The sequence below is a fragment of the Neobacillus novalis NBRC 102450 genome (assembly GCF_001591805.1).
Taxonomy (GTDB): Bacteria; Bacillota; Bacilli; order Bacillales; family Cytobacillaceae; genus Neobacillus; species Neobacillus novalis.
Window position 1 is genome coordinate 115,344 of sequence record NZ_BCVP01000005.1, and the last position, 57,671, is coordinate 173,014.

Consider the following 57,671-nt stretch of genomic DNA (forward strand, 5'->3'; position numbering starts at 1 on the left):
CATCTTATTTGATACACCTTACAATCAAAATTCGATTCCAAAAGGTGTTATCCGTGTTAACAATTGGGAAGAGGCCAACCAGTGGGTTGAAAATTGGCTGAAACAAGAGAAAAAGAGTCAAGAAATACTAATTGAACAACCGTAATTTAACAAAAAACTCGCCGTTTGTGACAGGCGAGTTTTTTTATATACATTCCGGACAGCGTCCATAAATTTCAAATTTATGTCCGGAAATATCATATCCTTTTAAGTTTTCACTTAATCCATCCATTGGACAAGTTTCAATTTCTTTTGTTTTTCCACAATCTAAGCAGATAAAATGATGATGATGCTGGTGCGTGGAACATGTAAAGCGGAAGTGCTTTTCGCCTGATAACTCTGTCATTTCTAAAATCCTCATATTAACAAACAAGGTCAGATTTCGATAAATAGTATCAAAGCTCAATCCCGGATATGCATCCTTTAACTGATCAAGAACATCCTTAGCGGTTAAATATTTATCGCTATCTGCGAATAATTGAAGCATATCCTCTCGTTTTCCTGTCTGCTTAAAACCATGTTCTTTTAAATATTGAATAGCTTCCTGGACATTCACTTGGCTCCACCCCCAATATTTACCTGTTTATGGATCATTATTTTTTTAAAGAAGATTGCCAGTACTAATATTAGCACCGCAAGCATGACAATGGTTCCCCCGGGAGCCAAGTCAAGATAATAGGCAGTGAAAAGGCCTCCAAGCACAGAAATTTCACCAAAAAGCACAGATAAGAAAATTGTCTGTTTAAACCCTTTCGCAAGGCGAATACTTGCGGCCACCGGTAACGTCATTAATGAAGAAACCAAAAGGATTCCAACAATTCGCATCGAAGCCGCAATGACAAGTGCCACCATGACAATAAAAATGAAATGGATACTTTTCGCAGCAATTCCAGACGCTTTTGCGTGTTCCTCATCAAAGGAAAGTAAAAACAGCTCTTTATACAAAAAAATAATTACAAGTATAACCAGGATACTTATGATAAGAATGACCCATAAATCGGTTCTGCTGACAGCAGATACACTGCCAAATAAATAACTAAATAGATCTGTATTAAATCCATTGGCCAGTGAAATAAAAATAACCCCGAGCCCAATGCCGCTAGAGAGGATAATCGGAATGGCCAGTTCCTGATAATGTTTATAGACACCTCTTAGTTTTTCAATAAACAATGACCCGCCCACTGAAAAAACCATTCCCATGTAAAGAGGATTTAAGCCGGCCATCGCCTGAAAATTCCTTTCAATGAGAAGGCTGGCAGCTATACCAGCCAGCGTCACATGACTAAGGGCATCAGCAATCAACGATAATCTTCTCACCACAATAAATACCCCGAGCAATGGGGCAAGGATGCCAATCAGAATCCCAGTAAGGAAGGCATTTTGTAAAAATTCATAATGAAAAAGTCCTTGAATCATCTTCCAACACCCCCATGTTCATGGTGATGGGTAAGCAAATGAACATCATGACCATAAACTTTCGATACATCTTCATTTCTAAATTGTTCAAATTCATTCGTTTCTCCATGAAAATGCAAATATTTATTTAAACAGGCAACATGTGAGACCTTATCCGATATTGTACCAATATCATGGGTAACCAATAGCAGGGTAATATTGCGGTGTATATTTAAATCACCTAACATTTGATAAAAAGAATTAACATTTTCGGCATCAACGCCGACAGTTGGTTCATCAAGGATAAGCAGCCGCGGTTCACTTACAAGGGCACGGGCAATAAAAACCCGTTGCTGCTGTCCGCCTGATAGTTCGCCAATATTTCTGTTGCAATACCTTTTCATTCCGACCGCATCTAAGGCCTCATTTACTTTGATTGCATGTTCTTTTTTGAAAAATGTAAACAAGCCTAATTTTTTTGTTAAGCCACTTGCGACAACTTCAAATACGGTTGCTGGAAAACCGGTGTTAAAGGAATTGGCCTTTTGTGATACATAGCCGACTTGCTGCCAGTCCTTAAATTTGCTAATTTCCTTCCCAAATAAAAGGATTTCCCCTGATTGCAGCCTTAATAAACCTAATATTAACTTTAATAAGGTCGATTTCCCCGACCCGTTTGGACCGACAATTGCCAAAAAGGAACTATCCGGAATCGTCATATTGATATTCTCAAGGACAGTATCCTTTTCATAGCGGTAGGATAATTGTTTTATTTCAATAATTGGTTGCATAACTGCACTCTCACCCTTAATATATAAGAATCATTCCGATTTAACTTAAAGTAGTATACAATAGGCCCATCCACTTTGTAAAGGCTGCAGGCTTTTGATTAATACTAAGCAAAAGTAATAATCCATTGTAACACTCCTGACTCTTCCTCATACATTAGCATGGAGGAGTGGTGAGAGAGTGAAAATATTTGAAAACATCATTAATCATAAGATTAACACGATAACCGCTGATGAACTGTTAAAGTATGCCCAGCAATTTAATGTTTCGATAAATAGGCATCAGGCGAGAAAAATTGCCGAATACTTAAGAGGTAAAAATATCAATATATTTGATGATGGACAGCGGGCCCAATTAGTGAAACAAATTGCCAAATTGGCCGGATCCGAAACAGCACGTGAAGTAAACAAATTATTTATGCAGTTTACAAAACAATAAGTAAAAACTCAAGCCGACGGCGTCTTTAGCTAGACAATAAAAAGCTGTGCCCACCGCACAGCTTTTTATTGTGAAAAATTACCCCTCCATGATCCGATCTAGCAGGTCTTCGTTGAACTGCTGATTGCGAAGCATGTCGATTTCGAATTTATAGGGTGCTTTTTTATTGTTCTTATCCTCACCAACATATGGGGTTTCTAGGATTTTAGGGACATCAGTCAGCTGTGGATGATGAACAATGTAATTGAGTGCCTTAAAACCGATATGACCGAACCCGATATTTTCATGTCGGTCCTTTCTCATTCCCACCGCATTTTTACTGTCATTGATATGGAGTACCTTAAGCTTCTCCAGGCCAATAATTTTATCGAACTCATTTAAGACACCGTCGAAGTCCTCGACAATGTTATAGCCAGCATCATGGGTATGACAGGTGTCGAAACAAACAGAGAGTTTATCACTAAAGTTAACACCGTCGATAATCATTGCTAATTCCTCAAATGATTTACCGCACTCCGAACCTTTCCCGGCCATTGTTTCCAAGGCAATTTGGAGCTGCTCCTTGCCAGTTAAAACTTCATTTAAGCCTTCGATAATTCTCTTAATTCCGGCTTCTGTACCGGCACCTACATGGGCACCAGGATGGAGAACAATTTGCTTTGCACCAATCGCCTCCGTTCTTTCAATTTCGGTGCGAAGAAATCTTACTCCCAAGTCAAACGTATCTGGATTGGTGGTATTTCCGATATTAATAATATAGGGAGCGTGGACAACAATTTCTGAAATCCCGTTTTCCTCCATATGCCTTCTCCCGGCCTCAATATTCAAGTCTTCAATTTTCTTTCTTCTGGTGTTTTGCGGTGCGCCCGTATAGACCATAAATGTATTGGCACCATATGTTACCGCCTCATGACTTGCTGCTAGGAGCATATCTTTTCCACTCATTGAAACGTGTGAGCCAATTTTCAACATTCCATTCTCTCCCTGCTGACGCTTATTTTTTCCTTTGATCTATTCTTCGTTTCCGTTTTTTAATTTTATCCATTTCCCATTGCATTTTCTTTTTATAACCTGGCTTCACTTTTTGTGGTTTTTTAACCATCGATTTGGCTATTTTTTCCGCATCATCTTCTTTCCTGACGCGGGTCTTTCTTTTATTTCTTTCATCCACCTCAACAAATCCATCCTTTTTGAGATCGACATTCTGAAATTGAATCCCCATTTTTTCTAAACGATTTAAGGCATCTTCATCGGAAAGTTCATAAACCGTTAGTGCAATCCCTGAATTACCTGCCCGTGCCGTTCTTCCTACCCGGTGGATATAAAAATCTAAGTCTGATGGAAGCTCATAATTAATGATATGGCTGACTCCCTCAATATCAATTCCTCTAGAAGCAAGATCGGTGGCAACGATATATTGGTATTCCAAATCCTGAATCTGCTTCATCATTTTTTTTCGTTCGCGCGGGTTTAAATCACCATGAACACGGCCGACCTTTAAACCTTTTTCAATTAAGAAGCCGGCAACTTCTTCAGCCATTTTTTTCGTATTCGTAAACACAATCGCTAAATACGGGTTGTATTGTACTAGCACATCGTGAACAAGCTGCTTTTTATTACGATGTCTTGAAGGCAGAAGATAATGCTCCAAGTTTTCTGCTGCCTTTCTTTTTGAATCAATCTGTACCATTTTTGGATTTTCCATATATTTTTTTAAGAATGGTTTTAATTTTTCCGGAATGGTTGCTGAAAAGACGAGCATCTGCAGGTTTTCTGGCATTTTTGCCGCTACCTGGTCCAAATCTTCAATAAATCCCATATCGAGCATCATATCAGCTTCATCAACAACAAGGACTTCCGAGGTATGAATAAAAAGAGCCTTCTCAATCATAAGGTCTTTAATTCGGCCAGGTGTCCCAACGACAATATGCGGCTGTACCTTCAATTTCTCAATCGTACGCTGCTTGTCCGTCCCGCCAACATAGCATCTTGTCATGATGGGGCTTTCAGGATTGCATTGTTCTGTTACCTTCAAGATTTGGTGATAAATTTGCGTCGCCAATTCCCTTGTCGGTGCGGTAATAACGGCTTGAACTTCCTGCTTGTCCGGATTTATTTTTTCAAGGATTGGCAAAACATAGGCAAATGTTTTACCGGTTCCAGTTTGCGATTGGCCGATTGCACTTTCCCCTTTTAATACGAGCGGAATCATCCGTTCCTGGATTTCAGTCGGCTCATAAAATCCAAACTTATTCAGGGATTCTATAATAAATGGTTGAAGCTTAAAACGATTAAAACGATTTTCTTTCATGTATTTGCTCCTTATTATTAAAATAATCTAGTGATTATGGAGTGTCTTTCTTGCCCTTCAAGAGCTTCCACTTTTCTTTCCATCATGTAATTATAGTAAAGTTTCTCTTAAATCACCAGCTAACAATCCATTTATTCTAATCTTTTACCGTAAATTCATTTTTTAACATCAAATTTTGTTTATTCTTGTGTTTAATACCTAAACCAAATTAGGTTATTTGCATAATTTAATGTATGAAGTTCATTTGAAGGGATGTTATAGGTATGATGCCAAGACCAGGAATGCCCATGCAGGGCGGAATGGGGGCAGGTCTATTTGGAGGAAGAGGAGCAATGGGTCCTATGGCCGGTAGAGCGATGATGGGGCCAGGGGCTAGTCCATTTGGCGGCGGCGGCCAGATGATGGGGCAAATGATGGGCCGCCAAATGGGTAGAGGCGGCGGCGGCTTACTTTCGAGAATTCTCGGCGGCGGAGCGCGAGCCGGTGGCGGCGGCCCGGGTGGACTAATGGGTATGCAAGGTGCCGGAAGAGCGGCATCAGGAGGCGGCGGCTTACTCAAATCCTTAGCAAACCCCGGGGGAATATCAGGGTTTCTGAATAATACCCAGAATGTGCTGAAGACAGCACAGTCATTTGGTCCGATGATTCAGCAGTATGGCCCAATGGTCAGAAATCTTCCTGCCATGTGGAGGCTTTATAAAGGCTTCAAAAATGCAAAAGGGACAGAAGTAGAATCCGATGAAAAAAATAAGAAGACTAATGCCAAAATAAGTGAAGAGTCATCTGAAAACAGAACCTCACGGAAAAAAACCGGCCAGAAAAGACCTCGAACAAGTTCCAAAATAAGCATTCAGCGGTCAAGTGGTGACAGGAGAAGGCAGCCTTCAAGTTCACATAAAAGGAGCCCATCCCCAAAAGGAAGTTCCGTTCCTAAAATGTATATATAAGTAAAGAATGCTGTGTCTCCGCAGCATTCTTTTTATTTGGTCAAATTAATTTAGATAAATTGTATCTTTGTAATATACCTATTAGTTTTATATAATATAAATATAGACTAGTAAACAATGTCTTTTTAGGGGGACTTCATATATGCAAATTATCAAAATCTCGCCGCGCGGGTACTGTTATGGGGTTGTCGATGCAATGGTCATCGCAAGAAATGCCGCATTAGATAAATCTTTGCCGCGCCCAATCTACATTTTAGGAATGATTGTTCATAATAAACATGTAACCGATGCTTTCGAGGAAGAAGGAATTATTACCCTTGACGGCAAAAACCGTAAGGATATTCTCGATAAAGTCGATAGTGGTACCGTAATTTTTACTGCCCATGGAATATCTCCGGAAGTCCGTGAGCTTGCGAAAACCAAAGGTCTGGTAACAATTGATGCCACATGTCCTGATGTGACCAGAACCCATGACCTGATTGAAGAGAAAACAAAACAAGGTTTTCAAGTGATCTATATCGGGAAAAAAGGGCATCCAGAACCAGAAGGAGCTGTTGGTGTAGCACCAGATATGGTCCATCTAGTTGAAACTCCTAATGATGTTGAAGCGTTAACGGTTGAAAGTGAAAAACTTATTGTTACCAACCAAACAACCATGAGCCAGTGGGATGTCTCCGATACAATGAAAAAAGTCCAGGAAAAATATCCTCATGTGGAAGTTTATAATGAAATTTGTCATGCGACCCAAATCCGTCAGGAAGCAGTTGCAGAACAGGCAACCGAAGCGGATGTGACGATTGTTGTCGGCGATCCAATGAGTAATAATTCCAATCGGCTTGCCCAGGTTTCGGAGGAAATTGCCGGAACAAAGGCCTACCGCATCGCTGATATTACCGAATTAAAAATTGATTGGATTAAGGATGCCAAAAATGTTGCCGTTACATCAGGTGCCTCAACGCCAACACCAATAACAAAAGAGGTCATCACGTTCCTTGAACAATTCGACCCAAATAACGAAGCGACCTGGGAACTTAGTAAAAAGGTCCAATTAAGCAGAATTTTGCCTAAAGTAAAAAAGACAGTCGAATAAGATAGAAAAAAGAACCGCGTCTAATTGTAAGTAGTTCAGATAATGTAAGAAAATTTAAACCAACACTGTAATTTTTACATTAATTACGCCCGAATTGAAGTAAAAATAACCCATTAAAACGCTTGGAAAATCGCCCAAGCGTTTTTGTTAGGGTTTAACCTATTCTTTTTTAAAAATACCTTTAACAAATTCTTCCTTGAATCAGTGTATTCATTTACTCCTGTGGAAGGACTTGTTTAGATATTCTAACTTTATCTCTAGATCCGGTTTACCGTATGCATCAAAATAGGTGCTCTTGGATTTTTGAGATAAAGCCTACTCCCTTATATATAAGATGTCTTGTCCTTAATCAAGTAACCAGAAAAAGTAAAATAAGCGGAGATTTTCCGGTTAAATGCAGATTGGAGCTCGTTTCGGGGTAAATAAGGGGAGATTTTCCGATTATGCAAAGAAAAATCCCCCATTTTCGAGTTTTTCGAGTCAATAGGCGGAATTTCTCCGTCTATTTAAGCCATTTCTATTAATAATTATTAATTAAGCGGAATTTCTCCCTCTATGTATCATATTGGGTGCTTAACATGATCCCCCAACCTATAAGTCCGGACCCTCTTGACCCTAAATGTTTTTCTACCAGCTTATAAAGGTCAATAAAATTGGTACTTAAAATGGTAATACAAATGACAGAAGTTTTGATCCTCTTTTTTAATTGTACAATATTTATTGTCCATCATAATGCCTTTGTTTTATAGAAATTGAAAAGGATCCGTATTGACTTCAGAAGGAAAAATCTCGACTTCATAGCCTGATTCCTGGCACATCTTTTCTAATGCAGCAGTTAGCCCTTTTTTCATTACTTTTTCGACATTATGGCCTGGATCAATCATGTTCAAGCCTTGCATCATCGCATCGTGGGCGGTGTGGTAATAAATATCCCCTGTCACATAGACATCTGCCCCTTTAAATTTGGCATTCATGAAATATTTATTGCCATCCCCGCCTAAAACGGCAACCTTTTTTACCTTTGTGGCTAAATCACCCACTACACGTACTTTATCCACTTCAAGTGCTGTTTTCACCTTTTCCGCGAATACAGCTAAGGTCATTTCTTCGACCTTCCCAATTCTGCCAAGCCCAAGAACTTCCCCTTTATTTTCGAGCGCATACACATCATACGCAACCTCCTCATATGGATGTGCCTTAATCATTGCCGTAATCGTCTTCTTCAGAAGCGGCTCGGGAACAATGGTCTCAATCCGCACTTCATCCACTTCCTCTAACCGGCCAGCCTGCCCCAAAAATGGACTGGTTTCCTCCCCGGGCAGGAACCGTCCCGTACCAGTTGCTGAGAACGAACAATGGCTATAATTGCCGATAAAGCCTGCACCTGCATTGCCCAAGACCTGCCTAATCTCTTCTGCATGACTAGCCGGGACATAAACAACTAATTTCTTTAGCTTTGTATCAAAAGTCGGGACAAGTACCTCTGCATCTTCTAAACCTAGCGCCGCTGCCAGTAAATCGTTCACCCCGCCCTTTGCGACATCAAGGTTGGTATGAGCTGCATAGACAGCGATATCGTGTTTAACTAATTTTTCTATCATTTTCCCTTGAACTGTATCGGTCAGCAAGTTTTTAAGCGGGCGATAAATGATCGGATGATGGGCAATAATCAGCTGCACCTTTTTTTCAATCGCTTCGTCGATTACATTTTCGAGGACATCAAGGGCAATCATTATCCGCTCAATCTTTTTGTTTAAACGGCCGATTTGTAAGCCAATTTTGTCCCCTTCCATCGCCAACCCTTTCGGTGAAAACTGTTCAAATAATTGAATGATTTCATGTCCATTAGGATTTTTCATTTTCCAAAGCCTCCTCTACTAGTTTCATCTTATTGATTAGCTCTTGTTTCTTTTCGTTTGTTTCGGCAGTCTTGGCTGCCCCTTCAAGTGCCCCGTAAATACGTTGCCAATTTTTCTTTTCTGCTGCCCATTTCTTCCTGAAGACCGCATCTTGTTTTTTTACAAGGAATGGCCCTAGTAAAAGCCCCATATCTACATTCGTTCTGTACGGCTTGTAAGGATCACCTTTTTCACCAATTAAAACCTCATAAATTTTTCCATCTTCCTCAATTATTTCTTCGGCAACAAGCTCCCAGTTGTTGGCTAAAAACCATTTTCGAATCGATATCGCACTAAGATTCGGCTGGAGTACAAGCCGGTTGACCGAATCCAGCTTGTTTTTCCCATTTTCTAAAATATTTTTAATTAAAGTGCCGCCCATGCCGGCGATGGTAATGCAATCCACTTCTCCCGGCTGAATCACTTCAAGACCGTCACCCATTCGTACAGAAATAATATCAGATAACCCTTCTGACAAGACATTTCTTTCAGCCGATTGATAGGGGCCCACAGCCACTTCACCTGCAACGGCAAAGCGAATGCCGACATTTTTCGCTAAGTAACAAGGCAAATAGGCATGGTCGGAGCCAATATCTGCAATTCTTGCTCCTTCAGTTACATATTTAGCCACCGTTGCCAACCGGACTGATAATTTATCTGTATTCAAAAATACCACCACTTCTTATGTATTTAGTTAGTATAAAAAAAGCCCTTTACAAATGCAAAGGACTTTTTTTTATTATTACTTAATTTTCGAAATCCAATCTGCCATTGCATCAACTTGATCTGCTGGTACTAGACCTGCCGGCATACCGGTTCCTTTTCCGTTAACAAGGATATCCTTGACTTCATCTTTTGATAACCCAGTACCTTTTAATGAAGGTCCCACTACTCCTTGATACTCACCACCGTGGCAGTTAATACAACCGGCACTTTTATAAAGGTCCTCGGGCTTAGCGGATGCCACTTCTTCTGTTTTCGCACCGCCTGCTCCTTTTTCCTTAGCAACCTCTTTCATATCATTAAGACCTTTGAAAGACAAGATAAATACCAGGACAATTCCAAAAACCAAAATGATAATGTAAGGAATAGCTGGATTTTTCTTCATAATAATACCTCCCTTATGTACGTAACTCTGTTAAATAAAAAATCGTTTACAAACAACTACTATTTTACTTGAAAAAGAACAGAAGGAAAAGCCCTAAACTTATTTTATCACTATAATCTTTGTAAAAAAGAAAAAAGAGGCAGTATAATAAAAAATTATCTTTTCAGCCTCTTATTATCTTCCCCTATTTAGTTATTAACAACCAATTAATCGTGAAATAACCATTCGCTGAACTTCAGATGTTCCTTCACCAATTTCCAGCAGCTTCGCATCACGCATCATTCTCTCAACATGATATTCCTTCATATAGCCGTAACCGCCATGAATTTGGACGGCTTGGTCCGTCACTTCCATGCACATTTCTGAAGCATACAGCTTACACATGGCAGCTTCCTTTGAAAACGGTCTTCCCTGGTCTTTTAACCAGGCGGCCTTATACACCATATTTCGTGCTAATTCAATTTTCATTGCCATATCGGCTAGCTTAAACTGAATCGCTTGAAAGGAGGAAATCGATTTACCGAACTGTTTCCGTTCCTTCGCATAGGCAAGGGCCTTTTCATACGCCCCCTGAGCAATCCCTACCGCCATTGCTCCAATCCCTATACGTCCGCCATCAAGTGTAATTAAAAACTGTCTAAAGCCCTCTCCACGCTTCCCTAAGAGGTTTTCCACAGGGACTCTTACATCCTCTAACACGAGTTCCGTTGTATTCGATGCATTCAAGCCCATTTTTTCATAGTTATCGATAACCGTAAATCCAGCCGTATTGGTAGGAACGATAATTGCCGTAATTTCCTTCTTCCCCTCCTTCTCGCCAGTTACAGCCGTGATTGCTAATTGATTTGCAAAGCTGGCATTGGTAATAAAACACTTATTACCATTAATAATAAATTCACCATTTTCCTCCTTTGCAGATGTTCTTGTTCCGCCGGCATCTGAACCGGCATTCGGTTCAGTCAAACCAAAAGCACCAAAAGATTCTCCCGTACAAATCGGCGTTAAATATTTTTGCTTTTGCTCCTCTGTCCCAAACAAATAGAGCGGTGCCCCGCCTAAGGAAATATGGGCAGAGTAGGTAATGCCTGTCGAACCGCATGCTCTGCTTAATTCCTCTACTACAATAGCAAAGCTGACCGTATCGGCACCGCCGCCGCCATATTCCTCAGGAAAAGGAAGCCCCATAATCCCCATCTCAGCCAATTTCTGAAAGATCTCCAATGGAAATTTCTTTGTTCGATCACGATCTATGGCACCAGGTGCAACTTCTTCATCTGCAAACTGACGGATCATTCGTTTAATCATTTCCTGTTCAGAAGTTAAATCAAAATTCATTTCCATCCCCCTAGAGCACTTTGTATACGCTTTCTTTATTATTATAAGAGTATTTATCCGGATTTCTCAACATTTAAAAATTTTTAAAAATATAATATTATGCGAATATAATAAAAACAATTGAACCCTTCAAGAAATAAGAGGAAATTAATGAAGACTATTACAACTTGTAGAAAATGAATGCCATTTAATTCTTTTTCGCAAAAATAAAAACCACTAAAAATTAAAAAGATTTCCCTTTGTCTATTTGCAAAGTGAAAGACAATTCAGTAAAATAACAGAAAGCGTACGCTTTGCTTTACCTAATAAGTTTTGGCAAAAAAAATAGTTCACCCCAATAAAGGAGTAAACTATTTTATCTCGAGGTTTCTATTCCAAAAAGTCTTTAAGTCGTTTGCTCCGGCTTGGGTGACGCAATTTCCTTAATGCCTTCGCTTCAATTTGGCGGATACGCTCACGGGTTACACCGAAAACTTTTCCTACCTCTTCAAGGGTACGAGTCCGGCCATCATCCAATCCAAAACGGAGGCGAAGTACGTTTTCTTCCCTGTCTGTTAACGTATCAAGGACATCTTCAAGCTGCTCTTTTAATAATTCATAAGCAGCATGTTCAGAAGGTGATGTTGCATCCTGATCTTCAATAAAATCGCCAAGGTGTGAATCATCTTCTTCACCAATCGGTGTTTCAAGCGAGACTGGCTCTTGGGCAATTTTGAGGATTTCCCTTACCTTATCAGGTGTTAAATCCATATCTTCACCGATTTCTTCAGGTGTTGGTTCACGACCAAGATCCTGAAGCAATTGACGCTGAACGCGAATCAATTTATTAATGGTCTCAACCATATGCACAGGAATACGAATGGTCCTTGCTTGGTCTGCAATTGCACGGGTAATCGCCTGGCGGATCCACCACGTTGCATAAGTACTAAACTTAAAGCCTTTACGATAATCAAATTTCTCGACAGCTTTAATGAGTCCCATATTTCCTTCTTGAATTAAATCCAGAAATAGCATTCCCCGGCCAACATAGCGTTTCGCTATACTTACAACAAGTCGCAGGTTTGCTTCAGCAAGACGGCGTTTTGCTTCCTCGTCGCCTTCTTCAATGCGATTAGCCAGCTTGATTTCATCTTCAGCAGACAGCAAATCTACCCGGCCAATTTCTTTCAAGTACATACGAACGGGGTCGTTTATCTTTACGCCTGGCGGTACACTAAGATCGTTTAAATCAAATTCGTCATCTTCTTTTGCTAACTTTTTAACATCTGGATCTTCCTCGTCACTTTCTCCGACCAATTCAATCCCCTGATCACCTAAAAATTCTAAGAATTCATCCATTTGCTCAGATTCCAACTCAAAGTTTGCCATCTTTTCAGCAATATCATCGTAGGCAAGGACGCCGGTTTTTTTACCCAGTGCCGTTAACAGGTCTTTCACTTGTTCAAAAGTTAATTCATTCTCAACTTCTTTTGAACGAGCTGATTTTTCAGCAGCCATTTGGGGCCCCTCCTTCCAAAATCAAAGACAATTCCAATATAATCTATAGCGATTTACGCAATTGATTGATTTCATTTCCAATTTTAGCAGCTCTAGTAAATTCACCTTGCCGCTCTGCTTCTTTTAGTTCCACTTCTTTTTCTTTTATCTTTAACAACTTTGGATAATTCAACACCTGTTTGATATAATCAGTTAATTCTTGATTGCTTAACTCGTCATTAATCGGCATCATTTCAATGTTTGCAACCATTCTTCTAAGATTTCCATCTTGAATATAGGTTAAAAACGCACTAGTGTCAGGTTCTTGGTGTTCCTCATAAAATCCTAACAGATAGGTTATTATCGCCTGATGTTCATCAATATTGAACGTCTGACCCGCAAGTAAATCCTGAACCTTATAAGCCACATCGCGGTTTTTCAGCATATGGGCAATTAAACGCCTTTCTGCTGTATAATGTTTAGGCTTTAATGCGTTTGCTTGTTTTGCAATGACGAGAGGTTTATTAAGTGGTTCGTTTTTCCCAGTTGTTCTCCTTTTTTCAGCAAAGAATATCTGCTTCTGCTGCTGTTTTAAGGCATCCTGCGAAAGCGAAAGTTCTGCTGCAAGCTGCTGTTTTAAAGCATCCAGCGATAGCGAAAATTCTGCTGCAAGCTGCCTTAAGTAATGATCTCTTTCAACCGCTTTATCTAATTTGCTGATTTCTTTGATTATGACTTCGATATAAGCAAGCCGATCTCCTTCAATCTGAAGATTTTTCCCTCTTCGAAAGTAAAGAAATTTAAAGGCCATCCAAGTTAAACTTGCACCTATCACCCCATTGCGGAATTTTTCAGGGCCATTTTTTTTAATATAATCATCAGGATCCAGTCCATCAGCCATCATGGCAACCTTGATTTGAAAACCCGCATTGTTTAAGTGATTACCGGCACGGAACGCGGCTTCAATTCCCGCTTTATCAGAATCATAGCAAATGGTTACCGATTGGACGCTTTGACGTAAAAGGGCTATATGATCATCTGTCAAGGATGTCCCCATTGTGGCAATACCATTCTCCACTCCAGAGCGGTCCGCGGCGATGCAGTCGGCAAAGCCTTCAAATAAAACAGCATGCTGCATTTTTTTTATGCTTGGTTTAGCTAAATGATAATTATATAAAATTTTGCTTTTATTAAAGATTGCTGTTTCGGGACTATTTAAATATTTTGGCTCATCAAGCCCTAGTGATCTCCCTGAAAAAGCAATCGTTTTGCCATTTCGGTCATGTATCGGAAACATAATTCGATCCCTGAAGCGATCAAAATAGGTCCCGTCCCTCTCGCGCTTAATAATCAAGCCGGCATGCTCCATCCATTCAGGTGAAAAATCCCTTTTAGAAAGGAATTTATACACAAAATCCCATGAATTTAACGAATAGCCAATTTGAAACTTATCGATTGACTCGCGGGTAAAGCCTCTCTCCAGCAAATACTCTAAAGCATGCTGGCCTTCTTTTGTATTTACCAGTAAGTGATGGTAGAATTTCCCTAACAATTCATGCGCATCATGCATGGCTTGAAATTCTTTGGAAACTTTTTTCTCACCAAGCGACGATGACAAATTAATCTCCAGGTCAATATTTACCTTCGCTGCCAGCTTAATGGCTGCTTCTTGAAAGGAGATTCCTTCTAGCTCCATTAAAAAAGAAAAAACATTTCCCCCAGCTCCGCAGCCAAAGCAGTGGAAAATTTGTTTGTCGGGTGATACTGAAAAAGATGGGGTGCTTTCTCCATGGAAAGGACATAATCCGAAGTAATTTCGCCCCTGTTTTTTCAGTTGAACATAGTCACTGATTATCTCGACAATATCAACAGTCTGACGAATTCGATCGATTTTTTCTTCGGCAATACGGTCTGCCATGAAAACAACTCCATTTATACTACAGGTATTCGGCAGAAACTAATTAAATCCCTGCAAATTTCGACAATTTTTTTTAATTCTGTCCTGAATCCGCCCCAGGTCCTCCATGTATGTCGTAATATCTCCTTTACCCTAATGGTTCTTGATGAATCGGTCTGAGGCAACTTTCCTGAATCAACATATTTCCAGGCTGCATATGTATTCTTGTCTTTCATATGTGATCGCAGGAAACAGCAAACAGCACTACAAGGAAAAATGAGAAGCAACTTCGACAAAAATCGTCGGAATGTTTTTTACTTAAGTATTAATTCTACATCACTCCGCATATTCCTTCTTAATGAGTTAACTTTTATAAAAGGATTTATGTCGAATTTTTTTGGGACTTTTAAGGGGTCCCTGCCTTGACATCTAACAATAAATAGTTTATTCGTTCACATCCAACTCTAAACCTAAAAAGATACATTTTTATCACAATTTTTTATTATAGTATATTAATTATCATTTTGCCATAACTTTTTTCAATATTATTCTTTTTTCTTTTTCATTGAAAAACACATAATCGAATGATTATGTGTTAAGGTCTGCCTTTTTGAATATAATTTAGAATGACATTTGCCGTTTCTTCCACTGCTTTATTTGTAACATCAATAACTGGGCAATTAATTTTTTTCACAACATTTTCGAAAAAGGCTAATTCTTCTTTAATCCGCTCGATTTTCGCGTAACTCGCCTGATCATTTAAACCTAAAGATAATAAGCGTTCCCGTCTAATATTGTTTAGTTTTTCGGGGCTTATTTTGAGACCAAAGCATTTTTCAATGGGAACTTTATAAAGTTCTTCGGGCGGGTCGACCTCTGGGACTAGCGGGACATTCGCTACCTTTAAGCGCTTATGTGCCAAATACTGTGATAATGGCGTTTTCGAGGTTCTTGAGACCCCAATCAAAACAATGTCTGCTTTTAATATACCTCTTGGGTCACGGCCATCATCATATTTGACTGCAAATTCGATTGCTTCCACTTTTTTGAAATATTCCTCATCAAGTTTCCTGACAAGGCCTGGTTCACATAAAGGCGCCTTCCCGCTGAAAACTTGAATCTGATCTATGATTGGACCGATTAAGTCAACGGCTAGTATCCCTTCCTTTTTTGCTCTCTCCTTCATATATGTACGCATTTCAGGTTTAACTAGTGTAAAGGCAATCATCCCTTTATCCAGTGACACTAGCGATAATACCTCATCAATATGTTCATTGTCTTCTACATATGGAAACGTTTTTAACTTCATCCCTGCGCCATTGAACTGGCTGACGGCAGCTTTTGTAACTAATTCAGCTGTCTCACCGACTGAATCAGAGACAACATAAATGATTGGTAAACTCATTCTCCCTCAACAACTCCTCATATCCTAGTTTATTCATCGCCTAACGACACAAACGCTTTTGTGATGTTTGTTTTCGTTACTCTGCCAATTACCTCGAAACCTTTGTCTGATTTCTTAACTACCGGCAAGGCATCTATTTGCTTTTCAATCAATTTTTTAGCGATATCAATTAATAAATCTTCTCGTTCACACATGGCTATATTTGGCATCCTTGTCATAATGATATTGACTGGAATCGTTGTAAGCTCCTGTTTCCCGATACTTGCCCGAAGGAGATCCTTTCTGGACAATACACCAACTAAAATTGTGTTTTGATCGACTACAAACAATGTTCCTACATCTTCAAGGAACATGGTACAAATAGCATCATATACAGAAACATTTTCATTAACTACAACGGGAATGGATTGATAATCCTTTACATAAATTTTTTGCAGGTTTTCTGTTAACAGCTGAACCCCAGACTTACCCGTATAAAAATAGCCGACACGCGGCCTTGCATCTAGAAAACCTGCCATCGTTAAAATGGCAAGATCCGGTCTTAATGTCGCTCTTGTCAAACCTAGTTGATCAGCAATTTGCTCTCCAGTAATCGGCCCATTTTCCTTTACAATGTCCAATATATGCTCTTGGCGTTTAGTCAGTTCGATTGTTCTCACCACCTTAAAATACCGATATTTGCATTTAAATTATTCTGAAGACCTAATAAAGTCATACTATAATAGAATTATTATAACCTATATAGCCTTCATTTTAAAAGAAAACCCGCCGGATGGCGGGTTTCTTTTAAAATGACATTTTTTCTTGTAAAAAGCTAACTAGTTCAGTAATCGGGATTCGCTTTTGCTCCATTGTATCGCGGTCGCGAACAGTAACCATGTTGTCTTCTTTGGAATCAAAGTCATAGGTAATACAGTATGGTGTACCGATTTCATCATGACGGCGATACCGTTTACCAATGGAACCCGCTTCATCGTAATCAACTGAAAAATGTTTAGCTAAGGCAGCGAAAACCTCTCTTGCCTCTTCAGACAGCTTCTTCGATAATGGAAGTACTGCCGCCTTAAATGGAGCAATGGCAGGATGGAAGTGCATAACCGTTCTTGACGTACCATCTTCCAGCTGTTCTTCGTCATACGCATCTATCAAGAATGCAAGTGTTACCCTGTCAGCACCCAGTGATGGTTCTATACAAAATGGAACATACTTTTCATTCGTCTCAGGGTCTAAATAGTGGAAGTCCTCATTAGAGTATTCCATATGCTGCTTCAAATCATAATCCGTTCTCGAAGCAACACCCCATAATTCACCCCAGCCAAACGGAAACTTAAATTCAAAATCAGTTGTCGCATTACTGTAGTGAGAAAGTTCATCTTCTGAATGGTCGCGCAGGCGTAAATTTTCCTCCGTAAGGCCTAATGATAGTAACCAGTCTTTCGCAAATTGCTTCCAATAATCGAACCATTTAAGCTCTTCACCTGGCTTACAGAAAAATTCAAGTTCCATTTGTTCGAATTCTCTTGTCCGGAAGGTAAAGTTACCAGGGGTAATTTCATTGCGGAAGCTTTTTCCAATTTGAGCAATACCAAATGGCAGTTTCTTTCTCATCGTCCGCTGTACATTTTTAAAGTTAACGAAAATACCCTGAGCTGTTTCCGGGCGAAGAAAGATTTCATTCGTGCTTGATTCTGTTACCCCTTGGAAGGTTTTAAACATTAAATTGAACTGACGAATACCCGTAAAATCATAGCTGCCACAATCCGGACAGGCGATATTGTGCTCTTTAACCAGCTCTTCCATTTTTTCAAACGGCAATCCGTCAACCACCATTTCAATGCCTTTTTCATCAAGCGCATTTTCAATTAATTTATCGGCACGGTGACGGGCTTTACAATTCTTACAATCCATCATCGGGTCGTTAAAGTTGCCAATATGGCCAGAGGCTTCCCAAGTTCGCGGGTTCATCAGGATACTGGCGTCCAAGCCGACATTATAAGGAGACTCTTGAACGAACTTTCTCCACCATGCCTGTTTAATATTGTTTTTAAATTCAACGCCTAACGGGCCGTAATCCCAAGTATTTGCAAGGCCGCCGTAAATTTCCGAACCTGGAAAAATAAATCCTCTGTGTTTAGCATGTGAAACAATTTGCTCCATCGTTACTTTCATTGCTTTTCGCTCCTTCTTTTTAGAGAAATAAAAAACTCCCGTCTCTATGCTTTATTAAGCATAGGGACGAGAGTTACCCGCGGTTCCACCCTATTTGCTGCCATGAGAGCAGCCTCTTTAAATTGTGTTTAACAACACTTGATTGCTCAAGAACGCCTTCGTTAGTGCCCTATACCCTAGCTCACACCGTCCTAGGTTCGCTTTTATAGAGATGACTAAGTACTCTTTTCCGTCACAGCAATTATTTTATTAACCAAAATTTTAACCAATACTCCAAACATTGTCAACAAGGCGTTTAAAAAAGATTGCGAAATTGATCCATGGAATTAAGGAATTTCTTTGTTTTGAGATGTAAGCCGGAATACTCTTCATAGTAAGCAGTAATCACATTTTTCAGTTCAGCCTTCGTTTCTTCTTTAACAGAAATATTACCTAACCTTGAAAGATCAAAATAATAAAATAGCCGTAATAATTTAACTGCAGCTGGCGATAACTTAAAATGATACGGATCCTTATCTAAACAGCGGTGGCAGATAAGCCCACCTTCACGAATCGAAAAAGAAAAATGTCCGTCTGTACTGCCGCAAACGGAACATTGATTTAAGATGGGGTACATCCCGATGACATTTAACATTTTCATCTCATAAATATTCATCAGAATTTCCGGATCATAGCCTTCATTCATGTAATTCAATGTTTGATAAAGCAATTCAAAATGAAACGGGTTTGGTTTTTTATCTTCTGTACATTTATCCGTTAATTCAACAATATAACTGGCATAGGCAGTTAAGAAAATATCCTCACCGATTGAACGCCATGAGGTAATGGTTTCTCCCTGCTGTAAGCTTCCTAAACCAGACCCTCTAGAAATGAGAAAATACCCATGTGTAAACAGCTGGGAAATGGAGGAAAGGCGGCTGTTTGGCTTTTTAGCTCCTCGCACCATCGCACCAATCTTTCCCCATTCCCTTGTATATATGGTTACAATTTTATTGGTCTCACCATAATCTGTCGTTCTAATCACGATGCCTTCACACTTCTGAAGCATTAAAAGCCACCTTCTTAAGGAGCGCGAAAGACTTGCTTATGAAACGGGAAAATCGATTTGTGCTAGCTCTTCATTCAGATTTCCGGGTATTTCTTGGTTTTCCTTCTCAAGCTCTTTAAAGAGAAGATATGTGTCAATATTACCTGTCTGAAGGAATACTTTCCACGTAAAATCCATCAACGAAAACCCCACCTTTCATTATTTAGACTAGCCTTATTCGGGTCCCAAACCTTACAATTATCATAGCCTGCCAGCGCAAAAATCATAAGACGAAAATATTGTTAATGTTGTCCATGCATAATCTTGTAGGTAAGATAATATTTTAATTAGGGTGATTCATTAGTATTCATTTTCGTTGAAGCCGTAATCGCGAAGCTGGGACATCTTATTGCGCCAATCCTTTTGAACCTTCACCCAAAGCTCTAAAAATACCTTTGACCCTAGGAGATTTTCAATATCTACACGGGCCCGCTTTCCGATTTCTTTCAGCATACTTCCTTGTTTTCCAATAATAATCCCTTTTTGTGAATCTCTTTCCACGATTACAGTGGCCATGACATGAATGATATCTTTACCCTTTTGCTGCTCCATTTTGTCAAGAACTACAGCCAAAGAATGGGGAATTTCTTCCCTCGTTAAGTGCAGTGCCTTTTCCCTTATCAGTTCAGTAATGATAAACCGTTCAGGGTGATCGGTAACCTGGTCAGCAGGATAATATTGTGGACCCTCGGGTAAGAAGGACTTAATTTGGTCTAACAGCCGCTCCACATTATTTCCTTCAAGTGCAGAAATGGGCACAATTTCTTTAAAGGCATATTTGTCTTTATAAGACTGAATAATTGGCAATAATTCATCCGGGTGGATTTGATCAATTTTATTAATCACAAGGAATATTGGTGTGTTTACAGTTTGGAATTTTTCGAGAATGAATTCTTCGCCACGGCCAAATCCCTCTTCAGCATTTACCATAAATAGAATCAAATCAACTTCTTTTAGTGTATTTTGTGCAACCTTCATCATAAAGTCGCCTAATTTATGTTTTGGTTTGTGGATACCTGGTGTATCGATAAAAATCATTTGCGCATCATTAACTGTTAACACACCCTGAATTTTGTTACGAGTCGTTTGCGGTTTATCACTCATAATGGCAATTTTCTGGCCAATCACTCGATTAAGGAACGTTGATTTCCCTACATTTGGCCGGCCAATAATCGAAATAAATCCAGACCTGTATCCGTTTTCATTCCCATTATTCTGCATGTAAATCCTCCGGCGAAAAGGCACCCGGCAATAGATCTTCTACAGTAATTTCTTGAATATCCCCTTTTAGGTTAGTTAAAACCACCTTCATATCCTTAGGGCACAATTCAGAAATTACTTGCCGGCAGGCACCGCAAGGAGAACATGGTCGTTCTGTATCTGCTACAACGGCAAGTAGAGCAAAATCCCGATCGCCATGTGAATAGGCACTAAAAAGGGCTGAACGTTCTCCACAGTTGCACATACTATAAGCTGCATTTTCTATATTACAGCCATGATATACTTTTCCATCCGTTGTTAACAAGGCTGCCCCTACTCCAAATTTCGAATAAGGCACATACGCTTTTTCTCTTGCTTTTTTTGCTTCTTCAATTAATTGTTCGATGTTCACGATTCTTCTTCCCTTCCAGCAGAAATCTGCTGTTCCTTTATTTTACATTAAAAATGAGAGAAAATCATTACTTGCAACAAAAAAGTAATAAAAAATTTTAAAAAGTTAGAATTTTCTCATAAGTCAGCTTATCCTAAAATTTTAAGCCGATATGTCATTTTACCGAATTCCCCATCCCTTTTCAAATCGTTGCTAAAATAAATTTAGAACGTAAGGGGAAAAAATGATCATCCCCATTGCAACCGAGAGGAAAGCATAAACTAAGACAGCCCCAGCAGCCAAATCCTTCGCTTGTTTTGCAAGCGGATGATATTCTTCTGTCACTAGATCAACCACACGCTCGATAGCGGTATTTACCAGCTCTAAGGCAAACATGCCGCCAATAGCAAGAAGGATAAATAACCATTCTATTTTAGTAATCGAAAAATAAAACGAAACGAGTAAAACAATGATGGAACTGATGAAATGAATCCGCATATTTCTTTCTGCTCTAAGAGCTGTATTAACCCCCGATATGGCATATGACAAAGAGCTAATGAAAGGGATCGGATTTCGTTTATCTTGTGAGTCCATACTCGTTTAATATTTCCTTTTGCAGAGTAAACATTTCTTTTTCTTCATCCTCGCTCATGTGGTCATAGCCTAAAAGATGCAGGAAACCATGAACCGCGAGGAACCCGAGCTCCCGTAAAAAAGAATGCCCATACTCCTTTGCCTGCTCTTTTGTTTTTGGAACTGAGATAATAATGTCCCCTAGGACACGAGGTATCTCGCTGCCAGTTATTTCAATTTCTCCTTCGCCCAGCTCTTCCATTGCAAAAGAAATAACATCGGTTGGAGTATCTTTCTTACGATATTCCCGGTTAATCTCTTGAATTCTCTCATTGGAAACAAATGTGACTGAAACTTCGCTATGAATTTCCACATTTTGTTTATTTGCTGCAAAATTTAATACTCTTCCGATTTCAAGCATTTGTTCGTCTGTAAGTTCATTGGTTTCGTCGATACAATCAATTAGTAATGTCATGCTTGCTTCACCTTCTTTTTTGTCATTTCTGGATATTCAATCCGCGAGTGAAAAATCCCCTTTAATGTTTCACATAACGTATGGGCGACGGTTTCAATTTCCTTGATTGTGATATCACATTCATTTAATTGACCATCCTGGAGCCGGTCAGCGACAATTTTATTGACAAGCGATTCAATTAATTCGGGCGTGGGCTGCGATAAAGACCGGACAGCAGCCTCCACGCTGTCTGCAATGCCAACAACAGCAGACTCTTTAGTCTGTGCCTTTGGTCCCGGATAGCGAAAATCGCTTTCCTTTGTTTCTGCATCGCTTTGGAGCGCCTTGTGGTAGAAAAATTTCAATAATGTTGTCCCATGATGTTGTTCAGCAATATCAATAATTTCTTTAGGCATATGGTATTTCTTCAAGATAGCAGAGCCGTCTGTTACATGCGCAATGATGATATGAGAACTCTTGTCTGGCGGCAAGCGATCATGAGGATTATCATGGTGCATTTGATTTTCAATAAAAAAGTTCGGCCTTTTTGTTTTACCAATGTCGTGATAATAGCTGCCAACCCTTGCCAAAAGACCATTTGCCCCAATTGCCTCACACGCAGATTCTGCTAAATTAGCGACCATTACACTATGATGATAGGTACCGGGTGACTCCATTAAAATTTTTCTAAGCAGCGGGTGATTCGGATTAGAAAGCTCTATCAGCCTCATCGTCGAAAGAATCCCAAAACTAGCCTCTAAAAAAGGCAGTAAGCCTATGGTTAACACTGCGGAGCCAATGCCAGACACAAGGGCTGTTATAAGATAATACCCATATTCGATTCCTGAGAACTGACCGTTTGGCAGAAACATTAACGCCACTATCGTCAAAAGATTAACTAATGACGCAATGGAACCTGCTTGCAATATTTTCGAGCGATGATTTTGCCCACTCAAAAACAGGATACCCGCTAAAGCGCTGAAAAGGATATATATACCTTCTGAAAAGTTTAGGGTTCCTGTTACCCCTTCATTGAAAAGAACACTACCGCAAACCGCCATAATAATCGCCGTGAGGATGGCCAGCTTTTCATCAATTAATATCTTGATTAGCATGCCCCCCATCGCAGCAGGGAATAAATAGCCAATTCCCGTATAATTAAATATTTGCAGCAGGCTGACCAGTTTCATAATTAAAATGGAAAGGATAAAAATAATTCCATACAATAATAAAAACGTTTGCCGCTGCTCGGGAAGAGATTTCATTTGATAAAAATAATAATAGACAGCCGAAAGAATAATAATAATTAAGACAACTAACCCAATGAATGGTTTAAATGATTTTTCAGTATTGAGAAGACCTACCAGCTTTAACTGCTGATAAATATCCTGATTAATTAATTTTCCTTCTTCCACTATTATTTGCCCCTGAAGAATCTTTACATGTTCTACGTTTTCAGCCGCCTGCAGTCGCAAATCCTCTGTGGCAGCCGGGTCATAAAATTCATTTTGAATTACTGCATACCTGCCCAGTTCAATTGCAGCGGTTCTTAAACCATCATTTAATGGTGAGTATTTTAATTCTTCCTCGACTCTCTTTTTGGCATTTTCTACTTCATCTCCAGGTATTCTTTTCGTCATCACATTGTTGATGGCTGTTACGGTCGAGTCCTTTGCGATGGACAACTCATCGTTACTAGCTTGGACTAAGCTTGAGAACACTTGCCCGGGGAGATCCTTTGAAACACCCGATGTCAATTTTGCTTTAAGCCTTGTCACTTTTTCCGATACATTCGGCTCCTCTTTTGCCGGTTTTTCCACAGTAGCCAGCTCTTCCTGCTTCTTTATTTCATCTTTTATTTCATCATTGACCTCTGCTGCTGCGGAGAAAATCGAAGTAATTAAATCAACACGGTTTTGCGTGTATTCATTTTTTAAGGTATAAACAGGCGGGACTTGGTCGCGTGCCTCTTTTCGTTTTTTCTCCGTACTCTTTTTATCCTCCACAGTCCCCGGGGAACGGATTGTCTGATCAGCAACTGAAAACAAGCCTAAATCAAGTTTTTCTGGCTTTACTTGACTATACATCGCAGTAAAAAGGACAGCCCCTAATACAATAAAAAATAGGATTCGAAAAAAGGTAATATCGAGCAGCTTTCGTATCCGTATGAAGTGTTTATGCAGTTTTTCCAACTAAATCCCCCCAAGCGCGGCCCGACTTTATAGCGAATATTAAACATATTATTGCTGAAAGTATGCTTTATGTAAAATGATAACAGTTTTTCTATCAAGTTTCACCCACTAAACGAAGCAGATTGATTATTTTATTAGAAAAGCGCAAGCGCCCTGGTCAGCGGCGTATGGCCTGGAGCGCTCCAACTGAGATAAAGGAAACACGAAGAGCGGAGCGATTCGATGTTGACTTATCGTAGGGCGGAGAGCGAAGGACACTAGCCGCTAGGGCGCTGGAGCTGGACAATTCTCGAAGTTCAATGAAATAAATTCTGATATGAAATGGAAAAAGGGATAACCCATGTAAACAGGTTTACCCCTTTTGCATAAATTTAGATTGTTTTCTTCTCATAGGCTTCAATAATCTTGCCCACAAGCGGATGACGGACAACATCGCTTTGTTCTAAAAAGATAAACGAAAGCCCGTTTACATTTTGTAAAATCTCTTCCGCTGCGATTAAGCCGGATTTTGCTCCCTTAGGCAAATCAATTTGTGTTTTGTCGCCCGTAATAATCATTTTTGACCCGAAGCCAAGTCTCGTCAAAAACATTTTCATTTGGGCGTGTGTAGTATTTTGGGCCTCATCTAAAATAACAAAGGCATCATCTAATGTACGGCCTCTCATATACGCTAGAGGAGCAATTTCAATCGTCCCTCGTTCAATTAGCCGCTGTGTATGTTCGACGCCCAAAACGTCGTTTAAAGCGTCATACAGGGGCCTTAAATAAGGATCCACCTTCTCTTTCAAGTCTCCTGGCAAAAATCCAAGACTTTCTCCCGCTTCAACAGCCGGCCTTGTTAAGATAATTTTATTTACCAGACCATTTTTTAGCGCACCCACAGCCATAACCACTGCGAGATAGGTTTTCCCCGTTCCCGCTGGCCCAATTCCAAAAACTAGGTCATGCTTCTTAATTGCCATTACATATTGCCTTTGTCCCAGGGTTTTAATCCGAATGGTTTTGCCTTTGACATTTTTGCCGATTTCCTCATCATACAAATTGACAAAGTAATCAAGTGTTCCTTTATTTGCCATTTGCACAGCATAGAGGACGTCCCTTTGACTAATATTAATTCCCTTTCGAATCACAATCATTAATTTGTCAAGAATTTGCCCGGCAAGGCTGACCTTCTCCTCGTCACCTGATAGGCTAACAGATTCCCCTCTCGTTATGATGGAGACATCAAGCTCTTGTTCAATTATTTTTAAATTTTGATCAGAGTTACCCAGCAGCGTAATCGCCTCAGCTGGATTTTCTAGCTGTACTTTTATCGTTGTTAATTTTTCTGTCATTCAGGCGTCTCCTTGAATATCGGTTGTCCGACTGCTATATTTTCGATTATTTTAAAGTGGATATCTAGTATAACTTTACCATTTTTAGTTGACTTGTGTAAAATTTTTTCATCTTTGATAATAGCATCTTCATCTAATTCGCTTTTTATTTGTTTTTTTGCCATGTTAAGTGCTTCTTTTTCCGCCTCTTCGTTTGTATATTCACGAGTAAATTCTTCCCGTTCTCGCATTGTTCTATGAACGTAGGATATTGGCAAGTCCCACTTTAAAAAGTGAATTTTACGGACATCCTTTTCCGTCTCATATTTTTCAAACTCCGGCTTCCCAAAACCCCAAATCGGAATCTCCCAACTGCCCACTAAAAGAGATTGTTTTTGTTTTTCCTTACCGTTATATACCTTGAAGTTCGTTATTAACGGGAGCTTGACGTTACTTTTGTACCAAGTTTCACCCCAAACCTTCCCGGTAGCTGCAACTAACTCGGTATTCCCTTCTTGTCCATATACTCCGGAAACGAGTATTTGCCCTTTCTCTACATGGTCATTCCTCTCAACAACTGGCTGACCCGTTTCAACAAACATGTTGACAATAGTGGCCTTCTTTTTCGCGACAAGATTTTGTGGTGATAATTGCTCTGGCTTTTTGGGCTCATTTTTTTCAACCACTTGAAGATGATAGGTTGTCCCGTTTAACTCCACGCCAACCCAGGTAAGATCACCAATGTTATTCGTTAATTGCCGCTGAATTCCTTCCACATTTTTAACGAAGAATTGAACCTTGCCAATTTTTACACCCATCTTGTCCAACTCTTTACGAATTTTGTATTCTGTCGCGGGTTTCGCTCCTTTTATTTCAATACCCCAAATAACGTTTGATAAAAATAAGATGATGAACAGGAAAACACCTGCGCCTAGCAAAAAGCCGCTATTTTTTAACAATCTTTTGGCTAAAAAAGGGATTCCGCTTCTTCGCAAAAAGGTAATGGAGCATTCGCTTTTTCTTGCATAATGACGTATGTTCATCGCATCTCGAAGCCTCATTCTAAAGGTAATGGTCTCCGTTCCATGCCGCTTAACATTCCAAATATGAATACCATTCCTTATTAGCACATTTAAGAAACGCTCAATCCCCTTCCCAGATACTTTAACGGTCACTCTGCCATAGAGAAATTCAATCCACTGGTTCTTCATTTTTTTCCTCCCGGATTATCAGTTAAATAAATGACCTGATCAATTTTTCCTTCTAACAAAATTTCTTCTGGTAAAATCGTTTTAATCACAAAAGAACTTCCCTTTATCAATAATTGGCCTTGCTTTAATAGCAGGCGCAGCTCTTTATCAGTGAAGGCCAGCAGGCCACGGTGGTTCTCAATATATACATGGATTTGGCCAATCATCGTAATCCGAGGCAGATCCATCATGACATCCTGAGGAAGATCCATTTTATTAGCCATCCAATTGCGGACTCTTTGGCCCCATTTTTTTGCCATAAAAAAAGAACCCCCTTTCATCTCATATTATGAAATGAAAGGGGGTTCTAGCACATCTTTTTAGATTTGATTAATGATGGTCCGCCTAGCCTCTTTTAGCAAAATACGGTTTTTTTGAACGTGGTTCGCCAAGAATTTCTGACCAGACAATTCCATTAACCAGTGTTTTGGCATCAGGATATTCAGAAAAAATCGTTCCGGCTTCTTCTTGCTTATCCTTCTGAACACGTTCTTTAATTATTTCTTTTTGCTGTCGAGAGGCGGCCGCTCTTTCACGACTGGATTCGGACTCTTTTCTCACCTGCAAGTACTCTTTTTCGAGTTTTTGCGGAGCAGCTGTTTTTTGCTCAACTATTACCGAGCTCGGTCTTGTTGGTTCCTTAATTGGGCTCAGTTCACTTATTTCTTGATCAGTAAGCTCTTGAAAAAGCTTGCGGATTTCCCCGATACCATTGGGTGAAGTGGGCTTATTTTGGGATTGTCCGCGATTATTTTTTGCTTTACCAAACATTGAAGTGATAATGCCGATAACTATCATGACTAATATTGTATTCAAAACTTCCCCTCCTTTTTTTCAAAGTGGGTTTTACTGGCCGTCCTTTTTATCACCGGATATTTTCCCGATGGAGCCTCTCATGTCAGTGTCTGCCGAAATGTTTTTAAAGTTCATATAGTCCATGACACCGATATTTCCTGATTTAAGGGCTTCAGCCATCGCAAGTGGAACTTCTGCTTCTGCTTCAACTACTTTTGCTCTCATTTCCTGAACCCTTGCCATCATTTCTTGCTCCGAAGCCACCGCCATTGCCCGACGCTCTTCAGCTTTCGCTTGGGCAATTTTCTTGTCGGCTTCAGCTTGTTCTGTTTGTAGTTCCGCTCCGATGTTTTTACCGATATCTACATCCGCAATGTCAATCGATAAGATTTCAAAGGCCGTACCGGCATCGAGTCCTTTTGATAACACAGTTTGCGAAATTAACTCTGGATTTTCTAACACCTTGCTGTGATTAATCGATGAACCAATCGTTGAAACGACACCCTCACCAACACGGGCTACCACAGTTTCTTCTCCCGCGCCACCGACAAGGCGCCCAATATTTGCGCGAACTGTAATTCTTGCTTTTACCTTTACTTCAATCCCATTCATCGCAACACCTGCAATAAACGGTGTTTCGATTACCTTTGGATTAACACTCATTTGTACCGCTTCTAACACGTCACGACCAGCAAGATCGATGGCAGCACAACGTTCAAATGATAATTCAATATTGGCACGATGTGCGGCAATGAGTGCATTGACCACTCTATCGACATTCCCACCGGCCAGGTAATGGCTTTCAAGCTGATTGATCGTGACATTGATTCCAGCTTTATGGGCTTTAATCAGCGGATTAACGACCCTGCTTGGAGTTACCCGTCTAAGTCTCATCCCTACTAATGTAAAAATACTAATTCGCACTCCGGCAGCAAGTGCTGAAATCCAGAGCATGACCGGTACAAACGATAATAGAATTCCAAAAAGAATTAAAGCAACTACGACAACAGCAAGAATAAAAATTGTTCCATCATTAATTTGCATTTAATTTAAACCTCCTTCGACTATTTCACTTCTCTTACTACAATGCGGGCTCCTTCAACTTTAATTACTTTTACCCTGGCATCCTGTTCAATAAAGCCGCCTTCACTCACCACATCGATTCGTTCATGATTAATAATAACCGTTCCAGCCGGCCTTAAGACCGTTAATGCTGTCCCCGTCTTCCCCAAAAGGTCTGTCCGGTTAATATTAGAAACATATCCATCCTCATTCTTAGTTGAATCAAACAGAACCATTTTACTAAACAGAACCAGTTTTTTATCAAAAACCTTAATCATACTAAAGAAAACGACGATAGAAATGATGATGGCAATTAAGATGGATACCCCCATTTGCATGGCATCTTCTCCTGATAAAAAAAGACTTAAAATTAACGCAGCGACACCCAGTGTTCCTGCAATCGCACCAGGCAAAAAGAATTCTATAAAAATAAGAAGAATTCCTGCCACAAATAATACTAGCGCGCCCCATCCTGCAAGTCCAGCTTGAAAATGGCCATAAAAGAATAGTATTAATGCAAAGATCCCGATGAATCCAGCTATACCAAACTTTGATGAAAAAAGTTCCATGACGATGCCAACCCCTGCAATCGTTAAGAGAACGGTTACAACAATCGGGTCAGTAAGAAATTCTATCATCAGTTGTCCCCCCCTTTTTTTTCTCTTTTTCAACTGACTGACATTAATACGTTTGAGCTCGAAAAAAGTTTCATTATATTTATTAATGTTAAAAGACCGCAGACTAGATTGCCTGCGGTCTCAGTGTCAGAATACTATGAAAGGTGTTGTTGTACAAATTTATTTACAAGTGACCCGTCTGCTTTACCCTTTACTTTGGGCATAATTGCAGCCATCACTTTTCCCATTTCCGCTTTTGATTTTGCACCGACTTCAGAAATTGTTTCTTTTACAATCTCTGATAATTCAGCTTCAGAAAGCTGTTTCGGTAAATACAGTTCGACGATTGCCAGCTCTGTATGCAACTTATCAACTAGATCTTGACGACCAGCCTTATCAAATTCATGGAGGGAGTCTTTGCGTTGTTTTACTTCGCGAGAAAGGATTGTTAGCTCTGTATCCTCGGAAAGCTCTTTTGTTCCAAGCCTGATGGCTTCATTTTGCAACGAAGCTTTCACCATCCGAATGACGGAGAGTCTGTCTTTTTCCTTGTTTTTCATCGCTTGTTTCATATCATCATTTAAACGCTCGAGAAGACTCATATATTACACCCTCTCTTAAAACTTACGTTTTCTAGCTGCTTCAGACTTTTTCTTACGTTTTACACTTGGCTTTTCATAGAATTCGCGCTTTCTTGCCTCTTGCAAAGTACCAGTTTTTGATACTGTACGTTTGAAGCGACGAAGAGCATCTTCAAGCGATTCGTTTTTACGAACGACGGTTTTAGACATTCTCTTTCCCTCCCTCCGAAACACAACACACTAACATTCAATCCATGTACCTTGCAATTATAATATAACCTTGAAACAAGGTCAACTGAAATTCTCTGTGTTAGAACGAGCTTTTCATTTTTTTATGCAAATTATAGAAAAGCTTGTCTGAAAAATTGGCATGTCCTCCAGCATTTGACCATAGAATGAAGGGGAGGAGGCCTAAGACATGCTTTACACACTATTATTTCTTCTTTGTATTTTATTATTTATTTTTGGGATGACGATTATTAGGTTTGGGTTATTCAATTTGTCTGCGAATAAATTGAAGTCATGGCTGATCAAACTAACACGTACACCATTAAAAGGTATGTTGACCGGAACGTTTATTACCGCGCTCCTGCAAAGCAGCACGGCTGTCATGGTCATTACCATTGGCTTAATTTCGGCTCGAATTATGACCTTTCCTCAGTCAATCGGCATTATTCTCGGCACCAATATTGGCACTACTTTTAAAACAGAACTAATTACCTTTGATTTAGATGCGGTGCTAGTTCCTCTTGCCATTAGCGGAGCACTTCTTATTTTATTTAAAAATAAAAAGGCAAGAAGTATTGGCATGCTTTTATTTGGAATCGCCTCTGTTTTCACGGCAATGAAAGGTTTCGAATTATTAGCGAAGCCGCTAACCACAATGGACCTTATCCATAAATTTATTTTATCGATTAATGATCATATTTTATTAAGCTTATTAACAGGGACAGTGATTACGGCGATCATTCAATCAAGCACGGCGATGACTGGGATTGCGATGGGTTTTCTAACTGCCGGGCTGCTGCAGTTGGATGCCGGCATCGCGATTGTGCTTGGAGCTAATATCGGCACCTGTATTACAGCGGTTATTGCATCGATTGGCGGCGGAAAAGAATCTCGCTTGGCAGCCTTCGCCCATGTTTGGTTAAATGTATTCGGGGTCTTGCTGTTTATTCCGCTGATCCCGATACTCACTGATAACGCGGCATTACTTTCGAGTAAAAGGGATGTACAATTAGCGCATATTAGTGTGATTTTTAATGTTGCCACTTCCCTGCTTGTTTTACCGTTTGCGACGAGGTTTGGTGAGATGATTTTATTTTTTCACGATCGGCGGCCTAAACGGCCTGTATCATGAGAAAAGACAGCAAAATTGCTGTCTTTTCTTTGTTATTGGGTACTGGATTTGCCTGAGCGTGCGGGATTGACATTAAATTTTTTTTAGTAATCAGAAGTCACGAGCATCCCATTTATGATTGCTACACTTGAGCTTGCTCCAATCCTCGTCGCTCCTGCCTCAATCATTTTTTGGGCATCCTCTGTGCTTCGTACACCACCGGAAGCTTTGACACCAATATCAGGCCCAACCGTTTTCCTCATAAGGGCAATGTCTTCAAAAGTTGCCCCGCCTGTTGAAAACCCGGTAGAAGTTTTTACATAATCTGCACCAGCTTTTACAGAAAGCTCACAGGCGCGAATTTTTTCTTCCTTCGTCAAAAGACTTGTTTCAATAATCACCTTAGTTAATGCCTTTCCCTTGGCTGCTTCGACAACAGCCCGGATATCGCGCTCCACCAGTTCATCATTGTGATCCTTGAGTGCCCCAATATTAATGACCATGTCTACTTCATCAGCACCATGTTCAATTGCATTTGTCGTTTCAAACGCTTTTGTTTCAGAAGTTGTTGCACCTAAAGGGAATCCAATAACCGTACAAACCTTGACATCGCTGCCCTGTAATAATTCCTTTGCCGTTCTGACCCAAGTTGGGTTAATACATACGGAAAAGAATTTATTCTCCTTTGCTTCTTGACAGAGAGTTTCGATTTGTTCTTTTGTTGACTCCGGCTTTAGTAAAGTGTGATCAATCATTGCAGCAACATTTGTTTTAGTAGCCATTTATTTCATGCTCCCTTCGATCTTAAGGTAAATTTGAATTTTTGGATCGATTGTTGCTACTTACTTTAAGTTTCCCTGAAATACATTAGAAACCTATAGTAAATTCATGTGGTTTGACCAAATTATCCTAGGTTTTTAGGAGCGGAAAAGGTTTTGGCTAATTTTCGAGGTGTTTTGGCTATTTTTCATGGGTTTTGGCTACTTTCTTGAGAGTTTTGGCTATTTTTCCAAGAGTTTTGGCTATTTTTTCGAGGGTTTTGGATAATTAGACAATTTTTCCCATAAAAAAACAACCCCAAAAACAAAAAAAGGACCCATAATAGGTCCTCTTTCCTTAAATAGCCGCTTCTTCTTTATTAAAAACTTCTTCTTTTACCAATGAAGTATCTTCAACTACTCGAACAAATTGGCCTTCATTGTATGGGTAACCAGCTTTGATAATTTTCACTTTAACAATTTTACCAATCATCTCTTCCGTTGCTGGAAAGACAACTTTCAAGTAGTTATCAGTATAACCAACATATAAACCAGAGTTTGCTTCATCCTTAAATTCCTCTTCTGGAATTACTTCTAATACTTCGTCTTCAAAAAGTGTGGCGTATTCCTTTGCCAGTTGATCAGAAAGAGAAATTAAGCGGTGAACCCGTTCATTTTTCACTTCTTCATCCACTTGATCTTCCATCCGTGCAGCAGGTGTTCCTGTACGCTTTGAATAAGGGAATACATGGAGCTCAGAAAATTTATGATCGTTAATAAAATTGTACGTTTCCATAAATTCCTCTTCGGTTTCGCCAGGGAATCCAACAATCACATCAGAAGTAACCGCAAGACCTGGAAGCACTTCTTTCAGGCGCTCTAGTCTCTCCCCAAAGAATTCCATCGTATATTTGCGGCGCATTCTTTTTAAAACGGTATTGGACCCAGATTGCAATGGGATATGCAAATGACGGACAACAATATTTGAATGCTTAATTACCTCAATCACTTCATCGGTAATTTGACTCGCTTCAATTGATGAAATGCGGAGGCGTTCTAGCCCGTTTACACCCGCTTCTAACTCTCGAAGGAGCATCGCCAGATTATAATCCTTCATGTCTTCACCATAACCGCCTGTATGAATACCTGTTAGGACGATTTCTTTGTAGCCTGCATCCACTAGCTGCTGTGCTTGGCGGATAACCTCTTTAGGATCACGCGATCTCATTAAGCCGCGGGCCCAAGGGATGATGCAGAAGGTACAAAAATTGTTACAGCCCTCTTGAATTTTTAACGATGCTCGTGTTCTGTCAGTAAAAGCAGGAACATCAAGCTCCTCATAAACGCGATTTTTCATAATATTGCCGACGCCATTAATCGGCTGGCGCTCAAGCTTATATTGTTCAATATAGTCGAGCATTTTCACACGATCCTGTGTGCCGACAACAATATCTACACCAGGAATCGCCATAATTTCCGCAGGCGAAGTTTGCGCATAACAGCCAGTAACGCAGATAACTGCATCAGGATTTTTCCTGACTGCACGCCGGATAACCTGACGGCTTTTTTTATCGCCAGTATTTGTTACTGTACAGGTATTAATAATATAAACGTCGGAAATTGACTCAAACTCGACCCGATCGTAGCCTTCTTGTTTAAACAACTGCCAGATAGCTTCAGTTTCATAATGATTCACCTTGCATCCAAGTGTATGAAACGCGACTGTTGCCATTGTATCCTCACCTCAATAATTCAAAATGATAGGAAATGGCCGAAAGTGCATAGAGCGGGGCCGTTTCCGTTCTTAAAATCCGCGGGCCTAACCCGCATAGACCAAAACCATGTTCCTTTAATTGCTGGACCTCTTCATTCGCTAAGCCGCCTTCAGGTCCAAAAACCAAAAGCAATGACTCACCTTTGTTCATTTTTTTGAGAGTTGAGGAAAAAACGGAAATTTCGCCATTTCTACTCTCATCCTCAAAGGCAGCTAATTTATAATCAAAACCCCTACTTTTCCCTAATAGCGCTTTAAAGTTCATCGGGTTCATAATTTCCGGCATCATAGCACGATGAGATTGTTCAGCAGCTTCTTTGGCAATTTTTTGCCATCTCTCTATTTTCTTGGCTGCCTTTTTTTCATCCCATTTTACAACTGAGCGAGCAGCAGAAAATGGGAAAAACTGATGTGCCCCAAGTTCCGTTCCTTTTTGGATAATCCATTCGAGCTTGTCCCCTTTTGGGAGCCCGCTGGCAATCGTTATTGAAATTGGAAGCTCAGAAATCTCTTCTTTCCATTGTACAACGTCTGCAACGACACTTTCATCGGTAATTTCTGCAAGCCTGCATATGGCCTGTTTCCCTTCCGGGTCAACACAAATGATTTGATCGCCAATTTGCATTCGCATAACCTTGACGATATGATGACGGTCTTCTTCGCCAATGATAAAACAATCCTCATTTGCTCGGTGTTTAACAAAGTAGCGTTGCACACTTTTGCACCCTCTCTAAAACATTTTACTCCTTATTTTACTAAAAAATTTTCAATTTGGGAAATGAAAAAAAGGGGATCTTCTCCCCTTTATTCCATCATTATTTCCGTTTGGCAATAATTGCAACCCAGTCTTCCATTAAAATCGTTTCGGTTATATCAAAACCAGCAGCAACTAGTGCATCTTTAACCTGGTCTTTCTTCTGCTGAATAATTCCCGACGCAATGAAAGACCCACCTGGCTTCACAACTCGGGCAACATCGTCCGTAAACCGTAAAATAACTTCGGCTAGTATATTAGCAACTACCACATCGGCAGAGTTTTCCTCGACACCCTCTAAAAGGTTGTTCTGGGAAATCGTTACATTTTCGCTTACTTTATTAAGCTTGATATTGAGTTTTGCCGTGGTTACCGCAACTTCATCAAGGTCATAGGCTCTGACATCTTTCGCACCAAGCTGTGCTGCCGCAATGCTCAATACCCCAGAACCAGTCCCGACATCAATTACTCTGTCACCTTGACGGACAGTTCTCTCAAGGGCTTGAATACACATCACTGTTGTTGGGTGTGTTCCCGTTCCAAATGCCATACCAGGGTCTAATTCGATAATTAATTCATCGCTGCTGACAGGCTCATAAATCTCCCATGTCGGTACAATCGTGAATTTTTCAGAAATTTTCACAGGGTAATAGTATTTCTTCCAAGCTGTTGCCCATTCTTCTTCGTTCACTTCACTAATGGTTACGTGGTTTTTGCCAATATCAATATCATAAATAATTAAATTATTGATGGATTCCTTAATGGCATCTACCGTTTCACCTAGGAAGCTGTTAACTGGCAGGTAGGCTTTAACAATAACCCCTTCTTGCGGGTAATCATCTGGATTAAGTTGGTAAATCTCTCCGAATTGATCTTCCCTTTCCTTTGTCAGTTCAAAAGGATCTTCAATAACTACACCGCTCGCTCCAGCTTCATGCAAGATATGAGAAATAGGTTCAATTGCCTCATTTGTTGTGTGAATACTGATTTCGGACCATTTCATCCTACCAACTCCAATCCTTACTCGCTTTTAAAGGCACGTTTTACTTTTGAGAAAAAACTTTCTTCATGCTCACCAATTGGCGAAGAGCCGCTTAGCTCGGCGAATTCTCTTAGAAGCTGCTTTTGTTTGTCTGAAAGCTTGGTTGGGGTAATAATGCGAACGAGTATATACTGATCCCCTACACCATATCCGCGGACATTAGGAACTCCCTTCCCTTTCAAGCGGAACTTTTTGCCCGTCTGTGTTCCAGCTGGGACTTTTAGCTTCACTTTTCCATGAAGAGTCGGCACTTCGATTTCGTCACCCAAGGATGCTTGGGCAAATGTGATTGGCATTTCACAATAAATATCATCGCCATCTCGTTCAAAAAACTCATGCGCACGTACTTGGAAAACAACGTAAAGGTCACCTGCTGGACCGCCGTTCATTCCTGCTTCCCCTTGACCAGCCATCCGAAGCTGCTGTCCATCATCAATCCCGGCAGGAATCTTGACATGTATCTTCTTGCGCTTTTTCACTTTCCCGGCGCCGCCGCAAGTGGAACATTTATGTTTAATTTCTTTCCCTGTTCCATTACAGTGATGACAGGTACGACGGTTAACAATCCTGCCAAATGGGGTATTTTGTTCTACGTTTAGCTGTCCGGTTCCATGACAGTGCTGACACGTCTCAGGCTTGGTTCCCGGCTTAGCTCCCGATCCGCTGCAAGTTTCACATGTTTCTTCACGTGGAATTTCAATATCTGTTTCTTTGCCAAACGCTGCTTCTTCAAAAGAAACGGTCATCGTGTATTGAAGGTCTGCACCCTGCCTTGGCGCATTTGGATCACGTCGTCTCGAACCGCCGCCGCCACCGCCAAAAAAGGTATTAAAGATATCTTCAAACCCGCTAAAGCCGCCGCCAAAATCTCCGCCGCCGCCAAAGCCTTGATTTGGATCGGTATGGCCAAACTGGTCATAATGGGCCTTCTTTTGATCATCGCTTAACACTTCATATGCTTCTGTAATTTCCTTGAATTTATCTGCCGCATCTGGCTCTTTATTAATATCTGGATGATATTGTTTAGAAAGTTTTCGATAGGCTTTTTTTATTTCATCCTTTGAAGCGCTCTTATTAATCCCAAGCACCTCATAGTAATCTCGTTTACTCATGATTACCACTCCCGAATCTGTCACATAAAGATTATTCTAACACCGATAATGATGCTATTGCAATAAAAAAGCCAAAGCAGATAAACTGACTTTGGCTTTTTCATTTTTCACAGCCGATTACTTATCATCTTTTACTTCTTCAAATTCTGCATCAACAACATTGTCGTCTTGGGCACCTGCATTAGCGCCGCCCTCTTGGCCGCCTTGCTGTGCTTGTGCCTGCTGTGCTGCTTGCTCATATAGCTTAACAGTCAAAGCTTGAACGATTTCTTGCAATGCATCCTTTGTAGTACGGATTTCATTTAGATCGTTTTTCTCGATAGCAGCTTTCAATGAATCCTTTGCTTCATTTGCCTTTGCAACTTCATCTGCATCAACCTTACCTTCAAGGTCTTTTAATGTTTTTTCAGTTGTAAACACAAGTTGATCCGCTTCATTACGCAATTCTACTTCTTCTTTATGCTGCTTGTCAGCTTCAGCATTTTCTTCCGCTTCTCTGACCATTTTTTGAATTTCTTCATCAGAAAGACCGGTAGAAGACTTAATTGTAATTTGCTGCTCTTTATTCGTACCTAAATCTTTGGCCCGAACGTTAACAATACCGTTTTTATCAATATCAAAGTTAACTTCGATTTGCGGAATTCCCCGTGGTGCTGGTGGAATATCAGATAATTGGAAACGGCCTAATGTTTTATTGTTTGCCGCCATTGGACGTTCCCCTTGAAGCACATGGATGTCAACAGCAGTTTGACTGTCCGCAGCCGTTGAGAATACTTGTGATTTTGATGTAGGGATTGTTGTATTACGGTCAATTAATTTCGTAAATACACCGCCCATTGTTTCAATTCCAAGAGATAGTGGTGTAACGTCCAGTAAGACAACATCCTTAACATCACCTGTGATAACGCCGCCTTGAATAGCAGCACCCATTGCCACTACTTCGTCCGGGTTTACGCCGCGGTGTGGCTCTTGTCCAGTTGCTTTTTTGATTGCTTCTTGGACAGCAGGGATTCGCGTTGAACCACCGACAAGGATAACCTTATCAATTTGTGATGGTGACATGCCGGCGTCGCTTAGAGCTTGACGAGTTGGGCCCATAGTCCGTTCGACTAAATGAGCGGAAATTTCATCAAATTTTGCTCTAGTCAATGATACTTCAAGATGAAGCGGTCCAGCAGCTCCCGCAGTAATAAATGGAAGTGAAATTTGGGTTGATGTCACACCGGACAAATCCTTTTTCGCCTTTTCAGCAGCATCTTTTAGGCGTTGTAACGCCATTTTATCTTTTGAAAGGTCAATCCCATTTTCTTTTTTAAATTGTTCCACTAAGTAATCAATAATGACTTGGTCAAAATCGTCACCGCCAAGACGATTATCACCGGCAGTTGATTTTACTTGGAAAACGCCGTCCCCTAGTTCAAGGATTGATACGTCAAATGTACCGCCGCCAAGGTCATAAACAAGGATTGTGTGGTCTTGATCAGTTTTATCTAAACCGTATGCAAGTGCTGCAGCAGTTGGTTCATTGATAATCCGCTCTACTTCAAGACCAGCGATTTTTCCAGCGTCTTTTGTAGCTTGACGTTCTGCGTCATTAAAATAAGCTGGTACTGTAATAACAGCCTTAGTTACTGGCTCGCCAAGATAATCCTCAGCATAAGATTTTAAATATTGAAGAATGATGGCAGATAATTCCTGTGGTGTAAAGTTCTTTCCTTCAATCTCTTGTTTAAAACTTGTGCCCATATGGCGTTTAATGGACATAATTGTATTTGGATTCGTAATTGCTTGGCGCTTTGCTACTTCCCCAACTTGACGCTCCCCATTTTTAAACGCAATAACCGACGGAGTTGTACGATTTCCTTCTGGATTAGGAACTACTTTTGGTTCTCCGCCCTCAAGCACTGACACACATGAGTTTGTTGTACCTAAGTCAATACCAATTATTTTACTCATAGCCTTTACCTCCTAAAAAAATATGTAGAATTATTGATTTACTTTAACCATTGTTGGGCGAATAACCCGATCCTTTAATATATACCCTTTTTGAAATTCATCAGTGACAATGTTGGAGCCGAAATTCTCATCTTCTCCCTGCATCACAGCTTGGTGCTGATGGGGATCAAACTCTTTCCCAACCGCTTCAATCTGCTCAACGCCTTCTTTCTTCAGGGCATCTAACAAATTGCGGTAAACCATGTCCATGCCTTGCAGCACAGACTTTGTTTGTTCATTGTCTGCTTCCAAATTCATTGCCCTTTCAAAATTGTCTAATGCAGGCAATAAATCTGTTATTAGGTTTTGAGCTCTATATTTTTCGCCAGCCTCTTGATCCAATCTAGTTCGGCGACGGAAATTATCAAAATCTGCTTGAAGTCTTAGGTAACGATTTTCTGCTTCCGCTAACTTCCCCTGTAGCTGTTGAATTTCTTCGAGCTGTTCTTCGACGGGATCAACAATAGTCTGTGCTGTTGTTTCATTCTCATCAAATACAGGCTCAGCTGTTTTTTCTTCAGTAAGTTCAACATTATCAGTATTTTCAGTTTCTGCTTCTTCATTAATGGTGTTGTTATTCTCAATTGTCAACTTACTCACCTCCCTTAAAGCGTTAGGTTTAATATTAAGATTTCCATGGAAAAGGGGGTAAAATAAGCAAGTATTCACCCTTACTCAATATTACCCGTGTTAATTATTTTGATACAGCTTGGTTAACACATCTGTTAAATCCTTGCTTAAGAATTGCAGCAAGCTAATGACACGTGAATATTCCATTCTTGTAGGCCCAAGGATTGCTATCGTACCCAATTTTTCTTGACCTACCGAATACGTAGCGGTAATTAAGCTGCAATTTTCCATTGCACGATTATTATTTTCCCGGCCAATTTTCACATGGATCCCTGCTGAATTTTTTCTAATTAAATTGTAAATCCACTCTTCTTGGTCAATCATCATTAATAGACTGCGAATTTTCGAAATGTCATGAAATTCCGGCTGACTTAACATATTGGTTTTTCCGCCAAAAAAGAGCTTTTCATGGATTGGCATTTTCAAGGAATCGGCAATCGTATGGAGCATTAAATCATAATTATGGATATGCTGCCTTAAGAGCATCGCGACTTCCTTGTAAATCTTATCGTTTAAATCATCGAGAGGTACTCCTGCTAAACGGTCGTTTAAAATATTGACCGTTTTTTCCAAATCACCGGCATCCACCGAAGCAGGTATCGAAAACGTTCGATTTTCGACATGACCTGTGTCCGTAACAAAAATGGCAACTGCGGTTTCTTTGTTTAACGGAATAATTTGGATTCTTTTTAACTTATTGATACTTACGGCCGGCCCTAGGACGATCGAAGTATAATTGGTTAAATCGGATAAAATCTTCGCTGATCTTTGAATAATTTTTTCGAACTCAAAAATTTTCTCAGCAAAAATGGATTGTATGATAGAAACATCCTGCTGATTTAAAACCTGAGGCGACAATAAATGATCAACATAATACCGATACCCTTTTTCAGATGGAACACGCCCTGAAGAGGTATGCGTCTTTTCAATAAACCCCAAATCTTCAAGGTCGGACATTTCATTGCGAATTGTTGCTGAACTGAAGGAGATTTCCTCCTTTTTCGACAAGCTTCTTGAGCCGACAGGTTGGGCAGATCGAATAAAGTCATCAACAATTACCTGAAGAATTAACAATTGACGATCTGTTAACAACATTCATCACCTCTGTTAGCACTCCTTGTTGCCGAGTGCTAATTATATTAATAAATTATCAAAAAAGGGGGGATGGTGTCAATAATTTCATCCTACTAAAAATGATTGAAAAACTTCATTGCCTAAAAAACGGCCCTTTTTGGTTAAAAATATATGATTGCTCTTTACATCTATCCATTGTTTAGCAACTAAATCGGCGATTTCATTTTCAAAAAATTTAAGTGGGTCCACATCAAATTTTTCTGTGAAATGAGGAATTGAAACCCCTTCTGTTTTACGTAAGCCAAGGAACATTTCTTCTTCCATTTGTTCCGCTTTCGTTACCAGATGATCTTCAAAAACAGGGAGCACTCCGCATTTAATTTGGTCGATATATTTTTTTACTGGTCCAGAGTTGGATCGTCGACTTCCGTTCACATAGCTGTGGGCACCTGCGCCGAAACCATAATAGTATTCGTTATTCCAGTAAGTTAAGTTGTGCCTGCTCTCAAATCCCGGCTTTGAAAAATTGCTTATTTCATACTGCCCGAATCCATGCTTTTCCATTTCCTCCATTAACATTCCATACATTTGCGCTTCTATATCCTCACCAGGTGTCGGCAGTTTGCCTTTTTTTAGTAAGTTATAAAAAACTGTCTTTGGTTCGATGATTAACGAATAGGCAGAATAATGAGTAATATCTAATGTAAAGGCCTCAGCTAATGATTCCTGGAAGTCGGTTACCGTTTGTGTCGGCAAACTAAAAATGAGGTCAATACTTATATTTTCAAAGCCAATCGCTTTTGCACGTTCAATCGTTTGATAGACATCCTTTGCCCGATGGACCCGGCCGATTTTTTCCAATAATTCGTCGTTAAAGGTTTGTACCCCAAGGCTGATTCGGTTTACACCTGCATCTTTTAATATTTGCAATTTATCTGTTGATAAATCACCGGGATTTGCTTCAAAAGTGAATTCCAGGTTCTCAGATTTAGGTAAATTTCGGTTAATGCTCTCACAAAATCGATCAAGCTGCTGCTCATTTAACGATGTCGGCGTACCGCCGCCAACAAATATGGTTTCGAGCTGGTCTGTTGGATATTGGCTGAGCGTCATCTTCATTTCCTGGTCAAGCGCTTGTAAATAGTCATCTACAGGCTGTCCTTTTAGAAATACTTTATTAAAATCACAATAATGACAAATATGTTCACAAAATGGGATATGGAGATAGGCTGCTTTAATCATTTTTTCACCTCTTTGTTAATAACTAAAAGAGGCTGGATTTTGTCTATCAAAAGACTTGTCCCAACCTCCCGCTTTTATTTCTTGGTATTGTTATCGTCCATTTTTAAGACCGCCATAAATGCCTCTTGCGGTACTTCAACGGAGCCAACTTGTTTCATCCGTTTCTTACCTTCTTTTTGTTTCTCAAGCAATTTACGCTTACGGGAGATATCCCCGCCATAACATTTCGCTAATACGTTTTTCCGCATCGCTTTAATTGTTGAACGGGCAACGATTTTTTGTCCAATCGCTGCTTGAATCGGAACCTCAAATTGCTGCCTTGGAATTAATTCCTTTAGCTTTTCGACGATTATTTTCCCGCGTTCATAAGCAAAATCATTATGAACGATAAAGCTTAAGGCATCAACCTTTTCAGTGTTAAGCAATATATCCATTTTTACAAGCTTCGACGGTTTATAACCAATCAATTCGTAATCAAAAGAGGCGTAACCCCTTGTACTTGATTTTAGTTGATCAAAGAAATCATAGACGATTTCCGCCAAGGGTATTTCATAAATAATACTTACCCGGTTTTCCCCTTGGTATTGCATATCGATAAAAATTCCTCGTTTTAACTGACAAAGCTCCATAATAGCCCCGACATAATCATTAGGCGCCATCATGGTTGCTTTTACGTATGGCTCTTCAACACGGTCAATTTTCTGCGGATCTGGCAGGTTAGATGGGTTATCCACCTTGATTTCTGATCCATCTGTCATGTGGACATGATAGATAACGCTTGGCGCAGTGGTAATTAAATCAATCTTGAATTCCCGCTCAATCCGTTCCTGGATAATTTCCATATGAAGCAGTCCTAAAAAGCCACAGCGGAATCCAAATCCAAGGGCTTGGGATGTTTCTGGTTCAAATTGAAGCGCCGAATCATTCAATTGAAGCTTCTCAAGTGCTTCCCGCAGGTCATTAAATCTCGCCGTGTCAATTGGATAAAGTCCACAGTAGACCATTGGATTAAGCTTTCGATAGCCTGGAAGCGGTTCAGTTGTTCCATTTTTCGCATTTGTAATCGTATCACCAACACGAGTGTCGCCGACATTTTTAATCGATGCTGTTAAAAAACCAACGTCACCGACGGTTAATTCATCAAGCATTGTCGCTTTCGGTGAAAAAACACCTACTTCATTAACTTCAAACTCTTTTCCAGTCGCCACCATTTTTATTTTGTCACCGACTTTTACGGTTCCATCGACAACACGAATATAAGCGACCACGCCGCGGTAAGCGTCATATAAGGAATCGAAAATCAATGCTTTTAAAGGGGCATCAGGGTCGCCTGTTGGTGCAGGGACTGATTTTACGACTTGTTCAAGGATGTCTTCGATACCGATTCCTGCTTTAGCAGAAGCTAAAACTGCTTCGGAGGCGTCTAAACCAATGACTTCCTCGATTTCATTACGCACCCTTTCCGGGTCCGCACTTGGCAAGTCGATTTTATTGATAACCGGCAAGATTTCAAGGTCGTTATCAAGGGCAAGGTATACGTTCGCTAGTGTCTGTGCTTCAATTCCCTGTGCAGCGTCAACGACTAAAATCGCCCCTTCACATGCAGCAAGGCTCCTTGATACCTCGTACGTAAAATCGACATGTCCTGGTGTATCAATTAAATGGAAAATATAGTCTTCTCCATCATTTGCTTTATATTTTAACTGGACGGCATTTAACTTGATTGTAATCCCGCGTTCTCTCTCAAGATCCATTGAATCTAAAAGCTGGGCTTTCATTTCACGGGATGTTAAGGCATTCGTTTTTTCTAAAATCCGGTCAGCCAATGTTGATTTCCCATGATCGATATGGGCAATTATCGAGAAATTTCTTATTTTTTCTTGTCGTTTGAGTCTATCTTCTCTGTTCATGGTAGTTCACTCCTACTATACTCGCACATTTACACTATTTTTGATTATATCAGCAAAGAAAAGTGGAAATCAATGTTTTTATCAGAAAAGCATATGTGCCAGTTGAGCGGCATATTGACTGTTGATATCAAGATAAAATTAGCGGCACCACAAAGGTACCGCTAACCAATTTAATCTGTTATCAGCTGAATCAGTTTGTCAGAGGCGCCGGTAATCCCGTCTGACAGTTTCTTCCCCATCGATGAGAAGAAGTTAAACGCACTGATTTCCTCTAATCTTTTCTTTTTCGCCGCAATATCATGACTAGAGATATCATTTCCAAGAATGGAGGCACTGATATTGTTGCCTGATTCTTCGATAGAAACCGCATTTTGAAAGTTAGCATCGTCATAGCCCTTCATTTTATGAATCCCATTATTGGCTAATTGCATTCCTGTTAAAACAGAGATTAACATGAGCGCGGCGATAATTACGCTTTTTAACATATACATCCTCATAGGAATTCTCCCTTACTTCTATTGCTTGTCAGTTGATTGGTCAACATTCTGATTCACTTTTTCTGCCTGCCAGTAATATTCACTAAATACGTCTGCAAGTGCTTCGGCAGAACGGTTTAATTCTTCAAATGTGTTATCGACACCGCCGAATTCAATCAGGATCGCACTATCGGATAGATTTTGATTGTAAACACCATTTGACCCAGGGTCTTTTTTCAAGATGATTCCCCTGCTTAAACCTTTATATTTTTTTTGCAAAAGACTGTGAAGTTCCCTCGCCAGCTTTTCATTCTTTTCAAAATTCGGGTTTTTACCTCCGATTATAAAGGCAAGCTTGGCATAGGATTTTCCGTTTAGCGATACGGTTGTCGTTTCTTTCCGGCTTGAGTCTCGGTGGATGTCAATAAAGTATCGCAGATCACGATTCGAAGTCATAGCTGCTTGAACAACTAAGCGTGATTCCTGGTATGATTTTGCATAATTTAACCCTTTTTTATTTAAATTCGCCTGGACATCCGTTTTATCAACAAAGGTACCGATTCCTCTGTCTTCTAAGCTTGTTTTTAATTGGTCGCCAACTTTTGTCACGTTAATTTGAGAATGATAAGCATTGTCAGGATCATTAACGTCTTTTAGGTATGGGATATAGGACTCGCGATTATGTGTAAAGTAAAGATAGACCACCTTATGCTCTCCCGTTGTTTGCCCAGATGCGATTGGAGGCTTCTCGTCTGCCGGCTTATCTAATCCCTCTAAATTCACCAAGGACGCCTCTCGTTCGGCTTTCATAATTTCTATCGGAGGCGCCGATTCAATTGGCATATTCGTATAATTCGTCCCTTCACCGGCAACAACGATTTTTCCATCGAATTGAAAGAATCCGGGCAGCTCCCTGCCAAGAAGGCTTCGCGGGTCATTCAGATTAATATTGCTTGCCAGCTTAAATACCAAACTGCTTAACTTAGGCGCCTGCGCCCAGTTATTTTCCACCTTCAAAAAATGATGATTTTCCCAGCCCATTAATTGATAAAGCAGTTCACCGTTCACATTTGTAGCAGCCTGATTGACTGAAGAAGACATAGGTCGAAATTGCGGCTTTAACGAGGTTAACAGCCCGCTTATCGAAAAGACCAATATCAAAAATAATGATAGAGCAGCGAAAATTTTTAGTATGCTTGTCCCTTGGACAATCATAAACGTGCCTGATGTTCTAGTATTTTTCATGGTTCCACCCCGCTTTGACAATTCTAGTAAATCTTATGACATTACTAGAATTGATAGAACCATTAATTTCGGTATAAAAGGGACCTTAAGAATACTGGTCCCTTTTTAAATTAGACTATCTTGTATAATACCCTGCGTTTTCTTGGTCAACTGCGCTGTGGAGGGAGGCGTTTAAACCATTGGCAATCAGGTTAGCCATATCCTCGATGAAAACGTCGACTTCCTTTGGCGTGACCATTAAATTATGGCCAATGGGCGACAAGACCTCATAGATTAACTTCCTTTTTTCATCCTCCGATAATGTACCAATCATGCCCAGAAAGGTTTTCCGGTGCTTTTCTTCAGGTAAATCCTCTTCCGTTAACTTTCGCTTTTCGCCAAAGCTCATTCCAGCTGGGGCAAGTGCCCGTGAAGGTCGATTTCCTTCCCTGAGCTCTTTCCCGAAATGCTTTAAAATGAAATCGATCGTATCACTTGTAATCGAAACAGCGTCGACTACTGTGGGAACACCGATGGCGATGACAGGAATACCTAATGTTTCTTTACTTAATTCTTTCCTTTTGTTGCCGACACCAGAACCAGGGTGAATACCGGTATCGGATATTTGGATCGTCGAATTTACCCGCTCAATTGATCTTGATGCGAGCGCATCAATCGCAATCACGAAATCCGGTTTTGTTTTTTCTACTACGCCAAAAATAATATCGCTCGTCTCAATCCCGGTCAGTCCCATAACACCCGGTGAAAGTGCACTAACGGAGCGATATCCTTCCTCGACATTTTCCGGCTGAAGCTGGAATAAATGACGAGTGACAAGCAAGTTTTCACAAACCATCGGTCCAAGTGCATCTGGGGTTACATTCCAATTCCCAAGACCGACAACTAGACAGGAATCTGTTTTTTTAATCCCGGTCCCTTCTAAAAAATGAGAAAATTCCCTTGCGAAAACTTCGCCAACCTTCTGCTGAACCTCCGTATTTTGCTGGCGGATCCCTTGGACTTCAACGGTTAAATATCTGCCGGCTTTTTTACCAAGCTGCTGCTCACCCTGTTTGGTAACTTCAACTAAAGAAATTTTTATATCATCAACATCTTTTTCCTTTATGATGACACCTTCGATTTGCGAAAGGTTTTCCTCCTGCCCAACTGTTCCGCCTCTGCCGGCAAGGACCATTTCCCTTGCTTCAATCGCCAAATCAGTTCGAACCGAATACTGACTTAAATCAATTGCTTCACCCATTACCATTCACTCCCATTATGAAATCTCCTATAAATAGAAACTATTTCCTATTTTTACCCTTATGATTCCAAAACATGCAGAGTAAAATTGTTATCCTTAATAATTGTGTATTGCAATATAGGCTCCTCTTTGATAAAATACTTCTTGTTCTGTTATTATTGATGAATGTATAGTCGAGTTCATATAGTCTCGATTCTTTGTAGGAGGTGAATGGAATGCCTAACATTAAATCTGCTATTAAGCGTGTAAAAACAAATGAAGCGAAAAATGCTCAAAATACAACTGCTAAATCTGCAATGCGTACGGCTGTTAAGAAAGTAGAAGCTGCTGTTACTACTAACGACGCTGCTGCTGCAAAGGAAGCATTAGTAACTGCTGCTAGTAAATTGGACAAGGCTGCTGCAAAAGGTCTAATCCACAAAAATGCTGCTGCTCGTAAAAAATCACGTCTAATGAAAAAATCAAACGCACTATAAGCGTTAAAAAAAACGATTCCTTTAACAGGAATCGTTTTTTTTTACTTCTTTAACCGAAACAATACCATCTCAATCAGTAATGATTTATTCATACCGCCTGTTTTCATTTGATAATCCGCCTCAGCAAGCATCTCCATTAGGCTGGTTAATTCTTCATCGCTGAATTTACCGGCCTGGCCGAGTGCAAGCTTGACGCGGAATGGGTGTGTTTTCAGAAAACCTGCAATTTGCTGCTGCCCGTACCCACGTCGTGATAGCTCCTTCACTTGATAAATTAACCGGAACTGACCCGCAAGCAGCGCCAAGATTTTGATGGGTTCTTCATTTTGTTTTAATAAATCATAATAAATTCGTAAGGCCTCATCGAGTTTACGCTGGACCACTTTTTCAATTAAGGTAAAAATATTTTGCTCAAGTGAGCGGGAAACTAACTTTTCAACTAAATCCACATCAATTTTTTTTTGGTCTGTGGCATACAAAGCTAATTTATCGACTTCGCTTGTGATCATAAACATGTTTGTTCCGACAAGCGCCAATAATTGCTCAATCGCGTTGGGTTCAAATTCAATCCCGCTGCTCTTCGCTCGATTCTTTACCCAATTGATTAATTCGTGTTCTTTTAATTTTTTCGTTTCAACTAATTCTGCATTTCGTTTCAATTCTTTAGTAATTTTTTTTCGTTCGTCTAATTTTTCATATGGAGCAGAAATAACCATTACCGTATAGGGCGCTGGCTCTTTCAAATAGGCTGCAAATTTCGCTAAATTATGTTCAATCTTCTCTTTGGATTTTTCTGCCGTTAAAAAGTCCGGATTATGTAAAAAGATTACTTTTCTTTCGCCGAAAAATGGAAAGGTTTCAGCATCCTCCAACGCTACATCGATGGGTGTATCCGCTAAATCATAAACGGAAAAATTAAAGTCCTTCTCTTCTTCATTTAATACCTCGTTCAGCAGTAATTGTTTCGTTTCATTGATTAAGTATGCCTCTGTTCCATATAATAAATAAATAGGAGCAAAATCCCTTTGTTTAATTTTCCGCCAAATATCTAATACCATTGTCCGCGCTCCCCTTCATTTCACTCACATCTATCGTAAAGAAGCTTGGACAATTTGACAAGTACTTAAAGGGAATTAGCAACTTTTCAAAAAAGTGCCAATTCCCGATTTATAATGAACGCCCAGCAATTTTTAGACCTAGGTTCTAAGCTGCCTGGCGGAGTTCCTTTGTAATCATAGTGTAGCCTACCTCGAGTCAAACTATTTTGACAACTCTTGTCAGTATAGGAAAGCATCTATCAAGATGGGTTGTGGCTCTATGTCGTATTCCACAAGCAGGCTGGATTTTTTCAATCAAATGGCTTATACTATATGATGAAATAGGAGGGGTAGACTGTGAACGAATTTGAAAAAAATCCGGTAAGTAAACGCAACGATGCAATTGATTCTGGAGTAGGATTTGGGGTTTCCTTTGGTTTTTTTGCTTTAATGTTTATTATTGCAACAGTCATTAAGCTAATCGGTTCTTAAATGTTTGGCTACATATTTGTCATTTAAGAGGCTGCATCGGCAGCCTTTTTTCTTTGAATACCACATCCTATGGCAGATAAGTCGAAAAGGTTCCGTTATTTCGAAAAAACCGGAAGGTAATTGCCCCTTGCAGGTCCGTTCGGTAAATTGTCGTGTTCGTTTCTTTCAAACGATCTAAGACCTCTTGATGTGGATGGCCGTAACGATTGGTTTCACCTGCAGAAATTAACGCTGTACTCGGTTTGATTTGTTTAATGAACGCTTCGGCACTTGAGGTTTTACTTCCATGATGACCAGCTTTTAGTACATCAATTGATAAATTAGGATATTGTTTGCTGATTTTCATCTCCCCTTCTTGGTCAAGGTCCCCGCCAAAAAACCAGGTAACTCCCCCTACTTGCGCAACTAAAACAATTGAACCGCTGTTTCGTTCTCCACTAAAATTTTTTTCAGGTGATAGGATATTAAAATAACCTCCCGCACTTTTCCATTGATCCCCTGCCGATACTTTTATGACTGGGATTTTTCTCCTTTCCGCCTCCTGAATAATTCTTATTTCCGTTTCTGATGGAGCGACAACAGAAGGCATAAGGATTTGTTTGACACGAAGCTCCTTTAAAATCGAAAATGTTCCGCCGATGTGGTCCATATCCCCATGGGTAAGGATGAGTTTGTCGATTTTCGTGATTCCCTTTCCTTTCAAGAAAGGAACAACGACATCCCTGCCGACCTCATACGGTTTAGAGCGTTGCTTCCATTCTTCTTCGCCAAAGGCAAGCGTTCCCCCCGTATCAATGAGATAGGTACCTCTCCCGTGGGGAAGGTGAATCAAGCTGCTATCCCCTTGCCCGACATCAATCATCGTCACTTCACCAAATGGGTTCAGCCAATTCCAGACAGGCTGAAAGGAAAGAAGGAATACGACTAAATAAATCAGATGAGTTTTCCTTTTTGGATACACTTTAGCTTCCCAGATGTAAAAAATAGCAAGGATGATTACGATGTAGATGATTAGCTGAATGATGTTTGGCCTACCAGGAACAAAAGCAGCGAATGAAAAGTGGGCTAAATAACCAATAAGATGATTGGAAAGGTTTATTATTTTTTCGAAGATAGTTAAAAGAAATAGTGGTGTGTTTCCAAATAGAATTTGAACGATGAACAAGATGTATAAGCCTGGGAGATAAACAAACGAAAAAAGCGGAATGTATAACATATTAGCTGCAATTCCCATCATCGACATTTCAAAGAAATGATAGAACAATAATGGCAGGGCTGCTAATTGAGCTGTTACTGAGGTAGCTAGAATTCGCGCGCCATTGTTTTGAAAACGGCGCAAAATAATCGGCGCAGAGAAAATAATCACCAGACTTACTGAAAAGGAAAGTTGAAAGCCAATATCAAATATAACCTTTTGGGAAAAAAACAAAAAAATCATGAACGCCAAACTTATTGCATCAATCGGTAAGAGCTTTCGTTTGCTTTTCCACTTAACAGTTAGTAAAACAAGATAAATCATTAAGACCGCCCTGATTACCGATGGAGAGGCACCGGTAAGAATGACATAAACAGGTAAAATCAGCAGCAGGAAATTCATCATCAACTGCCTCGTCAATCCGATTCGAATCCCCAAATAAAAAACCATTCCCACTAACAGCGAAACATGAAGGCCGGAAATGGCTAACAAATGGACGATACCTGTTTTTTGAAAATCCCCCAATAAAACAGGGTCAAGCATACTGCGGTCACCAAAAATTAAGGCTGCAGAAAGTGAAGCAATTTCGATTGGAAAATGAGCCTCAAGATAACGAATTCCTAAAAAGCGAAGTTGTTTCATCGCCGGGATTTCAACAATCCAATAAATATCCTTCGAAGCTAAATATTCACGGTAGTTAAAGCCATTTGGATTTTTTGCGATGGCTGGTTTTTTCATGGTGCCTGACACCTGGCACGAGCAATTGTAGAAGCTTTTACTCTTTAACGACACTTGTTCGGCTTCCGATTTAATTTTGTATCGGACTAGGAGCTTTTCCTTGAATTGTTTTTCAGTTGCCTGTATCTGCAGGAGGTCGCCATCAATTTTTGGATTTTCGGTAAATTGGATATAGAAATCAGTGGTAGTTTCGGGAATTACGGATTTATTATCTAATTCTGTCTGTCCTGCCAACAATAAAAATGTCACAAAGATTATCATTGCTACGAATAGTTGTTTATTTTCAAATCGTTTGTATTTATTTAGTAGATAAAGATAAAGGATAGTCAGCAGAAAAAAAGGAAGAAACGTAACTAGAGAACACAGGACACCCAAAAGGGCAGTAAGAGCGAAATAAAAGAATTTTCCATTCATGATTATTCTCCATTAGTAGTTTTTTAAACGAGGGTGGAACGCCGGAATATCCGGCGTCATTCTAGAGGAATTACTGATTAATCTTTCGAAAATCGATAACCTGTTCTATTAGCTCAACCTTTTCTGTTTTCACTTTTGCTTGTTCAAATAGTTCGATGGCAAACGGGTGGTTTTTATAATCCATCGCATAATAAACCGTTTTAATCCCTGCTTGGATAAGTGCCTTACAGCATGGCAGACAAGGAAAATGTGTCACATAAATTTCCGCCCCGGATGTAGGCACACCAAACTTTGCACATTGTAAAAGCGCATTTATTTCCGCATGAATCGTCCGTACACAGTGATTTTCGATCACATAGCATCCTTTATCAATACAATGGTCGCCTCCGGCTATCGAACCATTGTAACCGCCGGCAATGATTCGTTTATCCCTGACAATCGTCGCCCCAACCGTCAGCCTTGTACATGTACTTCTTAATGCCAGTAAATGACTCTGTGCCATAAAATATTGATCCCATGAAATCCGGTTCACATTCTCCACTCCTTAACAAATTTTCTGATTTAAGTGTAATCTGGCTTGGACGATTCGGTCAATCAGAAAAGCCCAAGCGCCTTGCTCAGCTCACGACTTGCCTGGAGTTAGACAATCAAGAATCAATGAACGGCAATCGAATCCTTTAATTTTTCAAAGGTTTTATCACCAATGCCGCTTATATTCTTAATATCTTCCACCGCTTTAAATGGACCGCTTGTATTCCGATACTCGATGATGGCTGCCGCTTTTGCCGGACCGATTCCGGGAAGGGTTTGTAATTCACTTTCATTCGCTTTATTGATATTAATTTTTCCTTGGGTTTGACCGGCACCGCCTGATGTTGTCATAGCGGCTCCCCCAGATGTACCAGTTGCCGAATCCCCCTCCTCGCCGATGGCTGGTATATAAATCAACATTTCATCATGCACATGTTCGGCAAAATTCACTTTACTTTGGTCTGCTTGGGTCGTTAATCCCCCTGCGCGATTAATCACATCGATGACCCGTTCACCCGAATTGGATAGATAAACCCCTGGCAGTTTGATCTGCCCCTTAACATCAACCATAATCTTTTCCGGCAGCTCTTTTTTTTCAGCATCCTTAGCGTCGGACAGCTGCTTATTGTCTACTTGACTAACGGAGGAATTGAGTGGAAGTTCTTCATCAACATAAACATAGAAATAATAAAAGCTCCCAAAAATAAGTAAAACAGCGATGATTAGATAAAATTTGTGTTCAATCAACCAGTCTTTCATTTGAATCCATCCTTTCTAAAGGTATATTTTATTACTCGTTTTCATATGGTTATTAAAGAATATTGGTTGTGAAGGAGGGTCGGAAAATGAATATAGGTATCATCGGTACCGGTAATATGGGGAGTATTGTGGTGGAGGCCTTAATTGACGGAAAAGCCATTTCCCCTTCTTCCATGATGATCACGAATAGAACCATTTCAAAAGCCATGCAGCTGAAAAATAAATATAAAGAAATTAGGGTTGGGGCAAATGCAGAAGAAGTAGCGGCTCAATCCGATTTGTTATTTTTATGTGTAAAACCATTAGATGTATTTAAAATCCTCGATGAAATACATCCCCATTTAGGTCGAGAAAAATGTCTCATTTCGATAACGAGTCCTATCAGTACTAGCCAACTTGAACAAAAGGTATCATGTTCAACAGCCAGGGTAATTCCAAGCATCACCAATCGTGCGTTATCCGGGGTGTCATTGATTACTTATGGAGAAAATTGCAGCGACCTGTGGAAAGTGAAAATAGAGCAATTAATCACGAAGATTTCTGTTCCGGTTTATATTGATGAAAAGGTAACGAGGGTTGCTTCAGATATCGTTAGCTGCGGACCTGCTTTTTTCAGTTTTCTCCTTCAGAGTTTCATTCAAGCGGCCGTAAAGGAGACAGAAATTGATGAAAAAACTGCCACGATATTTGCCAGTGAAATGATTGTTGGACTAGGTGAATTATTAAAGCAAGGGCATTATACGTTACCATCACTACAAGAAAAAGTGTGTGTAAAGGGCGGAATAACCGGTGAAGGTATAAAAGTACTGGAGAACGAACTTGGAGACGTATTTGAGCACCTGTTTCAGGCGACACACGCAAAATTTAAAGAAGATCTGGATAAAGTAGAGTTACAGTTCTCTAATCATTAATTCGTGTTTATTTGACAAATTCCTTCATGAATTTTTAAAAAAAGCCATCTTTTTTTAAAAGATGGCTCATTTATTTTTCCTGGCAACAAAAAAGATTCGTTCTGAATCGGGCTCCGGCGGTTTCTGTTCGAAATCAGCGCAAACCTCAAGGACTTCAAAACCAGCTTCCAGTAACCAAGCTTCATACTGCTGGACTGTATATGTACGTTGAAAATGCAGTTCATCGAAGCGGTCATATTTTCCCAGACGTTCATCCAAAACAAAAAAACTTAACTCATGCTCGACACTATTCGGTGCTTCGCCAGGGAAGCTATTCCAGATATACGAAACCTTTTCTTCGTTTAAGGTAAAAGTTTGATTAATGAAACCCTCATTGATTTTATAGAGAGAATGGACATCGACTACGAAAATCCCACCATCATTTAATCGCTGCTGTACATTTGAAAAAGTAGCGATAACCTCAGCTTCGGTTTCCAGGTAATTTAATGAATCACAAAAGATACCGATCACATCAAAAGTCCCCTGACCTTCCATTTCAGCCATATTTTGCTGAAAAAAAGGAATTCTAACGCCTGCTTCCTCCGCTTTCGCCTGTGCTACTGCCAGCATATCTTCAGACAGGTCGACACCGGTCACTTGAAAACCATCAGTAGCAAAGCGGACGGAAAGTTCCCCGGTCCCACATGCTACATCAAGCAGCCGTGGCCGAGGTCCGCCCTCCACCTGATATTTTTGGAGGATATCTCTAACAAACCGCACCCACTCATCATATGGAGCATCTTTCATCAGCTCATCATAAAGGTAAGCGAATTGCTGATAACTCATGAATTTAACTCACTAAAGATATCTTCGAGCGGTGCATCACCCCAAAGTCGTTCCAAATTGTAATAGCTTCTTTCTTCACGATGGAAAACATGGGCAACCACATCGCCCATATCAATTAAAATCCATCTTGCTTCATCAAAGCCTTCCATTCTTTTCACATCGTAGCCCTTTTCTTGCGCTTTCTCCTTCATTTCCCGTGCTATCGCCTGCACTTGTTTATCGGAATTCCCATGACAAATAATAAAGTAATCGGCAATTAAAGAGATCCCCTGCATGTTAAGAGCAAGAATGTCTTCCGCCCGTTTATCGTCCGCTGCTTTAACAGCAATTTTTAATAATTCTTGATTATTCATTCATCAAGCCTCCAGTTTTTTGATAAGATCATTGTAGGTGTAAAACGTATCCGGATATACCGTTTGATTCTTCTTCAATAAAAATAGAATCGTATTTTGCACTGCTTTTATTAATGCTTGATTTAAATTTACCTTCGCTATCGCTCTGACTTCATCAACACCTGGAAAATGCCTTCCCGGTTCAATATAATCAGCTAAATAGATAATTTTCTCAAGCAAAGTCATGCCAATTCTTCCCGATGTATGATAACGGATAGCATCTAAAATTTCTCGGTCAGTAATGCCTGCTTCCTTTTCCACTAGGTAAGCTCCAACTGGCGCATGCCATAATTCAGCATTAAACTCGAGCAAATCCTGAGGAAACCCTTGGTTAGCAATAATTGCTCTCATTTCATCTTTCGGACGAAATTTCGCATAGTCGTGAAATATCGCCGCCAATTCCGCTTTCTGCTCGTCTGCACCATACATTCTAGCCAATGAGACGGCTGTTTCCATTACCCCTAACGTATGCTGATACCGATGCTCTGTTAATTGTACTTTTACGAGCTTTAACGCCTCTTCACGTTCCATATAATTGATTCTCCTCGATATAGTGGATAACCGAATCTGGCAGCAAATATCGGACCGTCTTCCCGCTTGTCAACCGCTCTCTAATCATACTGGATGACACATCGATTGCCGGTACGTCCACATAAAGGATTGGATAGTTGGTTTGATCGCTGTAGGCAGGTCTTTCCACACCAACAAATTGGACAAGTTTTACTAGCTCATCGATTTTGTGCCATTTAGGCAAATACTCAATCATATCCGCCCCAATGATAAAGAAAAATTGATGATCCGGATACTCGGCATTCATCATTTTCATCGTATCAACGGTGTAGGATAGACCCTCGCGATGAAGCTCAATTGTTTCAATTTTAAAAGCTGAATTCCCCTGAATCGCCAGTTTCAGCATTTGAACACGCTGGCCATTAGTAACCGACCCTGTTTTCTGCTTATGCGGCGGCTCCCCATTTGGCATGAACCAAATTTCATCCAGCTTCAGTGTAGCAAGAACTTCATTAGCAATCAAAAGATGTCCGTAATGCGGAGGATCGAACGTTCCCCCCAAGATCCCAACTTTCTTCATGCGTTCGCCATCCTTTGCTTTTATGGAAGTTTGATTGTTTTCTTTTCCACAGACTCTTTGTAAAGAACAATGGTATTTCCAATGATTTGCACAATATCCGCACCAGTACCTTCTGCTAACTGCTCAGCAACGACGGACTTATCTTCTTCACAGTTTTGCAAAATGCTTACTTTAAAAAGCTCTCTAGCTTCTAGCGCATCTGCTATTTGTTTAATCATATTCTCGTTTACGCCACTTTTTCCTACTTGAAAAATCGGATCTAAGTGATGCGCCTTTGAGCGTAAAAAACTTTTTTGTTTACCTGTTAACATGTTTTTCCTCCTAATTGTTGCAAAACATTTTCTCTCATTCTTTCGACATCAGGGAAAATCCCGGTCCATTTCTCAAAAGCGAGCGCCCCCTGATAAACGAACATGTCGATTCCGTTTTGGATTTTTGCTCCTTTTAACCTTGCCTCACGTAAGAATTGCGTTTCCAACGGATTATAAATTATATCACAAACCATTGCATGCTGACTTAATTTTGCCAAATCCAGCGGCTGTTCAGCGATATTTGGCGACATACCAATTGTCGTCGATTGAATAATTAAATCATATTCCGCTAAATTAAGGCCCGCCAATTCTAATGTCAATGCCTTTGAGAAATTTCTATATGGACAATCATTAATAAGTTTAGAGGCGGTTGCCATTGTACGGTTGGCAATATCAACCGCTAGCGGGTTCTCCTTGGCTAGAGTGAAATAAATCGCCCGTGAAGCCCCCCCAGCGCCAACCACTAATACCTTTTGACCTGCTACACTGGATACGTAGGCCTCTAATCCTTTTAAGAACCCAGGACCATCCGTATTATAACCAATCAACTTACCGCCTTCATTGACCACCGTATTTACCGCCCCGATATTGGCAGCTAATTCATCTACCCCATCCAGCAGGGGAATAATTTTACTCTTATGCGGCACGGTGACATTAAATCCTGCCGCACCAATCGCTTTCAAGCCTTTAACGGCATCGTGTAAATTCTCTCCTTTTACTTGAAAGGGAAGATAGTGGGCATCTATCTGATAAAAAGAAAATAAATCATTGTGCATGATTGGAGACATCGAGTGCCCGATTGGATCTCCTAAGACCGCGAATAGCTTCTTCACTTGGTTCTCCCCACCATTATATTAATGATTTTCGAATTAACGTTTGCACACCTTTTGGCACGTAAGCTGCAACTTTTGCCCCAGGTTCATTTACGGTGATCCAGCCAAGCCCGGAGAAAACAATATCCGTTTTCGCTTCTTTCACGAAAAATTCTTGTTTCACCAGCTCCGGAAACGAGTCCAATTGTTCCGGTCGCGGCGGTGTCAGCATTTCTCCAACATGATTATCATAAAGCTCTGCTGCATTTTCGGTTTTTGTCCGGTGAATATTGATTTCATTGGAAACATAACAAACAAACGATCGTCTGCCGCCGCTGATGTAATCGAACCGGGCCAAACCGCCAAAGAACAAGGTTTGTCCTTCATTTAATTGGAATACCTTCGGCTTAATTTCCTTTTTAGGCGTAATAATTTTCAAGTCCTGTTTATCGACAAAATGCGCCATTTGGTGGTGGTTGATAATCCCCGGAGAATCAATCAATGATTTCTCATCGTCAAGCGGAATTTTGATGATATCCAGCGTCGTCCCAGGAAAATGGGAGGTCGTAATCACATCCGCTTCCCCTGTTACTTCCTTAATGATTCTATTAATAAATGTAGACTTCCCGACATTGGTACAGCCGACAACATAAACGTCTTTACCATTACGCATTTCGTCAATGGCTGCTGCTGTTTCTTTCACATTTACCCCTCTGGCCGCACTGACAAGAAACACCTCTTCCGGCTTTAACCCCAGTTGTTTTGCTTCATGCTTCATCCAGTTAATTAACTTGTTATGCTTAACAGACTTCGGCAATAAATCAACCTTATTGCCAACCAGTAAGACTTTGTTTTGACCGACAAAGCGATGCAAACCTGGAAGCCAGCTCCCATTAAAATCGAAAATGTCAACAATCATCACGACAAGTGCGTCAGTCTTGCCAATCCCATTTAATATTTTCAAAAAATCATCATCTGTTAAATTAACATCTTGAACTTCGTTGTAATGCTTTAAACGAAAACACCGTTGGCAAATAATCATTTCCTTCGCTAATGCCGAAGCAGGTGCATAGCCAATCAGTTCCGGGTTTTCAGTTTGGACTTTTACGCCGCAGCCCATGCAAATATCTAGTTGTTCACTCATAGCTTAATCCTCCCATTGCAACATGCCTTTTTTGCGGAACCAGTTTAAGATTCTTCGTTCCGCAAAGCGATTAAATTTTGTCCAGAAACCATCTGTTTGCGCTACGGGAACAACAAGAATGGTATGAAAACCACCCCGGTT

61 protein-coding genes, 1 pseudogene and 1 other annotated feature (2 of these 63 cut by a window edge) are annotated in these 57,671 nt (G+C 40.2%); of the genes and pseudogenes, 8 read left to right on the forward strand and 54 right to left on the reverse strand.

The genetic code is table 11. The annotated features are described in order from the left end of the window. Positions 1–145: the end of a 5' nucleotidase, NT5C type gene (locus tag BANVL01_RS03955; protein WP_066090117.1), read on the forward strand. Its footprint begins 458 nt before the window's first position; 145 of the gene's 603 nt are visible here — the last part of the coding sequence; its start codon lies off the left edge, out of view; its stop codon occupies positions 143–145. Positions 146–184: 39 nt separating this feature from the next. Here BANVL01_RS03955 and zur read toward each other — a convergent pair whose 3' ends face one another. Genes zur through BANVL01_RS03970 form a run of 3 tightly spaced genes read right to left on the reverse strand, consistent with a single transcriptional unit; the run spans position 185 to position 2,225 of the window. Further along, positions 185–595 (reverse strand): zinc uptake transcriptional repressor Zur, encoded by a 411-nt coding sequence (gene zur, locus BANVL01_RS03960; RefSeq protein WP_066090120.1) that lies wholly within the window; start codon positions 593–595, stop codon positions 185–187. Next, on the reverse strand, positions 592–1,455 hold the full coding sequence (locus BANVL01_RS03965) for a metal ABC transporter permease (RefSeq protein WP_066090123.1): 864 nt from the start codon (positions 1,453–1,455) through the stop codon (positions 592–594). Before BANVL01_RS03965 ends, zur begins: the two co-directional genes overlap by 4 nt. Next, positions 1,452–2,225 carry a metal ABC transporter ATP-binding protein gene (locus BANVL01_RS03970; protein ID WP_066090126.1) on the reverse strand — a complete coding sequence of 258 codons (774 nt, stop codon included), beginning with the start codon at positions 2,223–2,225 and terminating at the stop codon, positions 1,452–1,454. The genes BANVL01_RS03965 and BANVL01_RS03970 overlap by 4 nt, the downstream gene beginning before the upstream one ends. 178 nt (positions 2,226–2,403) lie before the next feature. On the opposite strand from BANVL01_RS03970, the gene BANVL01_RS03975 reads away from it, so the two are divergent. Beyond that, positions 2,404–2,661, forward strand: coding sequence for a DUF2624 domain-containing protein (locus BANVL01_RS03975; protein WP_066090129.1), 258 nt, complete (start codon positions 2,404–2,406; stop codon positions 2,659–2,661). Positions 2,662–2,739: 78 nt separating this feature from the next. Here the strand turns inward: BANVL01_RS03975 and BANVL01_RS03980 are convergent, their stop codons facing one another. Beyond that, positions 2,740–3,633 carry a deoxyribonuclease IV gene (locus tag BANVL01_RS03980; protein ID WP_066090132.1) on the reverse strand — a complete coding sequence of 298 codons (894 nt, stop codon included), beginning with the start codon at positions 3,631–3,633 and terminating at the stop codon, positions 2,740–2,742. 22 nt (positions 3,634–3,655) lie between these two features. Then, positions 3,656–4,972 carry a DEAD/DEAH box helicase gene (locus BANVL01_RS03985; protein WP_066090138.1) on the reverse strand — a complete coding sequence of 439 codons (1,317 nt, stop codon included), beginning with the start codon at positions 4,970–4,972 and terminating at the stop codon, positions 3,656–3,658. Between the two features lie 263 nt (positions 4,973–5,235). On the opposite strand from BANVL01_RS03985, the gene vrrA reads away from it, so the two are divergent. Both vrrA and BANVL01_RS03995 read left to right on the forward strand, forming a co-directional pair. Beyond that, entirely contained in the window at positions 5,236–5,919 is a 684-nt protein-coding gene (vrrA, locus tag BANVL01_RS03990) for a VrrA/YqfQ family protein (protein WP_066090147.1), read from the forward strand. Between the two features lie 142 nt (positions 5,920–6,061). After that, a complete protein-coding gene (locus tag BANVL01_RS03995; protein ID WP_066090150.1) occupies positions 6,062–7,009 on the forward strand; it encodes a 4-hydroxy-3-methylbut-2-enyl diphosphate reductase in 948 nt (315 codons plus the stop codon). Between the two features lie 743 nt (positions 7,010–7,752). Here BANVL01_RS03995 and BANVL01_RS04000 read toward each other — a convergent pair. From BANVL01_RS04000 to rpsU, 24 genes are all read right to left on the reverse strand, one after another. After that, complete coding sequence (locus BANVL01_RS04000; protein WP_066090152.1) at positions 7,753–8,868, reverse strand: Nif3-like dinuclear metal center hexameric protein; 1,116 nt, start codon at positions 8,866–8,868, stop codon at positions 7,753–7,755. Beyond that, positions 8,855–9,574, reverse strand: a complete 720-nt coding sequence (locus tag BANVL01_RS04005) for a tRNA (adenine(22)-N(1))-methyltransferase (protein ID WP_066090154.1) — start codon at positions 9,572–9,574, stop codon at positions 8,855–8,857. Before BANVL01_RS04005 ends, BANVL01_RS04000 begins: the two co-directional genes overlap by 14 nt. Positions 9,575–9,649: 75 nt before the next feature. Next, a complete protein-coding gene (gene cccA, locus BANVL01_RS04010) occupies positions 9,650–10,015 on the reverse strand; it encodes a cytochrome c550 (RefSeq protein ID WP_066090158.1) in 366 nt (121 codons plus the stop codon). 195 nt (positions 10,016–10,210) lie between these two features. Further along, positions 10,211–11,350: an acyl-CoA dehydrogenase family protein gene (locus BANVL01_RS04015; protein ID WP_066090161.1), complete on the reverse strand. Its 1,140-nt coding sequence runs from the start codon at positions 11,348–11,350 to the stop codon at positions 10,211–10,213. Between the two features lie 369 nt (positions 11,351–11,719). Continuing rightward, the gene (gene rpoD, locus BANVL01_RS04020; RefSeq protein ID WP_066090164.1) at positions 11,720–12,847 is read right to left on the reverse strand and encodes an RNA polymerase sigma factor RpoD; all 1,128 of its coding nucleotides are present in this window, start codon (positions 12,845–12,847) and stop codon (positions 11,720–11,722) included. 43 nt (positions 12,848–12,890) lie between these two features. Then, positions 12,891–14,744 carry a DNA primase gene (gene dnaG / locus BANVL01_RS04025; RefSeq protein ID WP_066090168.1) on the reverse strand — a complete coding sequence of 618 codons (1,854 nt, stop codon included), beginning with the start codon at positions 14,742–14,744 and terminating at the stop codon, positions 12,891–12,893. Between the two features lie 574 nt (positions 14,745–15,318). Next, a complete protein-coding gene (locus tag BANVL01_RS04030) occupies positions 15,319–16,128 on the reverse strand; it encodes a pyruvate, water dikinase regulatory protein (protein ID WP_066090174.1) in 810 nt (269 codons plus the stop codon). 29 nt (positions 16,129–16,157) lie between these two features. Further along, positions 16,158–16,790: a transcriptional regulator CcpN gene (gene ccpN, locus BANVL01_RS04035; RefSeq protein WP_066090177.1), complete on the reverse strand. Its 633-nt coding sequence runs from the start codon at positions 16,788–16,790 to the stop codon at positions 16,158–16,160. Positions 16,791–16,914: 124 nt separating this feature from the next. Beyond that, the gene (locus tag BANVL01_RS04040) at positions 16,915–18,297 is read right to left on the reverse strand and encodes a glycine--tRNA ligase (protein WP_066090180.1); all 1,383 of its coding nucleotides are present in this window, start codon (positions 18,295–18,297) and stop codon (positions 16,915–16,917) included. Positions 18,298–18,356: 59 nt separating this feature from the next. Beyond that, positions 18,357–18,542, reverse strand: a binding site (T-box leader). A gap of 50 nt (positions 18,543–18,592) precedes the next feature. Beyond that, positions 18,593–19,345 (reverse strand): DNA repair protein RecO, encoded by a 753-nt coding sequence (recO, locus tag BANVL01_RS04045; protein ID WP_066090183.1) that lies wholly within the window; start codon positions 19,343–19,345, stop codon positions 18,593–18,595. Positions 19,346–19,381: 36 nt separating this feature from the next. Further along, positions 19,382–19,525 carry a YqzL family protein gene (locus BANVL01_RS26520; protein ID WP_024030127.1) on the reverse strand — a complete coding sequence of 48 codons (144 nt, stop codon included), beginning with the start codon at positions 19,523–19,525 and terminating at the stop codon, positions 19,382–19,384. 159 nt (positions 19,526–19,684) lie between these two features. Further along, entirely contained in the window at positions 19,685–20,605 is a 921-nt protein-coding gene (gene era, locus BANVL01_RS04050) for a GTPase Era (RefSeq protein ID WP_066090186.1), read from the reverse strand. Further along, complete coding sequence (locus BANVL01_RS04055; RefSeq protein WP_066090189.1) at positions 20,595–20,996, reverse strand: cytidine deaminase; 402 nt, start codon at positions 20,994–20,996, stop codon at positions 20,595–20,597. Before BANVL01_RS04055 ends, era begins: the two co-directional genes overlap by 11 nt. 192 nt (positions 20,997–21,188) lie before the next feature. Further along, a complete protein-coding gene (locus BANVL01_RS04060; RefSeq protein ID WP_066090192.1) occupies positions 21,189–21,569 on the reverse strand; it encodes a diacylglycerol kinase family protein in 381 nt (126 codons plus the stop codon). Next, positions 21,553–22,023: an rRNA maturation RNase YbeY gene (gene ybeY / locus BANVL01_RS04065; RefSeq protein WP_066090195.1), complete on the reverse strand. Its 471-nt coding sequence runs from the start codon at positions 22,021–22,023 to the stop codon at positions 21,553–21,555. The genes BANVL01_RS04060 and ybeY overlap by 17 nt, the downstream gene beginning before the upstream one ends. Beyond that, positions 22,020–24,194 carry an HD family phosphohydrolase gene (locus BANVL01_RS04070; protein ID WP_066090198.1) on the reverse strand — a complete coding sequence of 725 codons (2,175 nt, stop codon included), beginning with the start codon at positions 24,192–24,194 and terminating at the stop codon, positions 22,020–22,022. Before BANVL01_RS04070 ends, ybeY begins: the two co-directional genes overlap by 4 nt. Positions 24,195–24,565: 371 nt before the next feature. Beyond that, the gene (locus BANVL01_RS04075; protein WP_066090201.1) at positions 24,566–25,528 is read right to left on the reverse strand and encodes a PhoH family protein; all 963 of its coding nucleotides are present in this window, start codon (positions 25,526–25,528) and stop codon (positions 24,566–24,568) included. Next, positions 25,525–26,718 carry a sporulation protein YqfD gene (gene yqfD, locus BANVL01_RS04080; RefSeq protein ID WP_066090204.1) on the reverse strand — a complete coding sequence of 398 codons (1,194 nt, stop codon included), beginning with the start codon at positions 26,716–26,718 and terminating at the stop codon, positions 25,525–25,527. The genes BANVL01_RS04075 and yqfD overlap by 4 nt, the downstream gene beginning before the upstream one ends. Further along, entirely contained in the window at positions 26,715–27,017 is a 303-nt protein-coding gene (gene yqfC, locus BANVL01_RS04085; protein WP_066090206.1) for a sporulation protein YqfC, read from the reverse strand. Before yqfC ends, yqfD begins: the two co-directional genes overlap by 4 nt. A gap of 85 nt (positions 27,018–27,102) precedes the next feature. Next, on the reverse strand, positions 27,103–27,573 hold the full coding sequence (locus tag BANVL01_RS04090) for a YqfB family membrane protein (protein ID WP_066090209.1): 471 nt from the start codon (positions 27,571–27,573) through the stop codon (positions 27,103–27,105). Positions 27,574–27,603: 30 nt separating this feature from the next. After that, on the reverse strand, positions 27,604–28,596 hold the full coding sequence (gene floA / locus BANVL01_RS04095) for a flotillin-like protein FloA (protein WP_066090212.1): 993 nt from the start codon (positions 28,594–28,596) through the stop codon (positions 27,604–27,606). Positions 28,597–28,616: 20 nt separating this feature from the next. Next, a complete protein-coding gene (locus tag BANVL01_RS04100; protein WP_066090215.1) occupies positions 28,617–29,252 on the reverse strand; it encodes an NfeD family protein in 636 nt (211 codons plus the stop codon). A gap of 134 nt (positions 29,253–29,386) precedes the next feature. Further along, positions 29,387–29,833 carry a GatB/YqeY domain-containing protein gene (locus BANVL01_RS04105; RefSeq protein WP_066090218.1) on the reverse strand — a complete coding sequence of 149 codons (447 nt, stop codon included), beginning with the start codon at positions 29,831–29,833 and terminating at the stop codon, positions 29,387–29,389. A 15-nt stretch (positions 29,834–29,848) separates the two neighbouring features. Next, on the reverse strand, positions 29,849–30,022 hold the full coding sequence (gene rpsU / locus BANVL01_RS04110; RefSeq protein WP_007087607.1) for a 30S ribosomal protein S21: 174 nt from the start codon (positions 30,020–30,022) through the stop codon (positions 29,849–29,851). 208 nt (positions 30,023–30,230) lie between these two features. Here rpsU and BANVL01_RS04115 point away from each other — a divergent pair, with 208 nt between their 5' ends. Continuing rightward, on the forward strand, positions 30,231–31,172 hold the full coding sequence (locus tag BANVL01_RS04115; protein WP_066090221.1) for a Na/Pi symporter: 942 nt from the start codon (positions 30,231–30,233) through the stop codon (positions 31,170–31,172). An 83-nt stretch (positions 31,173–31,255) separates the two neighbouring features. Here the strand turns inward: BANVL01_RS04115 and deoC are convergent, their stop codons facing one another. The 13 genes from deoC to gpr form a co-directional block, all read right to left on the reverse strand. Next, positions 31,256–31,933, reverse strand: coding sequence for a deoxyribose-phosphate aldolase (gene deoC / locus BANVL01_RS04120; protein ID WP_066090225.1), 678 nt, complete (start codon positions 31,931–31,933; stop codon positions 31,256–31,258). A 334-nt stretch (positions 31,934–32,267) separates the two neighbouring features. Beyond that, a complete protein-coding gene (gene mtaB / locus BANVL01_RS04125; protein ID WP_066090228.1) occupies positions 32,268–33,641 on the reverse strand; it encodes a tRNA (N(6)-L-threonylcarbamoyladenosine(37)-C(2))-methylthiotransferase MtaB in 1,374 nt (457 codons plus the stop codon). A gap of 7 nt (positions 33,642–33,648) precedes the next feature. Continuing rightward, on the reverse strand, positions 33,649–34,398 hold the full coding sequence (locus BANVL01_RS04130; protein WP_066090231.1) for a 16S rRNA (uracil(1498)-N(3))-methyltransferase: 750 nt from the start codon (positions 34,396–34,398) through the stop codon (positions 33,649–33,651). A gap of 100 nt (positions 34,399–34,498) precedes the next feature. Beyond that, positions 34,499–35,440, reverse strand: coding sequence for a 50S ribosomal protein L11 methyltransferase (prmA, locus tag BANVL01_RS04135; protein ID WP_066090234.1), 942 nt, complete (start codon positions 35,438–35,440; stop codon positions 34,499–34,501). Positions 35,441–35,457: 17 nt separating this feature from the next. Then, a complete protein-coding gene (dnaJ, locus tag BANVL01_RS04140; RefSeq protein ID WP_066090238.1) occupies positions 35,458–36,591 on the reverse strand; it encodes a molecular chaperone DnaJ in 1,134 nt (377 codons plus the stop codon). Positions 36,592–36,708: 117 nt separating this feature from the next. Continuing rightward, positions 36,709–38,547, reverse strand: coding sequence for a molecular chaperone DnaK (gene dnaK, locus BANVL01_RS04145; protein ID WP_066090240.1), 1,839 nt, complete (start codon positions 38,545–38,547; stop codon positions 36,709–36,711). 30 nt (positions 38,548–38,577) lie between these two features. Continuing rightward, positions 38,578–39,177, reverse strand: a complete 600-nt coding sequence (gene grpE, locus BANVL01_RS04150) for a nucleotide exchange factor GrpE (protein ID WP_066090243.1) — start codon at positions 39,175–39,177, stop codon at positions 38,578–38,580. Positions 39,178–39,276: 99 nt separating this feature from the next. After that, positions 39,277–40,308, reverse strand: coding sequence for a heat-inducible transcriptional repressor HrcA (hrcA, locus tag BANVL01_RS04155; RefSeq protein WP_066090246.1), 1,032 nt, complete (start codon positions 40,306–40,308; stop codon positions 39,277–39,279). Between the two features lie 87 nt (positions 40,309–40,395). After that, positions 40,396–41,532 carry a radical SAM family heme chaperone HemW gene (gene hemW, locus BANVL01_RS04160; protein ID WP_066090249.1) on the reverse strand — a complete coding sequence of 379 codons (1,137 nt, stop codon included), beginning with the start codon at positions 41,530–41,532 and terminating at the stop codon, positions 40,396–40,398. 74 nt (positions 41,533–41,606) lie between these two features. After that, on the reverse strand, positions 41,607–43,442 hold the full coding sequence (lepA, locus tag BANVL01_RS04165; protein ID WP_066090252.1) for a translation elongation factor 4: 1,836 nt from the start codon (positions 43,440–43,442) through the stop codon (positions 41,607–41,609). A gap of 170 nt (positions 43,443–43,612) precedes the next feature. Continuing rightward, positions 43,613–43,927: a DUF3679 domain-containing protein gene (locus tag BANVL01_RS04170; protein ID WP_235845484.1), complete on the reverse strand. Its 315-nt coding sequence runs from the start codon at positions 43,925–43,927 to the stop codon at positions 43,613–43,615. Between the two features lie 30 nt (positions 43,928–43,957). Further along, positions 43,958–45,163, reverse strand: coding sequence for a stage II sporulation protein P (gene spoIIP / locus BANVL01_RS04175; protein ID WP_066090258.1), 1,206 nt, complete (start codon positions 45,161–45,163; stop codon positions 43,958–43,960). Between the two features lie 115 nt (positions 45,164–45,278). After that, on the reverse strand, positions 45,279–46,403 hold the full coding sequence (gene gpr, locus BANVL01_RS04180; RefSeq protein ID WP_066090261.1) for a GPR endopeptidase: 1,125 nt from the start codon (positions 46,401–46,403) through the stop codon (positions 45,279–45,281). 215 nt (positions 46,404–46,618) lie between these two features. On the opposite strand from gpr, the gene rpsT reads away from it, so the two are divergent. Continuing rightward, entirely contained in the window at positions 46,619–46,879 is a 261-nt protein-coding gene (gene rpsT, locus BANVL01_RS04185; RefSeq protein WP_066090264.1) for a 30S ribosomal protein S20, read from the forward strand. A gap of 41 nt (positions 46,880–46,920) precedes the next feature. Here rpsT and holA read toward each other — a convergent pair whose 3' ends face one another. Continuing rightward, the gene (holA, locus tag BANVL01_RS04190) at positions 46,921–47,937 is read right to left on the reverse strand and encodes a DNA polymerase III subunit delta (protein ID WP_066090267.1); all 1,017 of its coding nucleotides are present in this window, start codon (positions 47,935–47,937) and stop codon (positions 46,921–46,923) included. Between the two features lie 336 nt (positions 47,938–48,273). Between holA and BANVL01_RS26525 the strand changes: the two genes are divergently transcribed. Beyond that, positions 48,274–48,408, forward strand: a complete 135-nt coding sequence (locus BANVL01_RS26525) for a YqzM family protein (RefSeq protein ID WP_066090270.1) — start codon at positions 48,274–48,276, stop codon at positions 48,406–48,408. A 67-nt stretch (positions 48,409–48,475) separates the two neighbouring features. On the opposite strand, the gene BANVL01_RS04195 is transcribed toward BANVL01_RS26525, so the two are convergent. The 3 genes and pseudogenes from BANVL01_RS04195 to BANVL01_RS04205 form a co-directional block, all read right to left on the reverse strand. Continuing rightward, on the reverse strand, positions 48,476–50,755 hold the full coding sequence (locus BANVL01_RS04195) for a DNA internalization-related competence protein ComEC/Rec2 (RefSeq protein ID WP_066090273.1): 2,280 nt from the start codon (positions 50,753–50,755) through the stop codon (positions 48,476–48,478). Between the two features lie 85 nt (positions 50,756–50,840). After that, positions 50,841–51,287, reverse strand: a pseudogene (locus BANVL01_RS04200) (ComE operon protein 2); the annotation flags it as partial. A 122-nt stretch (positions 51,288–51,409) separates the two neighbouring features. Beyond that, positions 51,410–52,045 (reverse strand): helix-hairpin-helix domain-containing protein, encoded by a 636-nt coding sequence (locus BANVL01_RS04205; protein WP_066090278.1) that lies wholly within the window; start codon positions 52,043–52,045, stop codon positions 51,410–51,412. 86 nt (positions 52,046–52,131) lie between these two features. Here BANVL01_RS04205 and comER point away from each other — a divergent pair, with 86 nt between their 5' ends. Then, the gene (gene comER, locus BANVL01_RS04210; protein ID WP_066090281.1) at positions 52,132–52,956 is read left to right on the forward strand and encodes a late competence protein ComER; all 825 of its coding nucleotides are present in this window, start codon (positions 52,132–52,134) and stop codon (positions 52,954–52,956) included. Positions 52,957–53,022: 66 nt separating this feature from the next. Here the strand turns inward: comER and BANVL01_RS04215 are convergent, their stop codons facing one another. The 8 genes in view from BANVL01_RS04215 to BANVL01_RS04250 are tightly spaced (at most 20 nt apart) and all read right to left on the reverse strand, a layout consistent with a single transcriptional unit that may run on beyond the window. Further along, on the reverse strand, positions 53,023–53,781 hold the full coding sequence (locus tag BANVL01_RS04215) for a class I SAM-dependent DNA methyltransferase (protein WP_066090284.1): 759 nt from the start codon (positions 53,779–53,781) through the stop codon (positions 53,023–53,025). Further along, positions 53,778–54,134: a ribosome silencing factor gene (gene rsfS, locus BANVL01_RS04220; protein WP_066090286.1), complete on the reverse strand. Its 357-nt coding sequence runs from the start codon at positions 54,132–54,134 to the stop codon at positions 53,778–53,780. The genes BANVL01_RS04215 and rsfS overlap by 4 nt, the downstream gene beginning before the upstream one ends. Positions 54,135–54,137: 3 nt before the next feature. Beyond that, entirely contained in the window at positions 54,138–54,704 is a 567-nt protein-coding gene (gene yqeK / locus BANVL01_RS04225) for a bis(5'-nucleosyl)-tetraphosphatase (symmetrical) YqeK (protein ID WP_066090289.1), read from the reverse strand. After that, entirely contained in the window at positions 54,694–55,263 is a 570-nt protein-coding gene (locus BANVL01_RS04230) for a nicotinate-nucleotide adenylyltransferase (protein WP_066090291.1), read from the reverse strand. The genes yqeK and BANVL01_RS04230 overlap by 11 nt, the downstream gene beginning before the upstream one ends. A 20-nt stretch (positions 55,264–55,283) precedes the next feature. Beyond that, on the reverse strand, positions 55,284–55,574 hold the full coding sequence (gene yhbY / locus BANVL01_RS04235) for a ribosome assembly RNA-binding protein YhbY (protein ID WP_066090294.1): 291 nt from the start codon (positions 55,572–55,574) through the stop codon (positions 55,284–55,286). Continuing rightward, a complete protein-coding gene (gene aroE, locus BANVL01_RS04240; RefSeq protein ID WP_066090298.1) occupies positions 55,568–56,407 on the reverse strand; it encodes a shikimate dehydrogenase in 840 nt (279 codons plus the stop codon). Before aroE ends, yhbY begins: the two co-directional genes overlap by 7 nt. A 16-nt stretch (positions 56,408–56,423) precedes the next feature. Next, the gene (gene yqeH / locus BANVL01_RS04245; protein ID WP_066090301.1) at positions 56,424–57,530 is read right to left on the reverse strand and encodes a ribosome biogenesis GTPase YqeH; all 1,107 of its coding nucleotides are present in this window, start codon (positions 57,528–57,530) and stop codon (positions 56,424–56,426) included. A gap of 3 nt (positions 57,531–57,533) precedes the next feature. Further along, positions 57,534–57,671 carry the 3' portion of a YqeG family HAD IIIA-type phosphatase gene (locus BANVL01_RS04250; RefSeq protein ID WP_066090304.1) on the reverse strand. The gene runs 378 nt beyond the window's last position, so only the last 138 of its 516 coding nucleotides appear in the window; its start codon lies off the right edge, out of view — the gene reads right to left on this strand; it ends in the stop codon at positions 57,534–57,536.

Coding starts and splice junctions, on each gene's coding strand:
- yqeK (WP_066090289.1), bottom strand. CDS start 54,704: ATGGAACGTGAAGAGGCGTTAAAGCTCGTAAAAGTACAATTAACAGAG.
- vrrA (WP_066090147.1), top strand. CDS start 5,236: ATGATGCCAAGACCAGGAATGCCCATGCAGGGCGGAATGGGGGCAGGT.
- BANVL01_RS04060 (WP_066090192.1), bottom strand. CDS start 21,569: ATGGACTCACAAGATAAACGAAATCCGATCCCTTTCATTAGCTCTTTG.
- BANVL01_RS04230 (WP_066090291.1), bottom strand. CDS start 55,263: ATGAAGAAAGTTGGGATCTTGGGGGGAACGTTCGATCCTCCGCATTAC.
- BANVL01_RS04040 (WP_066090180.1), bottom strand. CDS start 18,297: ATGAAAGTAACGATGGAGCAAATTGTTTCACATGCTAAACACAGAGGA.
- prmA (WP_066090234.1), bottom strand. CDS start 35,440: ATGAAATGGTCCGAAATCAGTATTCACACAACAAATGAGGCAATTGAA.
- floA (WP_066090212.1), bottom strand. CDS start 28,596: ATGCAAATTAATGATGGAACAATTTTTATTCTTGCTGTTGTCGTAGTT.
- cccA (WP_066090158.1), bottom strand. CDS start 10,015: ATGAAGAAAAATCCAGCTATTCCTTACATTATCATTTTGGTTTTTGGA.
- holA (WP_066090267.1), bottom strand. CDS start 47,937: ATGGTATTAGATATTTGGCGGAAAATTAAACAAAGGGATTTTGCTCCT.
- dnaG (WP_066090168.1), bottom strand. CDS start 14,744: ATGGCAGACCGTATTGCCGAAGAAAAAATCGATCGAATTCGTCAGACT.
- gpr (WP_066090261.1), bottom strand. CDS start 46,403: ATGGGTGAAGCAATTGATTTAAGTCAGTATTCGGTTCGAACTGATTTG.
- deoC (WP_066090225.1), bottom strand. CDS start 31,933: ATGGCTACTAAAACAAATGTTGCTGCAATGATTGATCACACTTTACTA.
- BANVL01_RS03985 (WP_066090138.1), bottom strand. CDS start 4,972: ATGAAAGAAAATCGTTTTAATCGTTTTAAGCTTCAACCATTTATTATA.
- rpoD (WP_066090164.1), bottom strand. CDS start 12,847: ATGGCTGCTGAAAAATCAGCTCGTTCAAAAGAAGTTGAGAATGAATTA.
- dnaK (WP_066090240.1), bottom strand. CDS start 38,547: ATGAGTAAAATAATTGGTATTGACTTAGGTACAACAAACTCATGTGTG.
- dnaJ (WP_066090238.1), bottom strand. CDS start 36,591: ATGAGTAAACGAGATTACTATGAGGTGCTTGGGATTAATAAGAGCGCT.
- BANVL01_RS04105 (WP_066090218.1), bottom strand. CDS start 29,833: ATGAGTCTTCTCGAGCGTTTAAATGATGATATGAAACAAGCGATGAAA.
- BANVL01_RS03995 (WP_066090150.1), top strand. CDS start 6,062: ATGCAAATTATCAAAATCTCGCCGCGCGGGTACTGTTATGGGGTTGTC.
- hemW (WP_066090249.1), bottom strand. CDS start 41,532: ATGATTAAAGCAGCCTATCTCCATATCCCATTTTGTGAACATATTTGT.
- rsfS (WP_066090286.1), bottom strand. CDS start 54,134: ATGAATAATCAAGAATTATTAAAAATTGCTGTTAAAGCAGCGGACGAT.
- BANVL01_RS04215 (WP_066090284.1), bottom strand. CDS start 53,781: ATGAGTTATCAGCAATTCGCTTACCTTTATGATGAGCTGATGAAAGAT.
- era (WP_066090186.1), bottom strand. CDS start 20,605: ATGCAGAATAATGGGAATGAAAACGGATACAGGTCTGGATTTATTTCG.
- BANVL01_RS03980 (WP_066090132.1), bottom strand. CDS start 3,633: ATGTTGAAAATTGGCTCACACGTTTCAATGAGTGGAAAAGATATGCTC.
- yhbY (WP_066090294.1), bottom strand. CDS start 55,574: ATGTTAACAGGTAAACAAAAAAGTTTTTTACGCTCAAAGGCGCATCAC.
- yqfC (WP_066090206.1), bottom strand. CDS start 27,017: ATGGCAAAAAAATGGGGCCAAAGAGTCCGCAATTGGATGGCTAATAAA.
- comER (WP_066090281.1), top strand. CDS start 52,132: ATGAATATAGGTATCATCGGTACCGGTAATATGGGGAGTATTGTGGTG.
- BANVL01_RS04075 (WP_066090201.1), bottom strand. CDS start 25,528: ATGACAGAAAAATTAACAACGATAAAAGTACAGCTAGAAAATCCAGCT.
- BANVL01_RS03965 (WP_066090123.1), bottom strand. CDS start 1,455: ATGATTCAAGGACTTTTTCATTATGAATTTTTACAAAATGCCTTCCTT.
- rpsT (WP_066090264.1), top strand. CDS start 46,619: ATGCCTAACATTAAATCTGCTATTAAGCGTGTAAAAACAAATGAAGCG.
- mtaB (WP_066090228.1), bottom strand. CDS start 33,641: ATGGCAACAGTCGCGTTTCATACACTTGGATGCAAGGTGAATCATTAT.
- BANVL01_RS04115 (WP_066090221.1), top strand. CDS start 30,231: ATGCTTTACACACTATTATTTCTTCTTTGTATTTTATTATTTATTTTT.
- yqeH (WP_066090301.1), bottom strand. CDS start 57,530: ATGAGTGAACAACTAGATATTTGCATGGGCTGCGGCGTAAAAGTCCAA.
- BANVL01_RS04100 (WP_066090215.1), bottom strand. CDS start 29,252: ATGATAGAATTTCTTACTGACCCGATTGTTGTAACCGTTCTCTTAACG.
- BANVL01_RS03970 (WP_066090126.1), bottom strand. CDS start 2,225: ATGCAACCAATTATTGAAATAAAACAATTATCCTACCGCTATGAAAAG.
- BANVL01_RS04205 (WP_066090278.1), bottom strand. CDS start 52,045: ATGAAAGACTGGTTGATTGAACACAAATTTTATCTAATCATCGCTGTT.
- lepA (WP_066090252.1), bottom strand. CDS start 43,442: ATGAACAGAGAAGATAGACTCAAACGACAAGAAAAAATAAGAAATTTC.
- BANVL01_RS04170 (WP_235845484.1), bottom strand. CDS start 43,927: ATGTTAAAAAGCGTAATTATCGCCGCGCTCATGTTAATCTCTGTTTTA.
- ybeY (WP_066090195.1), bottom strand. CDS start 22,023: ATGACATTACTAATTGATTGTATCGACGAAACCAATGAACTTACAGAC.
- BANVL01_RS04195 (WP_066090273.1), bottom strand. CDS start 50,755: ATGAATGGAAAATTCTTTTATTTCGCTCTTACTGCCCTTTTGGGTGTC.
- recO (WP_066090183.1), bottom strand. CDS start 19,345: ATGCTTCAGAAGTGTGAAGGCATCGTGATTAGAACGACAGATTATGGT.
- BANVL01_RS04015 (WP_066090161.1), bottom strand. CDS start 11,350: ATGAATTTTGATTTAACTTCTGAACAGGAAATGATTAAACGAATGATC.
- yqfD (WP_066090204.1), bottom strand. CDS start 26,718: ATGAAGAACCAGTGGATTGAATTTCTCTATGGCAGAGTGACCGTTAAA.
- BANVL01_RS04030 (WP_066090174.1), bottom strand. CDS start 16,128: ATGAGTTTACCAATCATTTATGTTGTCTCTGATTCAGTCGGTGAGACA.
- BANVL01_RS04000 (WP_066090152.1), bottom strand. CDS start 8,868: ATGAAAAATCCTAATGGACATGAAATCATTCAATTATTTGAACAGTTT.
- rpsU (WP_007087607.1), bottom strand. CDS start 30,022: ATGTCTAAAACCGTCGTTCGTAAAAACGAATCGCTTGAAGATGCTCTT.
- spoIIP (WP_066090258.1), bottom strand. CDS start 45,163: ATGAAAAATACTAGAACATCAGGCACGTTTATGATTGTCCAAGGGACA.